Annotated in this window: 57 protein-coding genes and 1 tRNA gene (2 of these 58 only partly in view); 27 read left to right on the plus strand and 31 right to left on the minus strand. The window is 66.9% G+C overall.

Going from position 1 to position 55392, the window contains the following annotated elements; translation table 11 throughout:
- The 3 genes in view from AAIO73_RS04425 to AAIO73_RS04435 are tightly spaced (at most 58 nt apart) and all read left to right on the plus strand, a layout consistent with a single transcriptional unit that may run on beyond the window.
- Positions 1-51 carry the 3' end of an alpha-ketoacid dehydrogenase subunit beta gene (locus AAIO73_RS04425; RefSeq protein WP_345876897.1) on the plus strand. The gene continues 954 nt to the left of window position 1, outside the view, so the window shows 51 of its 1005 coding nt (coding positions 955-1005); its start codon lies beyond the left edge, outside the window; the stop codon is at positions 49-51.
- 5 nt (positions 52-56) lie between these two features.
- Positions 57-1409, plus strand: a complete 1353-nt coding sequence (locus AAIO73_RS04430) for a dihydrolipoamide acetyltransferase family protein (protein ID WP_345876558.1) — start codon at positions 57-59, stop codon at positions 1407-1409.
- 58 nt (positions 1410-1467) lie between these two features.
- Positions 1468-2169, plus strand: a complete 702-nt coding sequence (locus tag AAIO73_RS04435; protein WP_345876559.1) for a DUF4163 domain-containing protein — start codon at positions 1468-1470, stop codon at positions 2167-2169.
- 111 nt (positions 2170-2280) lie between these two features.
- Here the strand turns inward: AAIO73_RS04435 and AAIO73_RS04440 are convergent, their stop codons facing one another.
- On the minus strand, positions 2281-4050 hold the full coding sequence (locus tag AAIO73_RS04440) for a DUF885 domain-containing protein (RefSeq protein ID WP_345876560.1): 1770 nt from the start codon (positions 4048-4050) through the stop codon (positions 2281-2283).
- 63 nt (positions 4051-4113) lie between these two features.
- A complete protein-coding gene (locus tag AAIO73_RS04445; RefSeq protein WP_345876561.1) occupies positions 4114-4803 on the minus strand; it encodes a uracil-DNA glycosylase in 690 nt (229 codons plus the stop codon).
- Between the two features lie 22 nt (positions 4804-4825).
- On the opposite strand from AAIO73_RS04445, the gene folK reads away from it, so the two are divergent.
- Positions 4826-5302, plus strand: a complete 477-nt coding sequence (gene folK / locus AAIO73_RS04450; protein WP_345876562.1) for a 2-amino-4-hydroxy-6-hydroxymethyldihydropteridine diphosphokinase — start codon at positions 4826-4828, stop codon at positions 5300-5302.
- Positions 5303-5317: 15 nt separating this feature from the next.
- A tRNA-Lys gene (locus AAIO73_RS04455) sits at positions 5318-5393 on the plus strand.
- On the opposite strand, the gene AAIO73_RS04460 is transcribed toward AAIO73_RS04455, so the two are convergent.
- A complete protein-coding gene (locus AAIO73_RS04460) occupies positions 5388-5687 on the minus strand; it encodes a hypothetical protein (protein ID WP_345876563.1) in 300 nt (99 codons plus the stop codon). The genes AAIO73_RS04455 and AAIO73_RS04460 overlap by 6 nt on opposite strands.
- On the opposite strand from AAIO73_RS04460, the gene AAIO73_RS04465 reads away from it, so the two are divergent.
- Positions 5665-7425: a methyl-accepting chemotaxis protein gene (locus AAIO73_RS04465; RefSeq protein ID WP_345876898.1), complete on the plus strand. Its 1761-nt coding sequence runs from the start codon at positions 5665-5667 to the stop codon at positions 7423-7425. The two genes, AAIO73_RS04460 and AAIO73_RS04465, sit on opposite strands and share 23 nt — an antisense overlap.
- A gap of 108 nt (positions 7426-7533) precedes the next feature.
- On the opposite strand, the gene AAIO73_RS04470 is transcribed toward AAIO73_RS04465, so the two are convergent.
- From AAIO73_RS04470 to aceA, 3 genes are all read right to left on the minus strand, one after another.
- Positions 7534-8316, minus strand: a complete 783-nt coding sequence (locus AAIO73_RS04470; protein WP_345876564.1) for an SDR family oxidoreductase — start codon at positions 8314-8316, stop codon at positions 7534-7536.
- A 125-nt stretch (positions 8317-8441) separates the two neighbouring features.
- The gene (locus AAIO73_RS04475; protein ID WP_200909444.1) at positions 8442-8591 is read right to left on the minus strand and encodes a hypothetical protein; all 150 of its coding nucleotides are present in this window, start codon (positions 8589-8591) and stop codon (positions 8442-8444) included.
- A 23-nt stretch (positions 8592-8614) separates the two neighbouring features.
- Positions 8615-9895, minus strand: a complete 1281-nt coding sequence (aceA, locus tag AAIO73_RS04480; protein ID WP_345876565.1) for an isocitrate lyase — start codon at positions 9893-9895, stop codon at positions 8615-8617.
- A 147-nt stretch (positions 9896-10042) separates the two neighbouring features.
- Here aceA and AAIO73_RS04485 point away from each other — a divergent pair, with 147 nt between their 5' ends.
- Genes AAIO73_RS04485 through AAIO73_RS04495 form a run of 3 tightly spaced genes read left to right on the plus strand, consistent with a single transcriptional unit; the run spans position 10043 to position 13689 of the window.
- Positions 10043-11419: a helix-turn-helix domain-containing protein gene (locus AAIO73_RS04485; RefSeq protein ID WP_345876566.1), complete on the plus strand. Its 1377-nt coding sequence runs from the start codon at positions 10043-10045 to the stop codon at positions 11417-11419.
- Positions 11420-11470: 51 nt separating this feature from the next.
- Positions 11471-12712 (plus strand): TIGR04063 family PEP-CTERM/XrtA system glycosyltransferase, encoded by a 1242-nt coding sequence (locus tag AAIO73_RS04490; protein ID WP_345876567.1) that lies wholly within the window; start codon positions 11471-11473, stop codon positions 12710-12712.
- Entirely contained in the window at positions 12709-13689 is a 981-nt protein-coding gene (locus AAIO73_RS04495) for a hypothetical protein (protein ID WP_345876568.1), read from the plus strand. The genes AAIO73_RS04490 and AAIO73_RS04495 overlap by 4 nt, the downstream gene beginning before the upstream one ends.
- 387 nt (positions 13690-14076) lie before the next feature.
- Here the strand turns inward: AAIO73_RS04495 and AAIO73_RS04500 are convergent, their stop codons facing one another.
- Entirely contained in the window at positions 14077-14376 is a 300-nt protein-coding gene (locus AAIO73_RS04500) for a hypothetical protein (RefSeq protein WP_345876569.1), read from the minus strand.
- On the minus strand, positions 14373-14558 hold the full coding sequence (locus tag AAIO73_RS04505; RefSeq protein ID WP_056454395.1) for a hypothetical protein: 186 nt from the start codon (positions 14556-14558) through the stop codon (positions 14373-14375). The genes AAIO73_RS04500 and AAIO73_RS04505 overlap by 4 nt, the downstream gene beginning before the upstream one ends.
- Positions 14559-14656: 98 nt before the next feature.
- Here AAIO73_RS04505 and AAIO73_RS04510 point away from each other — a divergent pair, with 98 nt between their 5' ends.
- Positions 14657-15271 carry a S24 family peptidase gene (locus AAIO73_RS04510; protein ID WP_345876570.1) on the plus strand — a complete coding sequence of 205 codons (615 nt, stop codon included), beginning with the start codon at positions 14657-14659 and terminating at the stop codon, positions 15269-15271.
- Between the two features lie 168 nt (positions 15272-15439).
- On the opposite strand, the gene AAIO73_RS04515 is transcribed toward AAIO73_RS04510, so the two are convergent.
- Entirely contained in the window at positions 15440-15610 is a 171-nt protein-coding gene (locus AAIO73_RS04515; protein WP_242116065.1) for a hypothetical protein, read from the minus strand.
- Between the two features lie 168 nt (positions 15611-15778).
- On the opposite strand from AAIO73_RS04515, the gene AAIO73_RS04520 reads away from it, so the two are divergent.
- The 3 genes from AAIO73_RS04520 to AAIO73_RS04530 are packed head-to-tail and all read left to right on the plus strand — an operon-like array spanning position 15779 to position 22131.
- Positions 15779-16003, plus strand: coding sequence for a hypothetical protein (locus AAIO73_RS04520; RefSeq protein ID WP_345876571.1), 225 nt, complete (start codon positions 15779-15781; stop codon positions 16001-16003).
- Positions 16004-16048: 45 nt separating this feature from the next.
- Positions 16049-17968: an autotransporter assembly complex protein TamA gene (locus tag AAIO73_RS04525; protein WP_345876572.1), complete on the plus strand. Its 1920-nt coding sequence runs from the start codon at positions 16049-16051 to the stop codon at positions 17966-17968.
- Complete coding sequence (locus tag AAIO73_RS04530) at positions 17965-22131, plus strand: translocation/assembly module TamB domain-containing protein (protein ID WP_345876573.1); 4167 nt, start codon at positions 17965-17967, stop codon at positions 22129-22131. Before AAIO73_RS04525 ends, AAIO73_RS04530 begins: the two co-directional genes overlap by 4 nt.
- Before the next feature lie 495 nt (positions 22132-22626).
- On the opposite strand, the gene AAIO73_RS04535 is transcribed toward AAIO73_RS04530, so the two are convergent.
- The 4 genes from AAIO73_RS04535 to map all read right to left on the minus strand — a co-directional run bounded on the left by AAIO73_RS04535 (position 22627) and on the right by map (position 27011).
- On the minus strand, positions 22627-23580 hold the full coding sequence (locus AAIO73_RS04535) for a metallophosphoesterase (RefSeq protein WP_345876574.1): 954 nt from the start codon (positions 23578-23580) through the stop codon (positions 22627-22629).
- Between the two features lie 462 nt (positions 23581-24042).
- Positions 24043-25455 carry a type I glutamate--ammonia ligase gene (gene glnA, locus AAIO73_RS04540; RefSeq protein WP_242116070.1) on the minus strand — a complete coding sequence of 471 codons (1413 nt, stop codon included), beginning with the start codon at positions 25453-25455 and terminating at the stop codon, positions 24043-24045.
- Between the two features lie 89 nt (positions 25456-25544).
- Complete coding sequence (locus tag AAIO73_RS04545) at positions 25545-25883, minus strand: P-II family nitrogen regulator (protein WP_055759592.1); 339 nt, start codon at positions 25881-25883, stop codon at positions 25545-25547.
- 300 nt (positions 25884-26183) lie between these two features.
- Positions 26184-27011 carry a type I methionyl aminopeptidase gene (map, locus tag AAIO73_RS04550; protein WP_345876575.1) on the minus strand — a complete coding sequence of 276 codons (828 nt, stop codon included), beginning with the start codon at positions 27009-27011 and terminating at the stop codon, positions 26184-26186.
- A gap of 64 nt (positions 27012-27075) precedes the next feature.
- Here map and AAIO73_RS04555 point away from each other — a divergent pair, with 64 nt between their 5' ends.
- Entirely contained in the window at positions 27076-27831 is a 756-nt protein-coding gene (locus AAIO73_RS04555) for a competence/damage-inducible protein A (RefSeq protein WP_345876576.1), read from the plus strand.
- A gap of 68 nt (positions 27832-27899) precedes the next feature.
- Positions 27900-28829 carry a Gfo/Idh/MocA family protein gene (locus AAIO73_RS04560; RefSeq protein WP_345876577.1) on the plus strand — a complete coding sequence of 310 codons (930 nt, stop codon included), beginning with the start codon at positions 27900-27902 and terminating at the stop codon, positions 28827-28829.
- On the opposite strand, the gene AAIO73_RS04565 is transcribed toward AAIO73_RS04560, so the two are convergent.
- The 7 genes from AAIO73_RS04565 to AAIO73_RS04595 form a co-directional block, all read right to left on the minus strand.
- Entirely contained in the window at positions 28819-29562 is a 744-nt protein-coding gene (locus tag AAIO73_RS04565; RefSeq protein ID WP_345876578.1) for a lysophospholipid acyltransferase family protein, read from the minus strand. The genes AAIO73_RS04560 and AAIO73_RS04565 overlap by 11 nt on opposite strands.
- Before the next feature lie 4 nt (positions 29563-29566).
- Positions 29567-29989, minus strand: a complete 423-nt coding sequence (locus AAIO73_RS04570; protein WP_056004519.1) for a Fur family transcriptional regulator — start codon at positions 29987-29989, stop codon at positions 29567-29569.
- A gap of 116 nt (positions 29990-30105) precedes the next feature.
- Positions 30106-30519, minus strand: a complete 414-nt coding sequence (locus AAIO73_RS04575) for a Ros/MucR family transcriptional regulator (protein WP_345876579.1) — start codon at positions 30517-30519, stop codon at positions 30106-30108.
- A gap of 118 nt (positions 30520-30637) precedes the next feature.
- A complete protein-coding gene (locus tag AAIO73_RS04580) occupies positions 30638-31135 on the minus strand; it encodes a GNAT family N-acetyltransferase (protein ID WP_345876580.1) in 498 nt (165 codons plus the stop codon).
- A complete protein-coding gene (tsaB, locus tag AAIO73_RS04585) occupies positions 31132-31749 on the minus strand; it encodes a tRNA (adenosine(37)-N6)-threonylcarbamoyltransferase complex dimerization subunit type 1 TsaB (protein WP_345876581.1) in 618 nt (205 codons plus the stop codon). Before tsaB ends, AAIO73_RS04580 begins: the two co-directional genes overlap by 4 nt.
- Before the next feature lie 7 nt (positions 31750-31756).
- Entirely contained in the window at positions 31757-32347 is a 591-nt protein-coding gene (locus AAIO73_RS04590) for a malonic semialdehyde reductase (RefSeq protein WP_345876582.1), read from the minus strand.
- A complete protein-coding gene (locus tag AAIO73_RS04595; RefSeq protein WP_345876583.1) occupies positions 32347-32922 on the minus strand; it encodes a NifU family protein in 576 nt (191 codons plus the stop codon). The genes AAIO73_RS04590 and AAIO73_RS04595 overlap by 1 nt, the downstream gene beginning before the upstream one ends.
- Positions 32923-33058: 136 nt before the next feature.
- On the opposite strand from AAIO73_RS04595, the gene AAIO73_RS04600 reads away from it, so the two are divergent.
- Both AAIO73_RS04600 and AAIO73_RS04605 read left to right on the plus strand, forming a co-directional pair.
- A complete protein-coding gene (locus AAIO73_RS04600; RefSeq protein WP_345876584.1) occupies positions 33059-33778 on the plus strand; it encodes a Crp/Fnr family transcriptional regulator in 720 nt (239 codons plus the stop codon).
- Between the two features lie 105 nt (positions 33779-33883).
- Complete coding sequence (locus AAIO73_RS04605) at positions 33884-36787, plus strand: M16 family metallopeptidase (RefSeq protein WP_345876585.1); 2904 nt, start codon at positions 33884-33886, stop codon at positions 36785-36787.
- A gap of 364 nt (positions 36788-37151) precedes the next feature.
- On the opposite strand, the gene AAIO73_RS04610 is transcribed toward AAIO73_RS04605, so the two are convergent.
- From AAIO73_RS04610 to AAIO73_RS04620, 3 genes are all read right to left on the minus strand, one after another.
- The gene (locus tag AAIO73_RS04610; protein ID WP_345876586.1) at positions 37152-38330 is read right to left on the minus strand and encodes an MFS transporter; all 1179 of its coding nucleotides are present in this window, start codon (positions 38328-38330) and stop codon (positions 37152-37154) included.
- Positions 38331-38427: 97 nt separating this feature from the next.
- Positions 38428-38754, minus strand: a complete 327-nt coding sequence (locus AAIO73_RS04615; RefSeq protein WP_345876587.1) for a DUF4919 domain-containing protein — start codon at positions 38752-38754, stop codon at positions 38428-38430.
- A gap of 645 nt (positions 38755-39399) precedes the next feature.
- Positions 39400-41190 (minus strand): AMP-dependent synthetase/ligase, encoded by a 1791-nt coding sequence (locus AAIO73_RS04620; RefSeq protein WP_345876588.1) that lies wholly within the window; start codon positions 41188-41190, stop codon positions 39400-39402.
- A gap of 114 nt (positions 41191-41304) precedes the next feature.
- Between AAIO73_RS04620 and AAIO73_RS04625 the strand changes: the two genes are divergently transcribed.
- The gene (locus AAIO73_RS04625; RefSeq protein ID WP_345876589.1) at positions 41305-43038 is read left to right on the plus strand and encodes a gamma-glutamyltransferase family protein; all 1734 of its coding nucleotides are present in this window, start codon (positions 41305-41307) and stop codon (positions 43036-43038) included.
- 189 nt (positions 43039-43227) lie between these two features.
- Here the strand turns inward: AAIO73_RS04625 and AAIO73_RS04630 are convergent, their stop codons facing one another.
- Complete coding sequence (locus AAIO73_RS04630) at positions 43228-43905, minus strand: HPP family protein (RefSeq protein ID WP_345876899.1); 678 nt, start codon at positions 43903-43905, stop codon at positions 43228-43230.
- On the minus strand, positions 43905-44891 hold the full coding sequence (locus AAIO73_RS04635) for a quinone-dependent dihydroorotate dehydrogenase (protein ID WP_345876590.1): 987 nt from the start codon (positions 44889-44891) through the stop codon (positions 43905-43907). Before AAIO73_RS04635 ends, AAIO73_RS04630 begins: the two co-directional genes overlap by 1 nt.
- Positions 44892-45301: 410 nt before the next feature.
- Between AAIO73_RS04635 and AAIO73_RS04640 the strand changes: the two genes are divergently transcribed.
- From AAIO73_RS04640 to AAIO73_RS04680, 9 genes are all read left to right on the plus strand, one after another.
- Positions 45302-45730, plus strand: a complete 429-nt coding sequence (locus tag AAIO73_RS04640) for an SUF system Fe-S cluster assembly regulator (protein WP_345876591.1) — start codon at positions 45302-45304, stop codon at positions 45728-45730.
- On the plus strand, positions 45730-47193 hold the full coding sequence (sufB, locus tag AAIO73_RS04645) for a Fe-S cluster assembly protein SufB (protein ID WP_242116085.1): 1464 nt from the start codon (positions 45730-45732) through the stop codon (positions 47191-47193). The genes AAIO73_RS04640 and sufB overlap by 1 nt, the downstream gene beginning before the upstream one ends.
- Positions 47190-47486: a hypothetical protein gene (locus AAIO73_RS04650; RefSeq protein WP_345876592.1), complete on the plus strand. Its 297-nt coding sequence runs from the start codon at positions 47190-47192 to the stop codon at positions 47484-47486. Before sufB ends, AAIO73_RS04650 begins: the two co-directional genes overlap by 4 nt.
- A 45-nt stretch (positions 47487-47531) precedes the next feature.
- On the plus strand, positions 47532-48275 hold the full coding sequence (gene sufC, locus AAIO73_RS04655; RefSeq protein WP_345876593.1) for a Fe-S cluster assembly ATPase SufC: 744 nt from the start codon (positions 47532-47534) through the stop codon (positions 48273-48275).
- A complete protein-coding gene (locus AAIO73_RS04660; protein ID WP_345876594.1) occupies positions 48275-49351 on the plus strand; it encodes a SufD family Fe-S cluster assembly protein in 1077 nt (358 codons plus the stop codon). Before sufC ends, AAIO73_RS04660 begins: the two co-directional genes overlap by 1 nt.
- Positions 49330-50553, plus strand: a complete 1224-nt coding sequence (locus AAIO73_RS04665) for a cysteine desulfurase (RefSeq protein WP_345876595.1) — start codon at positions 49330-49332, stop codon at positions 50551-50553. The genes AAIO73_RS04660 and AAIO73_RS04665 overlap by 22 nt, the downstream gene beginning before the upstream one ends.
- Positions 50550-51014, plus strand: coding sequence for an SUF system Fe-S cluster assembly protein (locus AAIO73_RS04670; protein WP_345876596.1), 465 nt, complete (start codon positions 50550-50552; stop codon positions 51012-51014). Before AAIO73_RS04665 ends, AAIO73_RS04670 begins: the two co-directional genes overlap by 4 nt.
- Complete coding sequence (locus AAIO73_RS04675) at positions 51014-51361, plus strand: HesB/IscA family protein (protein WP_242116091.1); 348 nt, start codon at positions 51014-51016, stop codon at positions 51359-51361. Before AAIO73_RS04670 ends, AAIO73_RS04675 begins: the two co-directional genes overlap by 1 nt.
- A 66-nt stretch (positions 51362-51427) precedes the next feature.
- Complete coding sequence (locus AAIO73_RS04680) at positions 51428-53413, plus strand: TonB-dependent receptor (protein ID WP_526023770.1); 1986 nt, start codon at positions 51428-51430, stop codon at positions 53411-53413.
- Positions 53414-53428: 15 nt separating this feature from the next.
- Here AAIO73_RS04680 and AAIO73_RS04685 read toward each other — a convergent pair whose 3' ends face one another.
- The 6 genes from AAIO73_RS04685 to AAIO73_RS04710 all read right to left on the minus strand — a co-directional run.
- A complete protein-coding gene (locus tag AAIO73_RS04685) occupies positions 53429-53758 on the minus strand; it encodes a hypothetical protein (RefSeq protein ID WP_345876598.1) in 330 nt (109 codons plus the stop codon).
- 52 nt (positions 53759-53810) lie between these two features.
- Complete coding sequence (locus AAIO73_RS04690) at positions 53811-54020, minus strand: hypothetical protein (protein ID WP_242116094.1); 210 nt, start codon at positions 54018-54020, stop codon at positions 53811-53813.
- 64 nt (positions 54021-54084) lie between these two features.
- Positions 54085-54297: a cold-shock protein gene (locus AAIO73_RS04695; protein ID WP_242194904.1), complete on the minus strand. Its 213-nt coding sequence runs from the start codon at positions 54295-54297 to the stop codon at positions 54085-54087.
- Between the two features lie 183 nt (positions 54298-54480).
- On the minus strand, positions 54481-54897 hold the full coding sequence (locus AAIO73_RS04700; RefSeq protein ID WP_242116096.1) for a hypothetical protein: 417 nt from the start codon (positions 54895-54897) through the stop codon (positions 54481-54483).
- Positions 54898-54983: 86 nt separating this feature from the next.
- Entirely contained in the window at positions 54984-55160 is a 177-nt protein-coding gene (locus tag AAIO73_RS04705) for a hypothetical protein (protein ID WP_345876599.1), read from the minus strand.
- Positions 55161-55228: 68 nt separating this feature from the next.
- Positions 55229-55392: the 3' portion of a hypothetical protein gene (locus tag AAIO73_RS04710; RefSeq protein WP_345876600.1), read on the minus strand. 52 nt of this gene lie beyond the right edge of the window; only the last 164 of its 216 coding nucleotides appear in the window; the start codon falls outside the window, past its right edge; the stop codon is at positions 55229-55231.

Consider the following 55392-nt stretch of genomic DNA (forward strand, 5'->3'; position numbering starts at 1 on the left):
CCGGGGCCGGTCCGCATCGGACAAGCGCTCAAGAAAATCATGCAGGACTGACCGCCATGGCACGTTTCTCTTTCCGCCTGCCCGATATCGGTGAAGGCATTTCCGAAGCCGAGATCGTCGCCTGGCACGTGGGCGTAGGCGACCGCGTCGAGGAAGATGGCCGGCTGGCCGACCTGATGACCGACAAGGCGACCGTCGAAATGGAAAGCCCGGTCGCGGGCACGGTGGTCGAACTGGCGGGTGAGCCGGGCGATCAGGTCGCGATCGGTGCAACGCTGGTGGTGATCGAGACCGAGGGCGAGGTGGTGCAGCCGGCGGAACCCGAGCGGGTCGAAGCAGAGAATCCGGGTGTCGAGGAAGTCGCGACCTCGCCAGTAGCGGAACGGCAAGATCCTCCCCGGCACGGGGAGGGGGACCATGCGCAGCATGGTGGAGGGGGAGCGCCGCTGGACGCAACGCCCGCCGATGTTCCGCAACAGGCCGCCCCCCTCCACCATCCGGCGACGCCGGATGGTCCCCCTCCCCGTGAACGGGGAGGAGTACTGGCGTCCCCCGCCGTCCGTGCTCGCGCCGCCGACCTCGGAATCGATCTGTCCGCCGTCCACCATGACGGCCCGCACATCCGCCACGCCGACCTCGACGCGTACCTCCGCTACGGCAGCGGCCAAGGCTACCGCGCCCCCAACGCCAGCCGCGCCCGCCCGGACGAAACCGTCAAGGTCATCGGTATGCGCCGCCGCATTGCCGAGAACATGGCCGCCGCCAAGCGCCACATTCCGCACTTCACCTATGTCGAGGAAATCGACGTCACCGCGCTGGAGGCGATGCGCGCCGACCTGAACGCCGCACGCGCCCAACGGCCCAAGCTGACCATGTTGCCGCTGTTGATTGTCGCGATCTGCCGGACGCTGCCCGACTTCCCGATGCTCAACGCGCGTTACGACGACGAAGCCGGTGTGGTCACGCGGTTCGGGCGGGTGCATCTAGGCATGGCCGCACAGACCGATGCCGGTCTGATGGTGCCAGTGATCCGCGACGCACAGGACCTGAACCCATGGCAGCTCGCGACCGAGATATCGCGGCTGGCCGAGGCGGCGCGGACCGGCAAGGCGAAGTCGGAGGAACTGTCGGGCGGCACGATCACCGTCACCTCGCTGGGGCCACTGGGCGGGATCGCGACCACGCCGGTCATCAACCGGCCCGAAGTCGCGATCATCGGTCCGAACCGCATCGTCGAACGCCCGGTATTCCGCGCGCGTCCGGGTGGTGGCGAGGAGATCGTCAAGGCCAAACTGATGAACCTGTCGATCAGCTGCGATCACCGGGTCGTCGATGGCCATGACGCCGCCAGCTATGTCCAGGCGTTGAAGCGGCTGATCGAAACGCCGGTGCTGCTGTTCGCGGACTGATCGGTCAGCCTGTGGTCATCCTCGCACCGGCAATATCGTCGAACCGTAGGAGGACGCGATGCGGGTAGGGTGGTTGATCGGGACGGCGATGCTGGCGGTGACGCAGGCGGCATCGGGGCAATCGGCGGATTACGACTTCGCCTATCGCTATCCGCTGCAAGCTGCGCGGATCGCGCCGCTCAAGGCTTGGCTCGAAGCGGACAAGGCGAAACAGCGCGCGACGATCGCGCGCGACGCCTCGACCTTCCGTCGCGAGGCCAAACGCGACGGTTTCCCGTTCCGCAAATATGAGGCGCAGAAGGAATGGAAGGTCGTGGCGGATACGCCACGCTTCCTCAGCCTGTCGGTCAGCGACTACAGTTATAGCGGCGGCGCGCATGGCGGAACCGCATCGGGCGGATTGTTATGGGACAAGCGCGCCGGGCGGCGTGTCGATCCGAAAGCGGTGTTCGTGTCGCATACCGCATTACAGGCGGCAGTGATGCCCGGCTGGTGCCGCTGGATGACCGCCGAGCGGACGCGGCGGGTCGGGGCGGTCGCCGAGAATGACGCCACCTTCGGCAAATGTCCGCCGATCAAGGATGTGACCGTGCTGCTCGGCTCGTCGAACGGCCGGACATTCGACCGGATCGGGGTGATCGCCGACCAATATGTCGTCGGGTCCTATGCCGAGGGGCAGTATGAACATACGCTCCCGGCGACGGCAGCGGTGCTGCGGGCGGTGAAGCCGGAATATCGCGGAGCGTTTGCCGCGCGATAAGCTCCTCCCCGATCGGCGGGGAGAGGGGGCGCCCGCGACCCAGCAGTTTCGACTACGGATACCCCTCTGCACCAGCTTCGCAAGTCCCCCTCTCCACGAAGCGGGGAGGATTTACGCGATCGGTTCGTCGAACATCAGCGCACGGACGAACCGGACCGGCGGCGATCCGTGCGAGATGGCGGCGTTGTTGTAGCGCATCAGGTCGAACTTGCTCCCTGCGCGCCGCTCGGCTTCGCGGCGCATGTCCATATGTTCGCTATATCCGACGAAGTAGCTAAGCAGCTGCGTCGACCCTAGCCGGGCGCGGGTCCATTTGCCGGCCGCTTCGCGTTCCTGCTGGAAGGCACCTTCCATCATCAGCTTCATCGCCTGCGCCTCGGTCAGCCCCTCGGTATGGATGCCGATGTCGAGCAGGGTGTTGGTGATCGACCGCATCCGCATTTTCAGCACGGTCAGCTTGAACAGCGGATCGCCGTCCAGATAGTCGGCATCGGCCATCACCCGCTCGGCATAGACCGCCCAGCCCTCGACGAACGGCCCGGAGGACAGCACGGCGCGCAACACCGACTTGTTCTCGTTGCTGTGCGCGATCTGCAGGTAATGGCCCGGCATCGCCTCGTGGATCGACAGGTCGTGCAGCATATAGTCGTTATATTCGCGCAGGAACGAGGTCGTCTGCGCTTCGGTCCAGTCTGCCGGGATCGGCGACACCGCGTAGAAGGTGCCAAGATTCTTTTCGAGCGGGCCGGGGCTGTCGCAATAGGCGACGGCGACACCCTGCTGGAACTTCGGCATCTCGATAATCTGGACCGGGGTGGTCGGTACCCGCACCAGCTTCTTTTCTCGGACGAAGGCGGTCGCCTGTTCGAGCGTCGCGCGCGCCTTTGCCATCACGCCCGAACGGGTCGGGCGGCGGGCGTAGCTCATCTCCAGCGCGGCCTCGATCGCCTTTTGCTGCTGGGCCGGGGTCGGCTTGGCGGGCGTCGGCGGGGCCTTGGGCCGGCCGCGCAGGACGATGCGCGCCTGTTCGTACATTTCGGCGCGGGTATCGGCGGCGGCGCGGACGGCGCGCGCCTTGATCTCGGTCCGCGACAGGGGCGAGAGGAGCGCGAACTTGACCTTCTGATCGTACAGTTCGGGCGACAGACGGAAATCGCCCTTCGCCGCGGGCACCAGCACCGTGTCGAGCCAGCGCTGCTGTTGGGCAGTCGCGGTCTTCAGCGTCGCGACGGCACGGTCGAACTTCGCCCGGTCGCTGCGGTTCAACGTGGCGCGATGCGGCGCCAGCATCGTCTCGACGATTTGGAGGATGCCGTCATTCTGTTTGGCGACGGTGGTCGCATAGATGGCGGGCACGCGTTCGGGGACGATGCTCTCGCGCATCTGCGCGTACATCGTCGGCACCTGTTCCATCCGCCGCGTCGCCGCGCGCAGCCGCTGCGGCCATGGCGCGAAGTCGCGCGCCGCGAGCGCATACAGGCCGCCGGAGATCGTGCCGGCCGCGCCCTGCGGATCCCACGCAAAGGGTTGCAGCACCTCCAGCGTCCACAATTGATACCGAAGCTCGTTGTCGAGCAGCGCGGCATCGACCTGATCGTCGCGCGACAGCGTGTCGCGGGGAATCGCGTTCAGTTCGAGCAGCGTCGCGCGCAGGAACTCCGCATCGCGGGCGCGCCCGGCGGCCGACAGGTCCTCGACCTCGCTGTCATGCGCATGGTTGCCGAGCGCGGTGGCATAGCCCGGATGCAACCGCGCGATGCCGTCGAGATAGCGTTTCGACAGCCGCGCGAAATCGCCGGCCGGCCCACTCTGCGCCAGCGCCGGAAAGCTGCCGGCCAGCGGCGCGAGCGCCATCAGCGCGACGAAATGGCGGCGATACATGCGGCAATCCCCTCAAGTCCTGATCCGCCACGCTACCGGGCCGGGGCCGCCGCACAAGCGGATTTAGCGTGCCTCGCGCAGTTCGATCGCGCGCGCGAACACTGCCGCGAACATCTCCGGCGTCAGGCGCCCGGTATTCTGGTTGTAGCGCGAGCAGTGATAGCTATCGATCAGCGTCCGTCCGCCGGGCATGGCATGTTCGGCAAGATGCGCGAACGGCGCTTTGGGCAGGCGGCCGCCGAGCACTTTCACCGCCGACTGGTGCGCGATCGCGCCCAGTGCGACGACGACGCGCAGCGACGGCATCGTCGCCAGATCGGCATTGAGGAACGGGCGGCAGGTGCGGATTTCCTCCGGCGACGGCTTGTTCTCGGGCGGCAGGCAGCGGACGGCGTTGATGATGGCGATGCCCCTTGGCACCGGTGCGTCCTCGACCCGGCCGGTATAGCTGCCCTCGGCCAGACCGGCGGCGATCAGCGTGTCCCAGAACAGCGGCCCCGACCGGTCGCCGGTGAAGGGACGGGCGGTGCGGTTCGCCCCCTGCAAACCCGGCGCGAGGCCGATGATCGCCAGCCACGGATCGGCGTCGGCCAAGATGGGAACGGGGGCATTCCACCAGTTCGGGTGGTCGATGCGAAGCTGTTCGCGCAAGCCGACCAGACGGGGGCAGCGCGGGCAGTCTCGCGACGGTTCGTTGACGGCGGCGACGGCGGCGGCTTCGAGGTCCAGCGGGGCGGGGGTGGTGCTTTCCATTGGCGGGCGATAGGCGCGGGCGATGGCGACCTCAACCTATGCGATTGCGATCGGATCGAACAGGCGGGGACGGCATGGCGGGCCGGCAAGCGAGGTACGTGCGGCGATCTCCGCGCTCGACGGAGTGCGGGCGGTCGCGCCGATCATCGGCAGCGCGCCGCTGGGTCCGTCGCTCAGGCGCTATGCCAACACCGTCCTGTTGCTCGACAGCGACCTGTCGCCGCCAGCGATGCTCGCACGGCTGAAGGCGATCGAGCGGGCGTTCGGGCGGCGGCGCGGGCGGCGTTGGGGATCGCGGGTCCTCGACCTCGACATCGTCCTGTGGTCGGGTGGCTGCTGGTCGGGGCCGGGGCTGACCGTGCCGCACATCGCATTTCGTGCGCGCGACTTCGTGCTGCGTCCCTTGACCCGGATCGCACCCGGCTGGCGTGATCCGGTGAGCGGGCGCACGGTCCGGCAACTGCACCAACTGGTTGACCGCGCTCGCCCGCGGGACTAGGGGGCGGGGCTTCGTGGGCCCGTAGCTCAGTTGGTAGAGCAACGGACTTTTAATCTGTAGGTCTCGGGTTCGAATCCCGACGGGCTCACCACCGTACCGTTCCATCACCGCGCGATGTCGGCGGCGTCGACATCCGGTCGTCAAGCCATTGATCCGTTAAGCCCTTCTTAGCCATGGTCGCATATCCTGTCGGCCGTAGCGGCATCGCAAGATCGACGTCCGAACCGGCTCGGTAGGCGTCGACGGCACCATTGCCGGCGAAGGGGATAGGTCGGTCGATGCGGGTACGAAGAGCGTTCATCCGGTTCCGGGACGGCTCCACGCGCACAAAACTGACGATCGCGTTCGGAATCCTGGTGGCGATGGCGATCCTGTTGATCGGCATGGTCGTCGGGCAGATCGGCTCGATCCGCCACGCGGTCGAACTGAACCAGCAAAGCGCGAGGATTATCCGCCTGTCGCATGTCGCCGAAAAGGGCGTGATCCGCGCCAATTCGCAGATGCGCGGCGTGCTGCTGACCGGCAATTTCGACTATCTCGACACCTATTACGAGGGGCGCGCGCAGTTCGTTCAGTCGATGGCGAGCCTCGCGACGCTGGTCGACCTGCCCGAACAGCGTGCGCTGGTGCAGCAGGCGGTCGCCGCGCAAGCGGACTGGAGCCGGCAGTTTGGCGATCCGTTGCTCGCGCTTGCGCGGCGGCCGGGCGGGCGGGCGCAGGCGACCGCCATATTGGTCGCCGGCGGGCCGAAAGTCCGCGTCACCTATATCAACCGCATGGTCGCATCGCTGCGCGAGATCGAGGAACGGCGTATCGCCGAGCGCGAGAACGAACTGTACGAAACGATGGCGCACGCCTTTCTGGCGTTGGGGACCGGCGGCCTCTGCCTGTTGGCGATTGCGGTTGCGATGGCGTGGTTGCTGACCCGATCGATCGCGATTCCGCTCGCCCGGTTGAGCGATGTCGTCGATCGCCTGACGGGACGCGATTTTACCGTGACGGTGCCGGTCGACCAGCGCCGCCGCCGCGACGAGATCGGCCGGATCGCCCGGTCTCTCGAAGTGTTCCGGGTGGCGGGGATCGAGAACCAGCGACTGGAAGCCGAGGCGCAACGGATGGTCGAGGCCCGCGCCAGCGATGCGGAAGACGTGGCGCGACGGGTGCGGATCGATGCCGAACGCGACCGGGCGACGATCCGCATCATCGGCGCCGGGCTGGCGGCGATCGCGCGCGGCGACCTGACCTTTCGCCTATCCGGTGGATTGTCGGGCGATGCCGCGGTGTTGAAGCAGGATTATGATTCGGCCCTGGCGCAATTGGGCGGACTGCTGGGGCGGGTGCAGAGGATGGTTGGCGCGGTCGATCGCGACGCACGCAGTATCGTCTTCGCCGGCGAGCAACTGACCCAGCGGACCGTCGAGCAATCGGCGGCGATCGCCATCGTCGGCGACCGGTTGACCCAGGTCACGGCATTGATCGACCGCAACACCATCGGCGTCCGGCGCGTCGCAGAAGTGGCGCAGTCGACCGGCGAGGCCGCCGAACAATCGCGCCGGACGGTGGGGGAGGCGGTGCGGGCGATGGCGCGGATCGACGAGAGTTCGGAACAGATCGGCGCCATTGCCGGGCTGGTCCGGTCGATCGCCGAACAGACGCATCTGCTGGCGCTGAACGCCCAGATGGAGGCGGCGCGCGCCGGGGCGGCGGGCAACGGGTTCGCGGTCGTCGCCAGGGAGGTCAGCCAGCTTGCCACCCGGCTGCGCGCGGCAAGCCACGATATCGCCCAATCGCTGGCATCGGCGCGGGCATGCGCGATCGAGGGCGTCGACCTGGTAGGAACCGCCAGCGGCAAGCTGGGGCTGATCCTGCGGGATGTGAAGGAGATGTCGACGCTGGTCACCGATCTGGCCGGCGCGGCCGAACGGCAGGCGGGCGAGGTTCAGGATGTCGATGCACGGATGCGCGACATTGCGCGCGTCACCGAACGCAACGCGGTGGCAGCGGGTGAGGCGGGCGAGACGCTGGCACGGTTGTTGACCGGGGCGGACGCGCTGGCGCGGTCGCTTGCGCAATTCCGCATTCCCGATGCGATCAATGTTATGGCTTTGCCGGCTGCGGCCTGAATTTGGGGAGAGATTTTTGCACAGGCCCGGATGAAGTTCGGGGCCAATATTCGTCGCACGCTCCGAAATGGATCGGCATGGGTGGATCCGATCGCCCCGACACCACTCCTATCCGTCGATCGACCCGCCGAGCGACGCGTTGACCAGTCCGCCGTCGACGGTGATCGTCTCGCCCACCACATAATCGCCCCCGCGCGACGCAAGGTAGATCGCCGCCGCCGCCATATCCTCGTCGACCCCGATCCGCCCGGCCGGAATACGTTTCGCGACTCCGTCGCCATGGTCGCGCGCCGCCTTGTTCATGTCGCTGGCGAACGCGCCGGGCGCGATCGAGCTGACGTGGATCGCATCCGCAACCAGCCGCGCCGCCATCCGCCGGGTGAGATGAATCAGTGCGGCCTTCGACGCCTGATAGCTGTACGTCTCCCACGGATTGACCCGCTGTCCGTCGATCGAGGTGATGTTGATGACCTTGGCCGGCCTCGCGCGCGATGCCGCCACCTTCAGCATCGGGTGCAGCGCCTGCGTCAGGAAGAATGGCGATTTCACGTTCAGGTCCATGACCTTGTCCCAGCCCGCTTCGGGGAAGGTCTCGAACGCTTCGCCCCATGCCGCACCGGCATTGTTGACGAGGATGTCGAGCCGGTCGGTCTGCGCGGCGAGGCGGTCGGCCAGCGCGCGGCATCCCTCGATGGTCGACACGTCCTGCGGCAGCGCGGTTGCGCCGATCTCTTCTGCCGTCGCGATGCACTGGTCAGCCTTGCGCGCCGACACGAACACCTTCGCGCCCTGTGCCACGAATCCCGCCGCGATCATCCGCCCGATGCCGCGCGATCCGCCGGTGATGAGCGCGACGCGTCCGTCGAGGCGGAACAGGCTGGCGGTGTCCATAAACTCTCCTGCAACAAACCGGATCTTCGAATCGTCCGGTTCGTCAGGATGACAGCGGATACCCGATCACGCAATCGGGCGCGCCGCCAACCGGCGACGCGCCCGTCCGCGCTAGGGAGCGTGGATCAGATCCGGCCGAGCCGGTGGTAGAGATGGGCGAATTTGCTCGATTGCGGCTGGTCGGCGATCGTCTGGATGTGGGTGGCCAGCGCTTCCTTCAGCAACCGGAAATCCTCGGTCGAGAAAACGGCGCGGCTGCGGGTCGGTTCGGGCATCGTACTTCTCCTCTCGTTCTGGTTCAGGCGGCCTTGTCGAACTGGGCCGTTTCGGTGGATTCTTTCAGGGCGGTGGTCGAACTGCTGCCCCCGGCCAGCGTCGTCGCGACAAGGTCGAAATAGCCGGTGCCTACCTCGCGCTGATGGCGGGTCGCGGTATAGCCATTGTCCTCGGCGGCGAATTCTGCCTGTTGCAACTCGCTATAGGCCGCCATGCCCCGGTCGCGATATCCGCGCGCCAGTTCGAACATGCCGTAATTCAGCTGGTGGAACCCGGCCAAGGTCACGAACTGGAACTTGTACCCCATCGCCCCGATCTCACGCTGGAAGCGGGCGATATCGTCCTTGTCGAGATTCTTCTCCCAGTTGAACGACGGCGAACAGTTATAGGCGAGCAGCTTGTTCGGATACTTTGCCTTGATCGCCTCGGCGAAACGCCGCGCATCGTCGAGGTTCGGCTTGCTCGTCTCCCACCACAACAGATCGGCATGTTCGGCAAAGGCGAGGCCGCGCGCGATGCAATGATCGACCCCGGTTCCCTCCTTCAGCCGGAAAAAACCTTCGGGCGTCCGCTCGCCGGTCAGGAACGGATGGTCGCGCGCGTCGATATCCGAAGTGATCAGCCGCGCGCTCTCGGCATCGGTCCGGGCGCAGATGATCGTCGGCACCCCCGCCACATCCGCCGCCAGCCGCGCCGCGTCGAGGTTGCGGATATGCGCCTGGGTCGGAATGAGAACCTTGCCGCCAAGGTGCCCGCACTTTTTTTCCGATGCCAGCTGGTCCTCATAATGCACGCCCGCGACGCCGGCGGCGATATAGGCCTTCATGATCTCGAAACAGTTGAGCGGCCCGCCGAACCCGGCCTCGGCATCGGCGACGATCGGCGCATACCAGTCGCGGGTAGCACCACCCTCCATATGCTCGATCTGGTCGGCGCGGCCGAGCGTCGCGTTGATCCGCTTGGCCAGTTCCGGCCCGGCGTTCGACGGATAGAGCGACTGGTCGGGATACATCTGTCCGGCGGTGTTGGCGTCGGCCGCGACCTGCCAGCCCGACAGATAGATCGCCTTCAGCCCAGCGCGCACCATCTGCATCGCCTGATTGCCCGACAGCGCGCCCAGCGCATGGACATAATCCTCGCTGTGCAGCAACTCCCAAAGCCGGTTCGCCCCGCGCCGTGCCAGCGTATGTTCGACCGCGACCGATCCGCGCAGCTTCGCGACGTCGGCGGCGGTGTAGGGGCGGGTGATCCCGTCGAAGCGGCCGGGCGGGGCAGGGACCATTTCGGCGATGTCCATTGTCATGTCCTTCACAGTATCGGTTGTCGTTGACACCGCTATGCCGGTGTCGACGCAGCAGCGTCAGCCGTTACGTGCCGAAATTCCGGTTGGACTGTCGCGTCCGCCCGTGTTCCTGTTGTCAGCATGTAAATTCGTGACAAGGGGTGGCTCATGGAAACCAAGCTCTTCGCCGGTCACGCCGTCCGCCGCCTGCGTCGTGGGCAGGCGCTTACGCAAGCGGCGATGGCCGAGCTGCTCGGCGTATCGCCCAGCTATCTGAATCTTATCGAACGCAATCAGCGCCCACTGACCGCGACCCTGTTGGTGGCGCTCGCCGAACGCTTCGGCTTCGACGCCCGCACGCTGGCCGCCAGCGAACCGGCAGGGGGCGCCGATGCGCTGCGCCGCCGCCTTGCCGACCCGATGTTCGCCGACCTCGCGCTCGACCGCGCGGACATTGCCGAGTGGCTGGCAAGCGCGCCGGGCGGCGCCGAAGCCTTTGCTCGCGCCTTCGACCGATTGGGCAGCGGGGCGGGGGAGACGATCGCCGCCGATCCCGCCATCGACGCCCGCGCCGCGATCGAACGCTGGCGCAACCATTTCCCCGACCTCGACGCACAGGCCGAAGCACTCGCCGATGACCTTCGGCAGAGCGGCGGTGACCCGGCGGCGGCGATGGCCGATCGCCTGCGCGTCCGCCACCATCTCTCGGTCCGGCTGCTGCCGGTGGAGGCGATGCCCGACCGCCTTCACCGCACCGACCTGCACGCCCGGCAACTCCAACTCTCCGAACGCCTCGACCCCGCCTCGCGCAGCTTCGCGCTCGCCCGCGCACTGGGTCATGCCGAGGCACGCGCCGAAGTCGACGCGTTGGTGCGCGGCGCGGCCCTGACCGATCGCACCGCCGAACTCTGGCTGCGCCGCCACCTCCACGGCTATTTCGCCGCCGCCGTCATGATGCCCTATGCCCGCTTCCTCCGCGCGTGCGAAGCGACCGGCTATGACATCGCGCTACTCGGCCGTCGCTTCGGCGCGGGGTTCGAACATGTCGCCCACCGCCTGACCACGCTCCATCGCGTCGGCGCGCGGGGCCTGTCCTTCTGCCTGCTGCGCATCGACCGCGCGGGCCAGATTTCGAAGCGCTTCGCAGGCGCCAGCCAGTCGCCTCTGGTCGAGGGCGCGCCCTGTCCGCTGCTCGGCGCGTTCGACGCCTTCGCACGTAGCGGGGAGGCGATCGTGCAACTCGTCGAACCCGAAGCCGGTGGCCGCTGGCTGACCATCGCCCGCACCGTTACCCCGCCCGGCGCGCTGGCCGGCGAAGTCCGTGCGCGCTTCGTCGTCATGCTCGGCATCGCCGCCGAACAGGCCGCCGGCCTCGCCGCCGCGCGAGGCCTCGACCTTACCGCGCGTGGCGTGCCGGTCGGGGCAGGGTGCCGCGCCTGCACCCGCGGCGACTGTCCACAACGCTCCGCCCCGCCCGCCGGCCGCGCCATGCGCCTCGACGATCGCGACGGCGGCCTGACCCCCTTCGCCTTTGCCGGGGATTAGGATTATCGTGGCTTTACATCTCCGTTAACCAAGTTCTGGCAGGAACAGGCCATGCGAGTCCTCCATATCCTCGATCATGGTCTGCCGCTGCACAGTGGATACACGTTCCGCACCCGGGCGATCCTGACCGCGCAGATGGCGCGCGGCTGGAGCGTGGCTGCCGTCACCAGCGGGCGGCAGGGGACGAGCGACGTCGCAGGCGAGACGATCGACGGTATCGACTTCCACCGCACCGTGCCGCCGCGCAGCCTGCCGGCACCCTTGGGCGAACTCGCCGAAATCCGCGCCTTCGCCGCGCGCATCGACGAAGTCGTCAACGAATTCCGCCCCGACATCCTTCACGCCCATTCGCCGGTCCTCGATGCGCTCGCCGCACTGAAGGTCGCCCGCAAGCGTGCCTTGCCGTTGGTCTATGAGATCCGCGCCTTTTGGGAAGACGCCGCCGTCGGCAACGGCACCGGCACCGAAGGCTCGCTCCGCTACCGCGCGACTCGGGCGCTCGAAAGCTGGGCGGTGGGGCGCGCCGATGGCGTCGCCGTCATCTGCGAAGGATTGCGCCGCGACCTGATCGCGCGTGGCATCGATCCGGACAAGATCATGGTGTCGCCCAACGGCGTCGACCTGACCCTGTTCGGCGATTCGCCCGCGCCCGACGCTACTCTTGCCGCCGAACTCGGTCTGACGGGCAGGGACGTGCTCGGTTATCTCGGCAGCTTCTATGACTACGAAGGGCTCGACACGCTGATCGCCGCGATGCCCGCTTTGGTCGCCGCGCGGTCCAATGTCCGCCTGCTGCTGGTCGGCGGCGGCCCGATGGAATCGGCGTTGCGCGCCCAGGCCGAAGCGTCCAGCGCCGCCCATGCGATCCGCTTCATCGGTCGCGTGCCGCACAACGAAGTCGAACGCTACTATGGACTCGTCGATCTACTCGTATATCCCCGTAAGGCGATGCGCCTGACCGATCTTGTCACCCCGCTCAAACCGCTCGAGGCGATGGCGCAGCGCCGGCTGGTCGCCGCGTCCGATGTTGGCGGCCATCGCGAGTTGATCCGCGACGGCGACACCGGCACGCTCTTCGCCCCCGACGATCCTGCCGCGCTCGCCAGCCGGGTCGCCGCCTTACTCGCCGACCGGTCGGGGTGGGAAGCGATGCGCGATCGTGCGCGTGCCTTCGTCGAATCGGAGCGTAACTGGGCGGCGAACGTCGCGCGCTATCAACCGCTTTACCAGCGGCTGATCGGTCGTAACGCCCCTGCAACCACTGCGCCCGCCCGGCCGTTGGTCGACGCATGAAGCGCTCGCAGGTCCCGATCGTCGCGATCTTTACCGCGCTGACGGTGGCGCTCGTCATCGCGCTGCTGCCGGTTTGGCGGATCGAGGCTGCGGTAGAAGCCAGCGGGCTACCGGCGCTGCTCCCCGCCGCCGCGCCGCCGCTGGGCATGACCGCGCGCATCATGCTGATGCTCGCGGCCGCGACGCTCATCGCCGGGCCACTGTGGATCGGGCTATGGCTGTTGCTGCCCGCCAAGCGCCGCCGCCGCGCCGCCGGTGCCGAACCCAGCGTTCGCCGTGCCGATGCCCATCCCGACGCGCCGCCGCGCCCGCCGGTCCGCGCCGCGCGCGATCTGGGCAAGCCGTTCCTCGACCCGCTCGATCCGGTCGAGACCGAAATGGATCTGCCGCGCGACCTGAACGTGCCGATGGCGATCTTCGACCCGGCCGCCGTGCCCCCGGTTCCCGCCGCCCCGGCGCAGGCGGTGCGGCCGCTCTTCCGCCCGACGCCCGCGCCTGTCGACGAACCGACCGTCGCACCCGACGCCTTCTTTGCGCCCCCCGAACAGGAGGCGCCCGTGCCGCCGACGCCCGTCGAACCGCCGCTCGCCGAAGCGTCGACGCGGGAAGAGGCCGAGCCGCTGTTCGTGCCGGAGCCGCCGGTCGTGCTGGAAACTGCCACTACGTCCGATCCGGACGAGGTTTCACCGTTCGTGGCCGACGTGCCCGCAGAACCCGAATTGGTGGATGTCACTCCGCCGCCCGCCGCCGCACCGCCGGTCGCGGAAGCACCAGCGGCCCATCCCGATATCGCGCCCGCCGAACCGGCGATCGAACCGGCCCCCTTGCCCAGCCTCGACGCGCTGCTCGACCGCCTCGACGAAGGGCTGCAACGTCGCCGGACCGCCGAAATCGAACGGCAGGAAGCCGCCAAGGCGCAATCCACCGGCCTCGCCTCCGCGCTGGGCGCCCTCCGCCGCATGGCTGGCGGCGAATGACCCTTCTCCCCTCTCCCCGGAGAGGGGAGAGGGTTAGCGAAGCTTGCCAGCCTGCTGGCTAGCGCAGCTTGGGAGAGGGGTCGAGCGAGCCACGGGCTCGCGCGCTCGCTAAAGCGAGCGCTCCACCCCTCACCCAGCTCCGACTATAGCGTGATGACAACAGGCAGAACCGTTCGTGCTGAGTAGGGCTGAGCTTGTCGAAGACCCGTATCGAAGCACGCGCCACAGACGGTCCTTCGATACGCCATTTCGACAAGCTCAATGGCTACTCAGGACGAACGGGTCAGTTTCATGTCATTCAACTCGAGGCGTTTGCTGGCAGCAAACACAAAGTCCGCACAACCCGCTCCCCTTATCGGGACGAGGGGGCCGCTCTGTACCTGACCTTCACCGCTCCTCGACCGTCAGCACCTCCACCATCACCGCATCCCCCGTCCGCGCCACCAGCGCGACATCCGCGACCAGATGCCCGCGTAGCGGCAGGTTCGCCTCGGCCAGCCCCGCGACCCATGCATCGAATGCCACGCCCGATCCACTCAGCGTCAACCGATGCCGCGCCCCGACGAAGGTCGCACTGGCCCAGCGCGTCCAGTCCGCCTCGCCGACCGTGACCGCGACCCCCGCCGCCTCGGCCGCGATCCGCAACCGCCGTTCGAGCAGCGTCGCCGCATCGGGACCCCGGCTCAATGCCGACGCTCCTGCGCGTCGATATAGGCTTCGATCTTGGCGATCAGCGGGGGGCGTGGCTGCCGCCCGTTGCGCAGGTCGCCGACCAATCGCGGATCGCCCGCCGCGCGCCGTCCGAACAGCGTTTCCGGCGTGCCCGTAGCCTGCAAATGCTGGCTGATCCGTTGCAAAATCGTATGCATCCATACCTCCCGTCTACCCTCTCGACTCAATCCGTGTTCATGATCTGTTCCTTGAAATCCAACTTGTCTAGGAAAAATCCTACGGCTAGGAATTACCTATGGAATCGAACGACATCCGCGCCGCGATCGCGCGCCTTGCCGGGGAACGGGGCGTCAGCCTTGCGGAGCTGTCCCGCGTGCTGGGGCGTAACCCCGCGTATCTTCAGCAATTTATCGAACGCGGTTCTCCGCGGAAACTGGCGGAGGCCGATCGTGCGACGCTCGCCCGCTATCTGGGCGTCCCCGAATCGCTGCTGGGTGGCCCGCCGGAAAATCCGCTGATCGCGATCCCCCGCATCGATGCCGCCGCCTCCGCCGGGCCGGGCGGGCTGGTCGAGGATGATCTGGGCGACGGCGCGCTGCGCATCGATACGGCGTTGCTTCGCCAATTGCGGGTCCGTGCCCAAGATGCGTCGATGATTACCGTCGCAGGCGATTCGATGCAGCCGACACTGTCCGATGGCGACGCGATTCTCGTCGATCGCGGCGACCGGCGCGGCGTGTCGGGCGCGATCCATGTCGTGCGTTATGACGGCGTGCTGCTGGTCAAGCGTCTTGCCCGCACCCGCGACGGCGTCGAACTGCTCAGCGACAATCCGGCCTATCCGCCGATCGCGGTGACCGGCCGGCCTGACATCATCGGCCGCGTCGTCTGGCTGTCGCGCTCGCTATAGCGTTTCCTACCCAGCCGATATTTGCGAGGGTCGCCGTGTTTCCTCCAGCCGTCCGCAGGCGAAGGGCGTCAAGTGTCAACTTTCAAGCTGAAAAACGCATCTACATCACTGACGTGTAAGCAATAAATTTGCCCAATGACGTCGACGTAGTGTCAACTTCGCCAACTTTCAGCGGCGGTCGCGCTGCCAGATTATCACGGCAATTCCGATACCCAGCGCCAGCCCGACCAGAAACCCGATCGTCGCCTCACCGAACACCGCGCCGATGATGGCACCGCCCAGCGTGCCGAGCGCGATCGGCATCCCGCCGGCCTTGGGGCTTTGCGAAGGTCTGTTCATCGCCGACTTTTGCCACACGCGCCGCGCCCGCGCCACTGCGTGCCGTCCGTACCGCTCCGGCACGCCCCGCCGTCCCGAAACGGGATTGCGGTGCAGGCGGTAACCATCGTCTCCCGCAGTAGATGCGGTCGGTACGGTTCCGGCACGAACCATGATACAAGCGCCGCCATGCTCGATTCGATCGCCCTTCCGCCATATATTTCCGACGCATCCGACCTGGCGACGGCGCATGAGTTGATCTCCGATTTCGGTACGCGCGCCGCCGACGAAGCCATCTCGCGGGCAGCCGACGCCCGCGACAACGACAATGTCATTCAGTTCTGCCGCTGGCGACAGGTCGCGCGCCTCGTCAATCTGCTCGCACGTCCGGGCGTTTGGGGCACGATTCACTAAGCTTGGCCCTTGGCGGGGGTGGTGCTGCTCCGCTAGGAGCTTCTCATGTCGAGCTGCCGGCTTGCCGTGCTGTTGAGCGCCGGATGGCTCGCTTTCGCGGGCCCGGCGGCGTTCGCACAGGAAACGCCGCTCGATCCCGATGCGCCGATGACCGACCTGCCCGATATCGGTGTCGCGTGGCCCGACCTGTCGACCGCGCCCGCCGATCCCGATGCGACCGCAGGGCCGCAGCGTGCCGGCGGCGAATTCCGCTATAATTACCGCATCACCGGCATCGACGGCATCAATACCGACCTGTTCCGACAGCGGTTCAACGAACTCTCGACGCTGCGCGCCAATGAGGGCGAACCCGCCAACGCCGCGCAGATCGATCGCCGCGCGCGCGAGGACGCCCGCCTCCTCGACGAACTGCTTCGCAACGAAGGCTATTTCGACGCGCGCATCTCGACCAGCGTCCGCCCCGAAGGCGACAGGCTGATCGTCTATCTCGAGGTCGAACTCGGCCAGCTCTACCGCTTCGCGCAGGTCCGCACCCCTGGCATCGCCGCCGCGGGCGACAAGGCGCCGGAACTGCGCGACGCCTTCCCGATCAAGCCCGAAACCCCGGTACAGGGCGACAGCGTCGTCGCCGCGCAGGACCGGCTGACCCAGACGATCGGCCGCGAAGGCTTTCCCTTCGCCAAGGTCGGCGAGCCGGAGATCACCGTCGACCACGCCACCCGCACCGCGACGCTCGACATCGCGGTCGCGCCGGGCGGCGAGCGCCGCTTCGGCCGGATCGTCACGGCGCCCAACCGCATCTTCGACGGCGACCATGCGCAGGACATCGCTCGCTTCAAACCCGGCGAGACCTATGATTCGACGCTGGTCGACGATCTGCGCCGCGCCATCGTCCAGACCAGCCTCGTGTCGCAGGTCCGCCTGACCCCGGTCGAGGGCGCGACGCCCGGCACGGTCGACCTGAACCTCGCCATGGAACCCGCCCCGCCGCGCACCATCGCCGGCGAAATCGGCTATGGCACCGGCGAAGGCGCGCGGGTCGAGGCGAGCTGGACCCATCGCAACCTGTTCCCGCCCGAAGGGGCGCTGACGCTGCGCGGCGTGCTCGGCACGCTCGAACAGGTCGCGGCGGTGACGTTCCGCCGCAACAATTTCCATGGTCGCGACCGGGTGCTGACCGCGCAGGTCGCCGCGACCCATCTGGTCCGCAACGCCTTCGAAGCGAACACCGTCTCGCTCTCGGCCGGGCTGGAGCGGCAGACCAATATCTTCTTTCAGAAGACCTGGACCTGGTCGCTGGGCGGCGAACTGGTCGCGACCGACGAACGCGACGTGATCGTCGCCACCGGCGAACCGCGCCGCCGCACCTATTTCATCGGCGCGCTACCCAGCAGCCTGAATTACGACGGCTCCGACGACCTGCTCAACCCGACCAAGGGCTTTCGCCTCGGCGGACGGATCAGCCCCGAATTGTCGCTGCAGGGGCAGGTGTTCGGCTATACTCGTGCCCAGATCGACGCCAGCGTCTATCGCCCGGTCACCGGCCGCGTCGTGCTGGCCGGCCGCACCCGCATCGGCTCGATCCTCGGTGCGCCGCGCGATGCGGTCGCACCCTCGCGGCGTTTCTATGCCGGCGGCGGCGCATCGGTGCGTGGCTATGGCTTCCAGGATATCGGCCCGCGCGATCCCAACAATGATCCGATCGGCGGCCGCAGCCTCGCCGAATTCTCGCTGGAGGCGCGCGTCCGCGCCTTCGGCAATTTCGGGGTCGTGCCGTTCCTCGACGCGGGCAACATCTATACCTCGACGCTGCCGCGCTTCACCGGCATGCGCTTCGGCACCGGCATCGGCGTGCGCTATTACAGTAATTTCGGCCCGATCCGCGTCGATGTCGGCACCCCGATCAATCCGCAGCGCGGCGACCCGCGCGTCGCGGTCTATGTCTCGCTGGGGCAGGCCTTTTGACCGAGGCACCCGCCGACACCGCGCCTGCGCCCGCCTCTGCGCCCCGGCGTCGGATCGGCTGGGGCCGCCGTCTCGCCCAGCTGGTGGCGGCGATCGTCATCGCCATTGCCGGGCTACTGGTCGTCATCGACACCGGCCCCGGCCACCGGCTGATCGCCAACAAGATCGCGACGCTCAAACCCGCCAACGGCATGCGCTATCGCATCGGCCGGATCGATGGTTCGATCTATCGCAAGGCGCGGCTGATCGACGTCCGCATTTACGATCCCAAGGGGCTGGTGCTGCGCGCGCCGGTCGCCGATCTCGACTGGCGGCCATGGGAATTCTGGTCGAACCGGCTGGCGATCACCAGCCTGACCATCCCCCGCGCCATCCTCGCCAAGCTCCCGCAGCCCAACCCGACCGGGCGCAAGAGCCCGATCCTGCCCGGCTTCGACATCCGTATCGGCCGGCTCACTGTCGAGCGGCTCGAACTGGCCAAGGCGGTGACCGGCACCGCCCGGGTCGGCCGCCTCGCCGGACAGGCCGATATCCGCTCGGGCCGCGCACTGGTCGACCTTGCGCTGGACATTGCCACTAGCGACCGGCTTCGCCTGCGCCTCGATGCCGAACCCGATCGCGACCGGTTCGATGTCGATCTGCGCGCACGTAGCGTCGCCGACGGCCTGCTCGCCACCGCCAGCGGCATTCGCCGGCCCCTGTCGGTAGAGATATCGGGCGATGGTCGCTGGTCGGCATGGGACGGGCGCGCCGTAGTCGATGCCGGCCGCGCCCGTCTGCTCGATCTGACGTTGGGTGTCCGCGCCGGCCGCTATACGCTCGGCGGCACGCTCGCGCCCTCGACGCTGTTACAGGGCAAGCTGCAACGCCTGACCGCGCCGCAGGTCCGTGTCACTGGCAGCGCGACCTTCGCCAATCGGCAGATCGACGGCGTGCTCGCGCTACGCAGTCCGGCGCTGGCGCTGGAAGCCGACGGTATCGTCGATCTCGGCACCAGTGCCTTCCGCGACCTGCGCCTGCGTGCTCGCCTGCTGCGCCCGGCCGCGCTGTTCCCCAACATGACCGGCCGCGATATCGAACTGCGCGCGATCCTCGACGGCGAATTCGCGACCGCGCGCTTCGACTATCGCCTGCGCGCCGCCCGGCTCGCCTTCGACCAGACCGGCTTTGAGCAAGTCGTGGCGGCAGGGCAGGGGCGCTTTTCGAAGGCACCGGTGATCGTCCCCGTCCGACTGGCGGCGGCGCGGGTTACCGGGGTCGGCGACGTTGCCGGCGGCATCCTGCGCAACCTGTCGGTCACCGGCAAGCTCGCGGTCGGCACCCGCACGCTGGTCGGCAACGACCTGATCGTCCGTTCGGACAAGCTCAACGGGCGCATCATGCTGACGCTCGACCTGACCACCGGCCGCTATGAGGTCGGGATCAGCGGCGCGCTGCAACGCTATTTCATCCCCGGCCTCGGTCTGGTCGATGTGCAAACCCGCCTGACCGCCGTGCCGATCCCCGGCGGCGGCACCCGCATCGTCGGGCGCGGACTGGCGCAGGTCCGCCGGCTCGACAACGGCTTCTTCCGTTCGCTGACTCAAGGGCTGCCGCGGATCGAGACCGGGCTGGAGCGCGGCAACGACGGCATCCTCTATTTGCGCGGCCTGCGCCTGACCTCGCCGGGCCTGACCCTCAGCGGCAATGGCTATCGCCGCCGCGACGGCACCTTCCATTTCGAAGGCAGCGGGCGACAGGCGACCTATGGTCCCGTCCAGCTGGTCCTCGACGGCAACATTTCGAAACCGACGCTCGACCTGCGGTTCGCATCGCCCAACGCCACACTGGGTCTGGCCGACGTAATCGCTCATCTCGACCCGACGCCCGAGGGCTTCGCTTATCGCGCCGTCGGTGGATCTCGGCTGGGGCCGTTCACCGCCAATGGCCGCATCCTGTTGCCGAGCGGCGGTACCGCGCGCATCGCCGTCGACGAACTGGAGGTCAGCGGCGCTCGCGCCAATGGCGCCATCGATATCGTCGAGAACGGCTTCCTCGGGCAGTTGAACGTCGATGGCGGCGGCATCACCGGCACCATCGCCTTCCGGCCGCAGGGAAGCGACCAGCGCATCGATATCGCGCTCGACGCGACCCGCGCCCGGCTGGGCGCCGCCGGCATGGTCCGGCGCGGGCGGCTGGAGGCAGGAATCGTGCTGGCGGAGGGCGGCACGACCCTCGACGCGACCGTCACCGCACAGGGCTTTCGCCGTGGCCAATTGTCGATCGCGCGCCTCGCCGGCAGTGCGAAGCTGGTCGACGGCGTCGGCGAGGTCCGTGCCGCCATCGCCGGATCGCGCGGCCGCGCCTTCTCGATCCAGAGCGTGACGCAGGTCGCCACCGACAGCTACACCATCACCGCCGAAGGCACGCTCGACCGCCGCCCGTTCAAGCTCGAAACTCCGGCGGTTCTGCGCTGGGAGGGGGAGGGCTGGCGCCTTGCCCCGACCCGCTTCAGCTTCGCAGGCGGCACCGCCACGGTCGGCGGCGCGTTCGGCACGACCGCCAGCGAACTGACCCTCGACGTCGCGCGCATGCCGCTGGCGGTGCTCGACATCGGCTATCCGGGGCTGGGCCTGGGCGGCACCGCATCCGGCAAGATCGCCTATGCGCTGACCGGCAATACGCCCAGCGGCCGGGTCGACATGACCGTGCGCGGCCTCAGCCGGTCGGGGCTGGTTCTGTCCTCGACCCCGATCGACGTCGGCATCGCCGCCGTGCTCGACGCCAACCGCGCCGGCGTGCGCGCAGTCATGGCCAGCGGCGGCAGGACGATCGGCCGCGCCCAGGCCCGGCTGTCGCCGCTGGGGCAGGGCGACCTTGCCACCCGCATCGCCAACGCGCCGCTGATCGCGCAGCTTCGCTATGGCGGCCCCGCCGATACGCTGTGGCGGTTGACTGGCATCGAATTGTTCGACCTGTCCGGCCCGGTCGCGGTCGGTGCCGACGTGTCCGGGCGCCTCGCCGACCCGCGCATCCGCGGCGTCGTCCGCTCCAGCGGCGCGCGTATCGAAAGCGCGATCACCGGCACCGTGCTGACCGGCGTCGAGGCGCAGGGCCGCTTCGACGGATCTCGGCTGGTGATCGATCGCTTTGCGGCCAGTGACGGGCGACAGGGGCGGGTGACCGGCACCGGCGCGTTCGAATTCGCGTCGGTGCGCGGTTTCGGCATCGACCTGTCGCTCAACGCCGATCGCGCACGGCTGATCAACACCGATTCGATCGGCGCGACGGTCACCGGCCCGATCGCGATCCGCAGCGACGGCGCGGGCGGCACCATCTCCGGACAGGTGCGGATGGACGGCAGCCGCTATCGCCTCGGCCGCGCCACCGCCACCGCGCCGCTGCCGCGCCTCAATATCCGCGAGATCAACCGCCCCGATGGCGACGACGAGAGCGCCGCCGCCGTCGTGCCGTGGAAGCTCGACCTGAAGGCCCGCGCCCCCGGCGGGCTGATCGTCACCGGCCTTGGCCTGACCAGCGAATGGTCCGCCGACCTTGCCATCACCGGCGAGCCGACCAACCCGATCATTAACGGCCGCGCCGATCTGGTGCGCGGCGATTACGAATTTGCCGGCCGTGAATTCCGCGTCGATCGCGGAGCATTGCGCTTCAACGGTGAAAGCCCCGCCGATCCCGCACTCGACATCGTCGCAGCCGCCGATACGCAGGGGCTGAACGCGACGATCCGCGTCGCCGGCACCGCGACCCGCCCCGAAATCAGTTTCCAGAGCGTGCCCGCCTTGCCCGAGGACGAACTCCTGTCGCGGCTATTGTTCGGCACGTCGATCACCAACCTGTCTGCGCCCGAAGCGTTGCAGCTCGCCGCCGCCGTCGCCGCGCTCCAGAATGGCGAGGGCGGCCTCAACCCGATCAACGCCGTCCGCCGCGCCGCCGGCCTCGACCGCCTGCGCATTCTCCCCGCCGATCCGCAGACGGGCCAAGGGACATCGGTCGCGGCCGGCAAGTATCTGACGCGGCGCTTCTATGCCGAGATCGTAACCGACGGGCAGGGCTATTCCGCCACCCGCATCGAGTTTCAGGTGACACGCTGGCTATCGCTGCTGGCGTCGATCTCGACGCTCGGACGCCAGAGCACCAACGTCCGCATCTCGCGGGATTACTGACGAAGCGATGGTCTGACACCCCGCCCGTTCGTCGTGAGTAGCCATTGCGCTTGTCGAAATGGCGTATCGAAGGACCGCTTGTGACCAAGTACTTCGATACGGGTCTTCGACTTCGCTCAGCCCCTACTCAGCACGAACGGTTGGGAAGGACGCGAATCGCCCGCCCCTACCGTTCGGTTCGAGCAGCTTTGAGCTTGTCGAGAAGAGGGTCGGGTGAACCATGCCCCGCAGGTTCAAGATTGTCCGGGGGACAATCCGGCGCGACCCTCGTCGAGAACTGGCCTCCTGGAGCGGAACGCAGCTTTCCTACATCCGATCAGCCGCGCAGAATGCCCGCGCTCTTTGACACGTCCAGCCCACCAACGCCTTCTCGACGGACGCTTCTCGACTTCGCTCGAAGCTGCTCGAAGCAAACGGGGGAGTAGTTGCGTACGCAGCAAAGCCACTCACGGCGCAAAACGCGCACGAGCGTGAACTTCGTGAACTTTGACCCGCTCAAGCCACCGCGCGCACCGGCACCGCGGCACTATACAGGCTCTTGCCCGCCTCATCGCGCAGGTCCAACGACAGCAGGTCGCCGGCCACCTGCACCATGCCGAACCCCGCCGCCGCGCGGCAGAAGCGGGTGCCCTCGACCGGCGATACCGGCCGTGCCTCCATGCCCCCGCCGCACTGGATCATGTCGATCCCGTCGCGGCGGATATGCTGCAAATCATGGTCGTGCCCGGCGATATAGGCCTGCACGCCATGCCGGTTCAGGATCGGCAGCACCTGCGCGATGATCTCCGGCTGGTCGCCATGGCCGCTGCCGCCCGACCGGATCGGATGATGGCCGGTGACCAGCTTCCACTTCGCCCGCGACTGCGACAGCGCATGGTCGAGCCATGCAAGTTGCGCCTTCGTATCCTGCGACCGCGTGTTGCCGCCGATCATGCCGTCGTTGCTGCGATAGCGTTCGACGAAGGGCGAGGTGTCGATCGCGAACAGGTCCGCATCCGCGCGCACCAATGCTGCATCGGCGACCTGATAATAGCGCGCCGGCATCCGCCACCGCTTGCTGCGCACCGCATAGTCGATCTGCGCCTGCGGATTGCCGCGATAGTCGTGATTGCCGAGCAGCGCATACCACGGCACCTGCAACGCCGGATGGGTATAGACCCCCTCGAACACCGACTGCCACAACGGGTCATCGACCGACGCCACCCCGTCGCTGTAGAAATTGTCGCCGATCGCCAGCACGAAGTCGCTGCGCGCCGCCGCCGCCGCACGACCCATCGCGGCTGCGACGTGATGCTGTTCGGGCGTATCGCGCCCCCAGTCGCCGAGCACCGCGAAGGTGCACCCTCTCGGTTGCTTCTCGCGTGCCGCGGCGGCCGGCGGGACGGTCAGCCCGGCAGCCCCCATGGCGAACCCGCTCAACAATGTCCGGCGGTCGAGAAGGATGGTCATGCGGGCTGGTCCTGCTAGCGGGTTGGTGGGAAGCGATAAGACACGGGGATGTGACGTTTCTGTGGCAGACCGGCTGGCTGCGGTCGGTGAAGCTGTCGCCGGCAGTTGACCGATCGTACGGCTGGATCCCCTCTGCGCCCGCAGGTCGCTTTCGATCGGACGAAGTCGCTCTCAGCCTTCGGCGTCTTCTCCCTTTCCCGGCGGGAGAGGGAGCGAGCGGCGCAGCCGCGGATGGGCGAGGGTGATCCGTCGGCGGTTGCTGCCGAACCTTCATCGCGCCATCCGTCAGTTCCGGTAAGGCCATCGTCGCCGGCAAAGAAGAAGGCGCCGGGATCGCTCCCGACGCCTCTTCTCAACCCAAGCGCGACGTAGCGAAGCCACGTCGTCGGTCCTCGCCGGTCGGCGAGGCCGGCCGACAGCGCGGATGCGCCCGCTGGGCACCGGCGCGGTCGTCGCCGCGCCTTACGCGCTGTAGTACATGTCATATTCGACCGGGCTCGGGGTCATTTCCCAGCGAGCCACTTCGCCGCGCTTGATCTCGATATAGGCTTCGATCTGGTCCTTCGAGAAGACGTCGCCCTTCAGCAGATAGTCGTAATCGGCTTCGAGGCTGTCGAGTGCTTCGCGCAAGCTACCACACACGGTCGGAACCTGTGCGAGTTCTGCCGGCGGCAGGTCGTACAGGTTCTTGTCCATCGCCTCGCCCGGATGGATCTTGTTCTGGATGCCGTCGAGGCCGGCCATCATCAGCGCCGCATAGGCGAGATAGGGGTTGGCCATCGCGTCGGGGAAGCGGACTTCGACGCGCTTCGACTTCGGACCCGTGCCATACGGAATGCGGCACGACGCCGACCGGTTGCGCGCCGAATAGGCGAGCAGCACCGGCGCTTCATAGCCCGGCACCAGGCGCTTGTAGCTGTTGGTGGTCGGGTTGGTGAAGGCGTTCACCGACTTGGCATGCTTGATGATGCCGCCGATGAAATACAGGCACATGTCGGACAGGCCGGCATAGCCGTCGCCAGCGAACAGCGGCGAACCACCGTTCCAGATCGAGAAGTGGGTGTGCATGCCCGAGCCGTTATCTTCCTTGATCGGCTTCGGCATGAACGTCGCGGTCTTGCCATAGGCATGGGCGACCTGATGCACGACATACTTGTAGATCTGCATGCGATCGGCGGTCGTGGTCAGCGTGCCGAAGGTCAGGCCCAGTTCATGCTGCGCGGCGGCGACTTCGTGGTGATGCTTGTCGCAGGGCAGACCCATTTCGAGCATGGTGCTGACCATCTCGCCGCGGATGTCGACGGCGCTGTCGACCGGCGCGACCGGGAAATAGCCGCCCTTGGCGCGCGGGCGGTGGCCCATGTTGCCGGCTTCATATTCGCGACCCGAATTGCCCGGCAGTTCGATGTCGTCGATCTTGTAGTAGCTGGTCGAATAGCTGTTTTCGAACCGGACGTCGTCGAACATGAAGAATTCGGCTTCCGGCCCGACATAGACGGTGTCGCCGATGCCGGTGGTCTTCAGATACGCCTCGGCGCGCTTCGCGGTCGAACGCGGGTCGCGCGCATAAAGTTCGCCGGTCGACGGCTCAACCACGTCGCAGAAGATGACCAGCATCGGGGTGGCCGAGAACGGATCGGTATAGACCGCGTCCAGATCGGGCTTGAGCACCATGTCGGACTCGTTGATCGCCTTCCAACCCTCGATCGACGAACCGTCGAACATCAGGCCGTCGGTGAGCTCGTCTTCACCCAGGATCGATGCGACCATGGTCAAATGCTGCCACTTGCCCTTCGGATCGGTGAAGCGGAGGTCGATCCATTCGATCTCCTCGTCCTTCACGCGCTTCAGGATGGTGCTGGCGGAAGTAGCCATCGAAAACTGCCCTTTCTGATTAAACCCCGCATTCCGACGCAACGTATCGTGCCGGAACGCCCCTCGATTCGAAACTTTGCTGCGCTGCGTCAGATCGCGTCGTCGTTGCGCTCACCCGTGCGGATGCGCAAGGCGGTCTCGACCGGAATGACGAAAATCTTTCCGTCGCCGATCCGGCCGGTCTGTGCGGCCGCCGCGATCGCCTCGACGACGCGCTCCGCAAGGCCGTCCTCGACCACGACTTCCAGCTTCACCTTGGGCAGGAAATCGACGACATATTCGGCACCGCGATACAGTTCGGTATGGCCCTTTTGCCGGCCGAACCCCTTGGCCTCGGTCACGGTGATGCCGCTAACGCCGACTTCGTGCAGCGCTTCCTTCACCTCATCCAGCTTGAACGGCTTGATGATGGCCTCGATCTTCTTCATGCGCCTTGCCGATCCCCTCGGACACGGCCGGTCTGGCCGTTTACGTCCCGTTAAACAAAGATTGTGCCAACCGGCGATTCGCCTCGGATACGATCATCGGGGATTTGGTCGGGGGTGTCGATATTGCCTGCAGAAGGGGCAGGGTGCCGGTTTTTCGGGCAGTGAAATCCCTCTCCGGCACGGAGGCGGACCGCCGCGAAGCGGTGGTGGAGGGGGGCTTCCTCCTCAACGACGATCGCGTTTCGCGGAAAGCCCCTTTACCAGTCTGGGGCTGTTCCCCTCACCGTGCCGAGGAGGATTTTAAAGATACGGCGGCTTCGTGAACCCCTTGGGGCTGAGCGTAAAGATCTCGCAGCCATCCTCGGTGATGCCGATCGAGTGCTCGAACTGTGCCGACAGCGATCGGTCGCGGGTCACCGCCGTCCAGCCATCGTCGAGCATCTTCACATCGGGCCGGCCGATATTGATCATCGGCTCGATCGTGAAGAACATGCCCGGACGCAGCTCCGGCCCGGTTCCCGGACGACCGGCATGGATCACCTCCGGCGCGTCGTGGAACAGCCGGCCCAGGCCGTGGCCGCAGAAATCGCGGACGACGCCATAGCGATGCGCCTCGGCATGGCGCTGGATGGCGTTCGCGACATCGCCCATCCGGTTGCCGGGCTTCGCCTGTTCGATGCCGATCATCAGGCATTCATAGGTCACGTCGACCAGCTTGCGCGCCTTGATGGGCACATTGCCGACCAGATAGGTGCGGCTGCTGTCGCCATGCCAGCCGTCGAGCAGGGGGGTAACGTCGATATTGGCTATGTCGCCGTCCTTCAGCGTCCGGTCCGACGGGATGCCGTGGCACACGACATGGTTGATCGAGATGCACGTCGAATGCGCATAGCCGCGATAGCCGAGCGTCGCGGGCACCGCGCCACCTTCGCGCATTAAGCGAAAGATGATCGCGTCCAGCTCGGCGGTGGTGACGCCCGGCACGACATGCGGCGTAATCTCGTCGAGGATATAAGCGGCCAGCCGCCCGGCGCGGCGCATCCCTTCGAACCCGGCGGCATCGTGCAGCTTGATCGCGCCGGTCCGGGCCAGCGGCATGTCGGTGGTGACGGTCTGATATTCGGTCATGATCGCCATATAAGCGAGGAAGGGGTGCTAGGCGAGGGCAGGTCGCCACGCTATGTCCGCGCGCATGACCGACCGCATCTGGACCGCCGCTTTGATCGTCATCGGTGACGAAATCCTGTCCGGCCGGACGCAGGACAAGAATATCGCACAGCTCGCCAGTTGGTTGAACGTGCAGGGCATAAGGCTGGGCGAGGTCCGCGTCGTCGCCGACCGCGAGGAAGCGATCGTCGAGGCGGTCAACATCCTGCGCGCGCGCAACGACTATGTCTTCACCACCGGCGGCATCGGCCCGACCCATGACGACATCACCGTCGATTCGATCGCGGCGGCGCTAGGCGTGCCGGTGATCGTCCATCCCAAGGCGCGCGCGATCCTCGAAGCCTATTATGAGACGCGCGGCGGCCTCACCGACGCCCGGCTGCGCATGGCGCGGGTGCCCGAGGGCGGCGATCTGATCGAGAACCGCATGTCGGGCGCGCCGGGCATCCGCATCGCCAATATCTTCATCATGGCCGGCGTTCCGCATATCGCCGCGGCGATGCTCGACAGCCTGACCGGCACGTTGGAGGGTGGCCTGCCGGTCGTTTCGGCGACGCTCGGCTGCTGGGTGGGGGAGAGCGAAGTCGCCGACATTCTCCGCGACGTCGAACGCGCTCATGACGGCGTCGCGATCGGAAGCTACCCGTTCTTCCGCGAAGGCCGCACCGGCGCGAACTTCGTCGTGCGCGCGACCGATCCGGGGATGGTCGATGCCTGTATCGCCGACCTGGTCGAACGTCTGCGTGCCGAAGGCCGCGAACCGGTGACCGGCGGAATCTGAGCCAAGCCTAGTTGCAAGGCTGCGGTCCGCTCGATATGTCGGACTAATAACCTATCAGGAGAGCGACGTTGGCTAACGCCCCGACCCGCATCGCGTTGGCCGGTATCGGCAAGATCGCGCGCGACCAGCATATCCCGCATATCGCCGCCAGCCCCGATTTCGAACTGGTTGCCGCCGTCACCGGTCACACCCCGCCCGACGGCGTGCCGGGGTTCAAGACGATCGACGAGATGATGGCGGCGGTGCCCGATGTGCAGGCGATCTCGATCTGCACCCCGCCGCGAGGCCGGCTGAACCTGATCCAGCAGGCGCTCGACCACGGCCTCGACGTCATGATCGAAAAGCCGCCCGCCGCGACCCTGTCCGAAGCGCAGGCATTCGCCCGCGCCGCCGAAGCGGCCGGCAAGCTGTTGTTCGCAACATGGCATTCGCGCGAGGCCGCAGCGGTCGAGCCCGCCCGCGCATGGCTGGCCGAGCGCAATATCCGCCGGGTCGAGGTTAACTGGAAGGAGGACGTCCGCGTCTGGCACCCGGGACAGGCATGGATCTGGGAACCGGGCATCGGCGTGTTCGATCCGGGCATCAACGCGCTGTCGGTCATCACCCGCATCCTGCCGCGCCCGCTGCTGCTCGACGCCGCCGAACTGCGCTTCCCGTCGAACCGCGACGCACCGATCGCCGCCGATCTCGACTTCACCGACACCGCCGGGGTGCCGGTGCGCGTCGAATTCGACTTCGACCAGACGGGGCCGCAGACCTGGGATATCGATGTCGAGACCGACAACGGCCACCTCAAGCTGTCGATGGGCGCGTCGCAGATGGCGGTCGACGGCGTCTCGGTCGATGTCGGCGACGAACCCGAATATGCGCGCCTCTATCGCCGTTTCGCCGAATGCCTGCGCGATCGGGTGAGCGATGTCGACCTGTCGCCCTTCGTCCATGTCAACGACGCGTTCCTGCTGGGGCGCCGGGTGACGGTCGGCGAATTTAGCGAGTAGCTGCCGGTCCGGGCGCCATCGCGTCGACGATGGCGTCGCGAGCGCGGCTGGCGACCGCTTTGCGCCCCAGTCCGGCCGGATCGAACGGCGGCAGGAAATGGATCGTCAGCCCGATCCGTCCCGGCCGCGCGAGGATACGCGCCGCATTGGTCGTGCCCGGTTCGTCGCCGATCCATGCGACCTCGCGCGCATCGCCGTAATCGAGATGGACCGGCTGCACCTGCAATCCCGGCGGCGGCGGGTCGATCGCGCCCAGCAGGGCGGCCTTGAACGGCAGCAATTCGCCCGGCCGTGCCGTCGTCCCTTCCGGGAACACCGTCACCGGGTGATCGGCAAGCAGCGCCTCTCGTAGCGTATCGATCTGCCGCGCTACCCCCAGCCGGTCGCCGCGATCGACGAACAGCGTGCGGTTGAGCGTGCACAGCCACCCGACTAGCGGCGCATCGCGCAACTCGCCCTTGGCGACGAACGCGCTGCCGCTGGCCCCGGCGATGGCGAGAATGTCGATCCAGCTCTGGTGATTGGCGAGGTACAGCACGTCGCGCGTAACGGGGGTGCCGACCACCGTCGTCCGCACGCCGACTACCCGGGCGATCGCGCCGAGGAAGCGCGGCGGCCATGGCGAGCGCAACCGCACCAGTCGCCAGCTTCCGTGCAGTAGCAGGTAGAGAAGCAGCGTCGCCAGCATCGCCGCCGCACGCGCCGTCAATCGCAGGCGCGCGCCGGGCGACATACGATCAGCCCTTGCGTTCGAGGCTGACGCCGTAGAGTTCCATACGGTGGTCGACGAGGCGGAAGCCGAGCCGTTCGGCGATCTGCTTCTGCAACAATTCCAGCTCGGGATCGACGAACTCGATCACCCGCCCGCTTTCGACGTCGATCAGATGGTCGTGATGCGCTTCGGGTGCCGGCTCGTACCGGGCGCGCCCGTCGCCGAAATCATGGCGGTCGAGAATGCCGGCCTCTTCGAACAGGCGAACGGTGCGATACACCGTCGCGATCGAAATGCCCGGATCGATCGCCGATGCGCGCTCATAGACCTTCTCGACATCGGGATGGTCGTCGGCTTCGGACAGCACGCGCGCGATCACGCGGCGCTGTTCGGTGATGCGCAGCCCTTTTTGTTGGCACAATGCTTCGAGATCGATCTTGCGGGGCATGCGGTCCTGTACGTCCAGAGGAGGTGCGCCGACATTAACGCGGCCCGCCGCCGAGTGAAAGCCGCTAAGTGGCGTCGGGGCCGTCATCGGTCCGAACCGACGCGGCCCCGCGTGCATCAACGCGTGCGGCGCTGCGTGCCCAGACCGATCTTCTTCGCCAGCGTGCGACGCTGTTCGGCATAGTTGGGCGCGACCATCGGATAGTCGGCAGGCAGGTTCCACTTGGCACGATATTGTTCGGGCGTAAGATTGTAATGCGTCATCAGGTGACGCTTGAGCATCTTGAGCTTCCGCCCATCCTCCAGACAGACGATGAAGTCGGGTTTGACCGACGCGCGCACCGGCACCGCCGGTTCGGCGGGCGGGGCGACGGGTTCGGCCGGCGCGCCCAGGTCGTTCAAGGCGTCATGTACGCTGCGGATCAGGACGGCGATATCGCCGACGTCGACGTGATTATTCCCGACATGCGCCGCCACGATGTCCGCGGTCAGAGCAATGAGCGTGTCGTCGCGCTCCGCATGGATGTCCATTCTATTCCCTCTTAACTCAACCGCCCGAGCGGTTCTCGCCTGATATCGGACCAGAATGGAGGTGGTGCAACAATATTCCCGACTTTTTTAGAATATTGCCGACGTCATTCAGCTTCGGTTACGTTTTGGCCGGAACTGGATCGGAAAGCGATCGGACATAGGTATGGGCGTCAAACCGTTCGCCGCTGCGACCGCCATAATAGTTGCGACGTTCTCCGCACTTAACGAAGCCTTCGCCGACATATAACCGCGTTGCATCGTTGCCGGCGCGCATCTCCAGACACACGCGCACCGCACCCCGCGATCGTGCGTCGGCGACCGCGCGTTGTAGTAGCGCCCGCCCGATGCCGCAACCGCGCCGGTCGGGCAGAACCGCGAGCAACAGCAATTCGGCATCGTCGGCGACCGTCCGCGTCAGCGCGAAACCCGCCAGGCCGTCCGCATCCCGCGCCAGCGTCAGCCAGACGCCGGGCAGCGACAACATCCCGAGGCATTGCGACGCCGTCCATGCCTCGCCGAAGCGCGGGTCGAACGCCTCCTGCATCACCCGGTCGACCGCGTCGACATCGGCGGCACTGCCCGTCGCCAGCGCGATGTGGCTTCGCACGTCGCTCATGTGCGAACGCTGGGCACTGCATCGGGCGCCCGGCCATAGAGCGGGGCGGGGGGCAGGCTGCTCTGTTCGGCGCTCAGCAATATCGCATCGGCGGCGTCGGGCAGGCGATCGGACTCGGGCAGGGCGGGATCGATCATTCGCAACCGGGCAAGGCCCTGACCGACAACGCGCCGTCCCCGCAATGCCGCAACCGCATCGCCCGGCTTGCAGGAGACGGCGGGGCCATCGGCTATAAGCGCGCCGTCGAACCCCTGCTGGAACACTTCGCCATGCCCCCCGTCGAGCACCACGACGATCGCCTCGTCCGGCTGCTCGGCCAAGGCGGCGGCGGCAATCGATGCCAGCGACGAATAGCCATGCACCGGCACGCCCCATCCGATCCCCAGTCCGCGCGCCGCCGCCAGCCCGACGCGGACGCCCGTGAAACTGCCCGGCCCGCAATCGACGAGGATCGCGTCGGCGCGGCCGTGACCGGGTAGCCCGGCGATCATCGGCACCAGGCGTTCGGCATGGCCGCGCCCGACCACGACATGGTCGCGCGCGATCAATGCGCCATCCTCGATCAACGCCACCGAACAGGCGGCCGTGGCGGTTTCGATGACGAGCGTCCGCACGTACGCGTCAGACGACCCGATTGAACTTCGCGAAATCGGGCCGGGGCGAACGCGGGTGCAGCGTGCCCGTATCGCCATAGCCGAGCGTCGTGATGAAATTGGCATGTACCGACGGTGTATCGCCGAAGAACGCCTTGTCGACCGCGCCGGCATCGAACCCCGACATCGGTCCGGTATCCAGCCCCAGCGCCCGCGCGGCGAGGATCAGATAGGCACCTTGCAACGATGAATTGCGAAATGCCGACGCCTGCCGCAACTCGGCATTGCCGTCGAACCATGATTTGGCGTCGGCATGCGGGAACAGTTCGGGCAGATACTGGTGAAACTCGGTATCCATGCCGATGATCGCCGTGACCGGCGCGGCGCGGATCTTGTCCGGGTTCGTGCCGGTGGCGCATGCCGCCAGCTTTTCCTTCGCCTCTGCCGAGCTACACCACAGGATCCGCGCGGGCAGCTGATTGGCGCTGGTCGGACCCCTTTTCATCAGGTCCCAGATCGCCTGAAGATCGGCGTCGGTCACCGGCCGGTCGGTATAGTGATTGAAGGTCCGCGCGCTGCGGAACAGGGTATCGAGCGCCTGATCGTCGAGCTTTGCCATTAGACTGCACGAACCTCCGTGACTTCGGGAACATAATATTTGAGCAGTTGCTCGATCCCGTTCTTGAGCGTCGCGCTCGACGACGGGCAGCCCGAACAAGCGCCTTGGAGCTGCAGATAGACCTTGCCCTGGTCGAAACCGCGATAGACGATGTCGCCACCGTCATTGGCGACCGCCGGGCGGACACGGGTTTCGATCAGCTCCTTGATCTGTTCGACGATATCGGCATCGACGGGATCGTCGGTGAAGCTCGTCTCCTCGGCCGGTACCGAAAAGCCCGCGCTCCCGGTCGGCTTGAACAACGGCATGCGTCCGCCGAAATGATCGAGCATCAACGCCAGCACATCGGGCTTCAGATCGGCCCATTCGCTGCCCGGCGCCTTGGTGACCGACACGAAGTCGCGCCCGAAGAACACGCCGACCACATCGCCCAGCGCGAACAACTGGGTGGCGAGCGGGGATGCCTCGGCCTCTTCGGGGCTGGCGAAATCGCGGGTGCCCGCGTCCATCACGACCTGCCCGGGCAGGAACTTCAGCGTCGACGGATTGGGCGTGGATTCGGTCTCGATCAACATGGCGCCCATTTGGCGTCCGGCGGACAAGGGATCAAGGGCAGGACATGGAAACGCTCCGTTCATCGGGAACAGCGGCGCGTTGCCTCGATCGTTACGCTCCTGTACGAGCCGGCAACTGCAAGAGGGGAAAGCGCCCGTGATCGAAACGCATCTGGCGAAATTGCGCGCGCGCGACACGATTTCGATTGAAGAGGAACGGGTGATGCGTGACTCGCTGGGGGAGGTGCGGTCGCTGCCGACGCACCATACCTGCATCCGCGCCGGCGAACGCCTGCATTCCAGCACGCTGTTGCTGGAGGGATTAATGTGTCGGTACAAAGATTTGCCGGGCGGTGACCGGCAGATCACCGAGCTGCATGTCGCCGGCGATTTCCTCGACCTGCACAGCTTCTCGCTGAAACAGCTCGACCATAATGTCATGACACTGACGCCGTGCCGGGTCGTGCTGGTCCCGCATGCGAAGCTGAAGGATATTACCGAACAGCATCCGCATCTGGCGCGCGTCTACTGGTTCCTGACCGCGCTCGATGCCGCGATCCACCGCGAATGGGAATTGTCGCTGGGCCGGCGCAGCGCGATCCAGCGTATCGCCCACCTGATCTGCGAATTGCGCGTCCGGCTGGGGCTGATCGGGCAGGCCGACGATAGCGGCTTCGGACTGCCGCTGACGCAAGCCGATCTGTCCGATTGCACCGGGCTGACCCCGGTCCATGTCAACCGGACGCTACGCGACCTGCGGGAGCGTGGCCTGATGGACTTCCGCGGGCGGCGCGTGACGATCACCGACCTGCCGGGATTGAAAGCTGTCGCCGAATTCGATGATTCCTATCTGTATCTGCGTCGCGAGGACCGGTGAGGCCGACATGAGCGGACGCTGAACGGATAGCGTCCGACAGCTTTATATTTCGCGTTGCTCGTCGATACTGGTCGCGGCGTTGCAACGACGCTACACCTTTGCGCCATGGCATTTCCGTTCCGCTTGGCCACGGGCGCGTTTTCGACCCTGGCCCTGATCGCCGCGCCGCTTGCTGCGCAGACCCCGCCCGCTTCGCCGGCCCCCGTCCGCCAGCTTCCGCCGCTCGAACCGGTGGCGCAGGGGCCGGACACGCCCTGGCTGTTCAAGGGCAGCGACATTCCGCCCGACCGGTCCTGGACCTATGGCGTGCTGTCCAACGGCCTGAAATATGCAGTGCGAAAGAACGGCGTACCGCCGGGGCAGATCGCGATCCGCGTCGCGATCGGCGCGGGGTCGCTGATGGAAACCGACAGCGAACGCGGCTTTGCCCACCTGATCGAACATCTCTCGTTTCGCGGATCGGTCCATGTCCCCGACGGCGAATCCAAGCGGGTGTGGCAGCGGCTCGGCGTCACCTTCGGCTCGGACAGCAACGCATCGACCAGCTTTACGCAGACGGTCTACAAGCTCGACCTCCCCTCTGCGACGCCCGCCGGCCTCGACGAGAGCATGAAGATCCTGTCGGGCATGATGACCGAACCGACGCTCAGCCAGGCGGCACTCGACGCCGAACGGCCGGTCGTCCTGTCGGAACAGCGTGAGCAGCCCGGACCGCAGGTGCGGCTGGGCGATGCGACGCGTGCGCTGTTCTTTGCCGGACAGCCACTCGCCGACCGCTCGCCGATCGGCAATGTCGACACGCTGCAAGCCGCCACTGCCGCCAGCGTGAAGGCGTTCCACGACCGCTGGTATCGCCCCGACCGCGCGGTCATCGTCATCGCCGGCGATGCCGACCCGGCGATCCTCGAAGCGATGGTAAAGAAGCATTTCTCCGCCTGGGCCGGCAGCGGCCCGGCGCCCGCCGAGCCTAAATTCGGATCGCCCAAGGCCAACGAACCGGTCGCGGCGACGGTCAGTGAACCGACCATCCCGACGCTGTTGCAGATGGCGGTGCTGCGCCCCTGGACCGTCGGCGACGACACCATCCTGTTCAATCAGGAGCGGATGATCGACCAGATCGGGTTGCGGATACTCAACCGGCGGCTGGAAAGTCGCGCGCGCAGCGGGGGGAGTTTCATCTCGGCCGGCGCCAATCTGGACGACGTATCGCGGTCGGCGAACATCACGCAGGTGTCGATCCTGCCGCTGGGCGACGACTGGGCGGCGGCGCTGCGCGACGTGCGGCAGGCGATTGCGGACGCGATCCGCACCGCACCGACCCAAGCCGAGATCGACCGCGAGGTCGCCGAGATCCGCGCCGGCATGGAGAACGAGGTCCGCACCGCACCGGTGACGGCGGGCGCGCTGCTCGCCGACAATCTGATCGCTGCGACCGATATCCGCGAGACCGTGGCGGGGCCGGAGACGTCGTTGCGAATTTTCGAAGGCGCGGTGACGAAGAAGTTCTTCACCCCGGCACGCGTTCAGGCCGCGACGAAGAAGGTGTTCGAAGGGACCGCCACCCGCGCGCTGGTCAACACCCGCACCCCCGATCCGACGACGCTGGCGAAGCTGACCGCCGCGCTCAACGAAAAGGTCGCGGGCACCACCACGAAGCGCAGCGGACAGGCGGCGATCGGCTTCGATCGTCTGCCCTCGCTCGGCAAGCCCGGTACCATCACCACGCGCAGCATGGCGCTGCCCGATCCGCCGGTCGAGCGCGTCGATTTCGCCAATGGATCGTCGCTGCTGCTGTTCCCCAATGAATCGGAGACGGGGAAGGTCTATGTCCGCGTCCGCTTCGGCCGGGGTCTGAACGCGCTGCCCGCCGACCGCCGGACCCCGGCCTTCGCCGCCGATCTCGCGCTGGTCGCCTCGGGCATCCAGACGCCGAAGGGCGTGCTGGGGCAGGAGGAACTCGACCGGCTGACCGGCGGGCGGCAGATCGGGCTGTCGTTCGGCATCGACGATGACGCCTTTGTCATGACGGGTACTACCACCGCCGCCGACCTGACCGATCAGCTGAAGCTGATCGCCGCCAAGCTGCAATCGCCCGCCTGGGATCCGAAGCCGGTGGCGCGGGCGCGGGCGGTGATGCTCGCCAGCTACGACGCGCTCGGCGCTTCGCCCGATGGCGTCATGGGCCGCGATCTCGAAGGACTGCTGCACGCCGGCGACGCACGCTGGGTCAGCCCCGACCGCAAGGATATCGAGGCGCTGACCCCCGCCAGCTTCAAGGCGTTCTGGGCGCCGCTACTGGCCACCGGTCCGATCGAGGTGCAGGTGTTCGGCGATGTGCCGCAACAGGCGGCGATCGATGCGGTCGCTGCGACGATCGGGGCGATGGCGAAGCGCACGGCGGATACCAGTCCGCCACCCCCGGTCCGCTTCCCCGCGCATGTCGCCCAGCCGGTCACGCGCACCCATAGCGGCCAGCCCAATCAGGCGGCGGCGGCGATCGCATGGCCGACCGGCGGCGGCAGCGCTGGCCTGACCGAAAGCCGCAAGCTGGAGGTGCTGGCGGCGGTGTTTCGCGACCGGCTGCTCGACCGGCTGCGCAGCCAGGCGGGGGTCAGCTATTCGCCGAACGTCGACAATAACTGGCCGGTTGGGCTGCCGGGTGGCGGACGGATCATGGCGATCGGCATGGTGCCGCCCGACCGTACCGGCTTCTTCTTCGACTTGGCCCGCGAACTCGCCGCCGATCTGATCAAGACGCCGGTCCCCGCCGACGAACTCGACCGCGCCAAGCTGCCGGTGATCCAGCTGATCGCACGCATGTCGAGCGGCAACATGTTCTGGATGAATCAGACACAGGGGGGCACCCGCGATCCGGCACGATTGGCGGCGATCCCCGGCATCATCAACGACATCCGCGGCACGACGCCTGAGGAATTGCAGGCGCTGGCCGCGAAATATCTGGTGCCGTCCAAGGACTGGTCGATGGCGGTGGTCCCGGAGAAGAAATAATCCTCCCCGGCACGGAGCATCGGGTCGGATCGTCCCCCGGACGATCCTTGACCATGCGGGGCATGGTCAACCCGATGCCGGGGACCGCCGCGAAGCGGTGGTGGAGGGGGGCGTCCACAGGCGTCCCCCTTCGTTGCTAGAAGATTGGTTCACGCGAAGGCGCGAAGGCGCAAAGTAGAATTGTTTCGCGCAGAGGCGCGGAGGCGCGGAGGGGGTGCGTTCGTTGCTCGATCGCCCGTGTAAGCGGCCTCAGCACTCCGCTGTCCCGTCGCGGACGGTCTCCCGTTCGTGAAGCGCCTGCCCGGAACGCAACCCCTCCGCGCCTCCGCGCCTCTGCGCGAACCCCTTCCTCTACTTCAAGGAATCAGGCCGCCGCCCGCCGCCGCACCGGCGCGCCGGCGATGACCGCCAGCCCCCAGATCGCAAAGCCGCCCAGCGCCAGCCCGGCGCCGACGATCCCGGTCGAGGTCCAGCCATAGCCGGCAGCGATCGCCAGCCCGCCGGCCCATGGGCCGATCGCATTGGCGGTGTTGAACGCCGAATGGTTGAGCGACGCGGCAAGGCTCTGGCCGTGCTCGGCGATATCCATCAGCCGCGTCTGCAGCACGGTGCCGAGCGCGCCGCCGATGCCGATCAGGAACACGATCACCAGCATCGACCACAGCTGCCCCGCCGCCAGCGGGTAGAGCGCCAGCGTCGCCGCGCTCCACAGCAGCAGCGCCCCGGCGGTCGGCATCAGCGCGCGGTCGGCGAAACGCGGTACGACCAGATTGCCGACGGTCATGCCGATGCCGAACACCGCCAGCACCACCGGCACCATCGCCGCGCCGGCCCCGGTCACCTCGATCAGCGTCGAGGCAAGATAGGTATAGACCGCGAACATGCCGCCGAAGCCGATCGCGCCGATGCCGAGCGTCAGCCACAACTGCCCCGATCGCAGCACGTTCAATTCGCCGAGCGGGCTGGCCGACCGGTCCGGCCGGTCGTGCGGCGCCATCCATGCGACCATCGCCATCGTCGCCGCCGCCAGCACCGCCACGACGCCGAAGCCCCAGCGCCACCCGATCGCCTGTCCCAATGCATTGGCCAGCGGCACGCCGACGATCGTCGCGGTCGTTAGCCCCAGCATGACCCGCCCGACCGCCTGCGTCCGCTTTTCGGCCGGAACCAGCGACGCCGCGACCAGCGCCGCGATCCCGAAATAGGCACCATGCGGCAACCCGCTGAAGAACCGCGCGACCAGCATTGCTTCATAGGTCGGCGCCAATGCGCTTGCCGCATTGGCGATCCCGAAACATGCCATCAGCGCGATAAGCACCGTCCGTCGCGCCATCCGCGCTGTCAGCACCGCCAGCAGCGGCGCACCGACCACCACGCCCAATGCATAGGCGCTGATGACATGCCCCGCCGTCGGTTCGTCGATGCCGAGGCCAGGTGCGAAGAACGGCACGAGGCTCATCGTCGCGAACTCGGTCGTCCCGATCGCGAAGCCGCCAAGCGCGAGCGCAAGGTGGACGAGGGCAGGGTTACGGGTTCGGGTCATCGGCACGCTCCTTGCTGCGGCGCAGCATTTCACAGCGGGCCATATGGTAGGGGATGGCGATCGATCAACCGGTCAAACGGCTATCCATACGTGTTCGTCATTTTGGGGCCTTGAGGATGCCTCGGGCGGCTTCACCGTAGAAGGAGCTAATATCGAACCACAATTCGCGATCTTTGCCATCGGCATCGGTACCCATCAGCATGTCGAACATCCTCCCATCCTGTTCGATCAGCGCCTGCCCATGCGTTCGCACGCCGAGCTTGCGGGCGATCTGATATTCTTCGGCGACGCTGTCGACCTTGTAGGCGGTTGCCGCCGACGCGCCATCACGACCGACATTCGCCTTTTCCAGCCGACGCGGCAGTCGTGGGTCGACCAGTTCGGCCGGCGTCCCGGTGAACGCGAGAAGGAGAGCCAGCAGCATGATTTTTTTCCCCCGGTTTTTGCGAAGGCTGTCGCAAGTGGGTCTTGCCGTCAATCGGGAAGGGTGATGCTACCGCAGATTATTCCATTTTAAATCAATGTCGTACGTCGGTGTGCATTTGGACGCTGCAACAGGGGGATCTTTGCAAAGAGCTTGTGCAAATCCCCGAGTCCTCGCGTATCTCCGCGAAGGCGGGGATCCAGTGCGGCCGTGGTTTCCGCTGTATCGGCAATCCGGGCGGATACGGACTCCCGCCTGCGCAAGACCTCTACGAAGCCGCTCGTCCCGTGCCCCGGCGAAGGCCGGGGCCCAGTTGGGGGACGTTCGTAACTCACTGGAAAACCTTCCCAACTGGACCCCGGCCTCCGCCGGGGTACGATGAAGTTCGGATCGAAGGCCCGACCTTCAAAAGGCGTGTCGCAAAAGTGGAACCCGGATCGAACCCATGGTGACGTCAGGGCTGGGACGTGGCGCTTACGCCCTATTGGGCGCCAGCCCACAAACGTCTTTCCTACAGCCCGGACCGCATGCGATGCCCGAGGCGCACTCTGTCTCACCATCGATCCCGCATCGCCGCCATAGCCAGCCGAGCGCGCGCTGCGCAACATGTGCACGAGTGTGAACTTTGTGAACTTTGGCGCCGCGTTACCCCCGGTACAGCGCGTCCAGTCGGTCGCCATACACGTCCTTCAACACATGCCGCCGGATCTTCAAGCTCGGCGTAAGTTGCTGATTCTCGATGGTGAAGGGTTCGTCGGCGATGATGAAGCGGCGGATGCGTTCGGTGACCGACAGGTCCTTGTTGACCCGCTCGACCGCCGCGCCCAGCGCCGCGCGATAGTCGCTGTCCTCGCGCAGCCGGGCGAAGTCGCAGCGCGCGCCGCCCCTGGCGCAGAATTGCTGGGTCCATTCGGCATCGGGTACGATCACCGCTACCATGTACGGACGGCGGTCGCCGACGATCATCGCCTGCGCGATCTCATCCTGCAGGGTCAGCATCCCCTCGACCTTCTGCGGCGCGACATTGTCGCCCTTGTCGTTGACGATGATGTCCTTTTTGCGATCGGTGATGCGGATGCGCCCCCGGCCGTCGATCTCGCCGATATCGCCGGTGTGCAGCCACCCGTCCTTCAGCACGCGCGCCGTCTCGGCCTCGTTGCGCCAATAGCCATGCATGACCAGTTCGCCGCGCACCAGGATTTCGCCGTCCTCGGCGATGCGGACTTCGGTTTCGGCGAGCGGCGGGCCGACCGTGTCCATCTTGACCCCCGCCGCCGGGCGATTGCACGAAATGACCGGCGCCGCCTCGGTCTGGCCATAGCCTTGCAGCAGGCACAGTCCCATCGAGTCGAAGAAATTGCCGATATCGGGATTGAGCGGCGCGCCGCCCGACACCATCGCCTTCAACCGCCCGCCGAAGCGTTTGGCGACTTTGGGCTTGAGCAGCGTGTCGACCAGCAGCTTGGCCGGACGGTCGGTCAGGCGCGGCCCGCCTTCGCGTGCGCCGATCTCGATCGCCCGATCGAGCAGCCACGTCGAAAGGCGTCCCTGCTTCTGGATGCCCTTGGTGATGCGCGCGCGCAGCACCTCGAACAGGCGCGGGACCACGACCATCAGCGTCGGGCGTACTTCCTCGATATTGCTCGCCAGCTTGTCGAGCCCTTCGCTGTAATAGATCTGCCCGCCCAGCGCGATCGGGAAATACTGCCCGCCGGTATGTTCATAGGCGTGGCTGAGCGGCAGGAACGACAGGAACACCTCGTCGCGCCAACCGAAATCCTCGGCGATTACGACGCAGCAACCGTTGACGTTGTGCAGGATCGCGCCGTGGTGCTGCATCACGCCGCGCGGGGACCCGCCGGTCCCGGAGGTGTAGATGATGCAGGCGAGGTCCTCGCGCTGCATGTCGGCCGCGGCCGCGACCTGCGCCGGATCGGCCGGATGCCGCGCGATCAGCTCGTGCCAGTCGTGGAACTCTAGGCTGCCTTGCTGCGCGGTCTTCATCGGTTCGATCGTAATGATCTTTTCCGACGAATTGGTCGCGCGCAGCGCGGCGGGCAGGACGGTGCGCGCCAGCTTCTCGGTCGATACGATGATCGCGCAGGCGCCCGAATTCTCGATGATATGCCCATGGTCGCGCACGGTATTGGTGACATAGGTCGGCACCGTCACGCACCCCGCCGCCATGATGGCGAGGTCGGAGATGCACCATTCGGGCCGGTTCTCGCTGACCAGCATCACCCGGTCGCCGCGCTTCAGCCCGATCGCCTTCAGCGCCGTTGCCAGCGACGCGACCTGGCGCGCGGCGTCCGCCCAGCTGATCGACACCCACCCGCTGCCGGTCTTGCGCCAAAGGAACGGCGCATCGCCGCGCTCGCTGGCCCGCGTGAAGAACATCGTGACCAGATTGGGGAATCGTTCGAGCTGCCGGACCATTCGTCATCCTTCTCCAGATGCCAGGGTGTAGGCAGACGCTACGGTCTCGGCAATGTCCGAACATGGTCCGAACGCGGGTGACGGGGCGGATCGTCTTGGTTAGACAAGGCGGCCATGAGGAAATTGACGATCGCCGCCGCCCTGCTCGCCACCGTGTCGCTGGGGGGCTGCAACCTGTTGCCGTTCGGCAGGCCCGAGGTCGCGGCCCCTGCTGCTCCCGCCGCCGCGGTCGCGGAACAGCGTCAGAAGTTCGTGGTGTCCGCCAATCCGCTGGCCAGCGAAGCCGGCATGGCGGTGCTGCGGCGCGGGGGCAGCGCTGTCGACGCGGCGATCGCGGTACAGGCGATGCTGTCGCTGGTCGAACCGCAGAGTTCGGGCGTGGGCGGCGGTGCGTTCATGACCTATTTCAATGCGAAGACCGGCAAGGTCGAAATCTATGACGGGCGCGAGGTTGCCCCGGCCGGCGCGACGCCGACGATGCTGCTGGGTGCGGACGGCAAGCCGCTGCCCTTTGCCGAAGCAGTGCTGGGCGGACGCGCGACCGGGGTTCCCGGCGCGGTGCGGATGCTGGGGCAGGCGCATGACGACCATGGCACGCTGGCATGGGCCGACCTGTTCGACGATGCCGAGGGGACTGCGCGCAAGGGCTTCGTCATCTCGCCACGTCTCGGCCGCTTGCTGACCGGGCGTTTCCCCGAATTGCATGCGGAGGATGTCCGCCGCTATTTCAAGGGGAAGAACGGGGCGCTGGCGACCACCGGCGACCGGATCAGGAACGGTGCCTATGCCGATTTCCTCAAGCGGCTGGCGAAGCAGGGACCGGACGCGCTGTATACGGGCGAGACGGCGAAGCGCATCGTGGCACGCACGACGACGGGCACGCTGCCGGGCACGATGACGCTGGCCGACCTTGCCGCCTATCGTGCGGTCAAGCGCGATCCGCTGTGCGCCAACTGGCGGGTCTATATCGTCTGCACCCCGCCGCCGCCCTCCAGCGGGGTCGGGCTGATCGAGCTGCTCGGCATTCTCGGCCGCACCGATATCGACCGGCGCGGGCCGAACGATCCGCAAAGCTGGTATCTGTTCGCCGAGGCGAGCCGGCTGATGTACGCCGATCGCGACCTCTATGTCGGCGATCCCAAGTTCGTGAACGTGCCGGTCGCCGGGCTGCTGGCACCCGCCTATCTGTCCGAGCGCGCCAAGCTGATCGGCGCGACCGCCGGTCCGGCCCCCGTGGCGGGCGTCCCGGCCGGCACGGTGACGGCGGCGGCGGACACGACCCGCGAACCGGCGGGGACGTCGCACTTCATCGTCGGCGATGCGGCGGGCAATGTCGTGTCGATGACGACGACGGTCGAAAGCATCTTCGGCAGCGGCCGGATGGTCGACGGCTTCTTCCTGAATAATCAGATGACCGACTTCGCCTTCTCCCCCGTCGATGCGCAGGGCCGCGCCGCCGCCAATGCGGTCGCGCCGGGCAAGCGGCCGCGTTCGTCGATGACGCCGCTGGTGATGATCGACCGCCAGGGCAGGTTCGCGGGTGCGCTGGGGTCGGCGGGCGGCAATGCCATCTTGGCCTATGTCGGCAAGTCGCTGATCGGCGCGGTCGAATGGAAGCTGCCGATGCAGCAGGCGCTGGCGCTCCCCAATCTCGTCGCGCGCGGCGACAGCTTTCAGGGGGAGGTGACGAAATTTTCGCCGGAAATCCTCAGTGCGCTCGCGGCGAAGGGTATCCGCCTGCAGCCCGGGCAGGGCGAGGATTCCGGGCTGCACGGCGTCATCGTGCGCGACGGGAAGATCGATGGCGGCTTCGATCCCCGGCGCGAGGGCAAGGTGATTGTCGAGTAGACTGGTTCACGCGAAGGCGCAAAAAAGGAAAGTTGGCTAGGCGCGGAGACGCGGAAGGGTTGCGTATCGGGCCAGCTCCTCCCGATCGGCAGACTTCTTCTAACGCTGCCACGATGTATGACGCCGCTGGCGCGGATAGGGTTGCGTGCAACGCGACCTCTTCCGCGTCTCCGCGCCTTCGCGTAAACCCTACTTCTTCCGCCGAACCCGAGCGAAATGCTCCGCCCGTTCGAGCAGCAGCGTCAGATCCTCCGGCGCGATGTCGAACGCATCCGGCGTCTCGGCCAGCGCCGCGTCCACGTCTTCCGGTCGAATGCCGCCCGGCTCCGCCGCTGCCGCAACTGCGACCGGGGAGGCCGGCTCGTGCGGATAGGAGAGCGCGGTCATGCGGTGATAGAAGATGCCGATCGACACCAGAGCGATCGAATTGATCCCGACCGGCGCGAAGGCGAAGGCAAAGCCCGCTTCGTGAATGCCGGCACTGCCGATCACCGCAGTCAGCGCCGCCGCGCCGCCTGGTGGGTGCAGGCATCGGCACAGCGACATGGCGAGGATCGCGCAGCCGACCGCGACCCCGGCGGCGACCGTCACGTTCGGGATCGCCTGAAACGCCGCCACGCCGATCAGCGTCGAGAGGATATTGCCGCCGACCACCGGCCATGGCTGGGCGAGCGGACTGGCCGGTACCGCGAACACCAGCACGGCGGAGGCGCCGAGCGGCGCGACGATGATCGGCAGGTCGCCCTCGATCCACGGCACCTGCGAACAGACGACCATGGTCAGCCCGATACCGATCGCCGCACCGATACAAGCGACCAGCCGCCGCCCGAAGCCGGCATTGGCCAGCAATGGCCGGAACAGCGGGATCACAATCCGTCGACGATCCGCCGGGCGAGGCCTGGCCCTTCATAGACCAGCGCGCTGTACAGCTGGACGAGGCTGGCCCCGGCATCGAGCCGCCGTCGTGCTTCGTCCGCCGACCCGATGCCGCCCGCCGAGATCAGCGGGATCGCACCGTCGGCAATCTCACGCGCCTCGACCAGCTTGGCGAGCGCGAGCGGGGCAAGCGGGGCGCCCGACAGGCCGCCGGTCTCCGTAGCATTTGCAGACCGCAGCGTGGTCGGCCGGGAGATCGTTGTATTCGATACGATCACCGCATCGACCCCGCCATCGACCGCCGCACGGATCGCGACCTCCATTCCGTCGCGCGACAAGTCGGGCGCGACCTTCAGGAACAGCGGCACGCGCTTGCCTCCGACATGGCGCGCGGCGTCGCTGGCGGCGATCAACTGCCCCAGTTCGGGCTGCGATTGCAGGTCGCGTAGTCCCGGCGTGTTCGGGCTGGAGATGTTGATGGTGACATAATCGGCCAGCGGCGCGGCCTTCGCGACCGCCGTCCCGTAATCAGCAATGCGATCGGTCGAATCCTTGTTCGCGCCGACATTGATGCCGATGATGCCCGGCCGGGGGATGAGCGCCGCGACCCGCGCAAGCGCCGCGTCGATCCCGCCATTGTTGAATCCCAGCCGGTTCACCACGCCCTTGTCTTCGGGCAGGCGGAAAATGCGCGGCTTGGGATTGCCCGGCTGCGGCTTGGGGGTCAGCGTGCCGACCTCGACAAAGCCGAAGCCAAGGCCAAGGAATCCTGCGACGGCTCGTGCGTCCTTGTCGACACCCGCCGCCAGCCCAACCGGATTGGGAAAGCGGATGCCGGCGACCGTCACCGCGTGCTTGCTGTCGGTGCGGGGTGCCAGCGGCGTTCCCGCCTTGCCCCATGCCTCCAGCATGGCGATCGTCAGCGAATGCGCGCGTTCGGCGTCGAGGGTGAAGAGGAGCGGGTGATACCAGGCCATATGCGGCGCTCTATCGTCGGCGCGCCTCGGAAGGAAGATTCGGTTTCACGCGAAGGCGCGAAGGCGCGAAGAGAAGAAGAGTAGTTCGCGCAGAGGCGCAGAGGCGCAGAGGCGCGGAGGGGTTGTGCCTGCAGATCGGTCTGCCGCGCCAGGCGCCCTCATCCTGCCGGCTGCCGCAAGCTTGAAGGTCTCGCTGACGTGAGACGGGGCAGCGAGCGAGCCTCCTCTGCGCCTCCGCGCCTCTGCGCGAACCTCAAACCTTCTTCTCTTCGCGGCTTCGCGCCTTCGCGTGAAACCGAATCCATCCCGCCCCAAACAATCGATCACAGCGATCGAAACAAACCCGGTTGACCTCACGCCCCTGCACGACCACATGCCAATCCGACCGGAATGATCCGATTAAGGAAACAATGCGCCTTTCCAGCCTCGCCGACTATGCCGTCGTCCTCCTCGCCGCTACCGCGCGGCGGGGCGGGGAGGTGCGCGTGACGGCGACGGTGCTGGCCGAGGAAACCGGCCTGCCGCTGCCGACCGTGCAGAAGCTAGTCAGCCGCCTGTCCGCTGCCGGTCTGATCGAGACGGGACGCGGTACCGGCGGCGGCTTCCGCCTTGCCCGCACTCCGCAGGCGATCGACCTGGCGCAGATTATCGAGGCGATCGAAGGGCCGATCGCGCTCACCACCTGTGTCGATGCCGCGCGCCACGATTGCGCGGTGGAGACGAACTGCATGATCCGCCCCCATGCCGGCACGGTCAACGCCGTGGTCCGGGGTGCTCTGGCGGGCGTGACGCTCGCCCAACTCGCGAACACCGGGGCAATGCCCCAAGAGGTAGTGTGATGGCCACGAAGAATGCCGAGGCGCTCGCCGCCGCAAACAAGAAGTACGAGTGGGGTTTCTCCTCGGACATCGAACAGGACTTCGCGCCCAAGGGGCTGAGCGAGGATACGGTTCGCTATATCAGCGCCAAGAAGAACGAGCCCGAATGGATGCTCGATTGGCGGCTGAAGGCGTTCCGCCTGTGGCAGACCATGGAAGCGCCCGACTGGTCGAAGCTGAACATCGATCCGATCGATTATCAGGACGCCTATTATTACGCGGAGCCGAAGAAGAAGCCGACCCTGTCGTCGCTCGACGAGGTCGACCCCGAAATCCTGCGCGTCTATGAAAAGCTGGGCATCCCGATCGAGGAGCAGAAGGTGCTCGCCGGCGTCGAGGGATCGCGCAAGGTCGCGGTCGACGCGGTGTTCGACAGCGTGTCGGTCGCGACGACGTTCCGCAAGGAACTCGAAGCTGCCGGCGTCATCTTCCGCTCGATCAGCGAAGCGATCCGCGAATATCCCGATCTGGTCCGCAAATGGCTGGGCAAGGTCGTGCCACAGCGTGACAATTTCTTCGCGACGCTCAACAGCGCGGTCTTTTCGGACGGTACCTTCGTCTACATTCCGGAAGGCGTGCGTTGCCCGATGGAGCTGTCGACCTATTTCCGGATCAACGCCGAAAATACCGGCCAGTTCGAACGCACGCTGATCGTCGCCGACAAGGGCAGCTATGTCAGCTATCTCGAAGGCTGCACCGCGCCGATGCGCGACGAGAACCAGCTGCACGCGGCGGTGGTCGAACTGGTCGCGCTCGACGATGCCGAGATCAAATATTCGACCGTTCAGAACTGGTATCCCGGTGATGAGAACGGCAAGGGCGGAATCTACAATTTCGTGACCAAGCGCGCCCTGTGTCAGGGCAAGAATTCGAAGGTGTCGTGGACGCAGGTCGAGACCGGATCGGCGATCACCTGGAAATATCCGTCGTGCGTGCTGGCGGGCGAGAACAGCGTCGGCGAATTCTACTCGGTCGCAGTCACCAACAACCGGCAGCAGGCCGATACCGGCACCAAGATGATCCATCTGGGGAAGGGATCGCGTTCGACCATCGTGTCGAAGGGCATCAGCGCCGGCCGTAGCGACAATACCTATCGCGGGCTGGTGCGCGTCGGCCCCTCGGCGGAGGGCGTGCGCAACTTCACCCAGTGCGACAGCCTGTTGCTCGGCGACCAGTGCGGCGCGCACACTGTGCCGTATATCGAGGTCAAGAACCCCTCGGCGCAGATCGAGCATGAGGCGACGACGTCGAAGATTTCCGAGGACCAGATGTTCTACGCGATGCAGCGTGGGCTGGATTCGGAGGCGGCGGTCGCGCTGATCGTCAACGGCTTCGCCCGCGAAGTGCTGCAGCAACTGCCGATGGAATTCGCGGTCGAGGCGCAGAAGCTGCTCGGCATCAGCCTCGAAGGGTCGGTGGGGTGATCGCCCTCCTGCTGGCGCTACAGGCGGTCGCGCCGACCGCGCCCTATGCCGAATGTCTTTCGGAGCGGATCAATGCGGACGCGCGCATGGCCAAGCCGCCGGCCGAGGCAGCGGCGCGGGTCGCGATCTTCGACGATGCGGCGAAGGCCTGTGCGCCGGTGCGGGCGAAGGTGGCGAAGGCACATGCGCCGATGCTCGACAAGATCGACGCGTCGATGAAGGCGGTGCTGACCAACCCGGACGCCGCCGAGGCCGAGTTCGGTACCGAACCGGTCGCGGGTGAGACGCCCTAAGCTTTTGAGATACGCGGGCGCCGCCCCGCACGAACAGGACGGAACATGCTGAACATCGACAATCTCCACGCCGAAATCGACGGCAAGGAAATCCTCAAGGGCCTGTCGCTGAGTGTCAATGCGGGCGAGGTCCATGCGATCATGGGGCCGAACGGTGCCGGCAAGTCGACCCTCGGCTATGTGCTGGGCGGGCGTCCGGGCTATGAGGTGACCGATGGCAGCGTGACCTTTGCCGGCGAGGACCTGCTGGAGATGGAGGCCGATGCCCGCGCCGCCGCCGGCCTGTTCCTCGGCTTCCAATATCCGGTCGAAATCCCCGGCGTGTCGAACGTCCAGTTCCTGCGCGAAAGCCTGAACAGCCAGCGCCGCGCCCGCGATGAAAAGCCGCTGTCGGGTGCCGAATTCCTGAAGCTCGCCCGCGCGCAGGCCGATGCGCTGGGCATGGACATGGACATGATGAAGCGGCCGGTGAATGTCGGCTTTTCGGGCGGCGAGAAGAAGCGCAACGAGATGGTGCAGATGGGTATCCTCGACCCGAAGCTCGCCATCCTCGACGAAACCGACAGCGGCCTCGATATCGATGCGCTTCGCATCGTCGGCGACGGCATCAACCGCATCATGCGTTCGCCTGACAAGGCGGTGATCCTCATCACCCATTACCAGCGGCTGCTCGACTATGTGCAGCCCGATTTCGTGCATGTTCTGGCCGATGGCCGCATCGTCCGCTCGGGCGGGCCGGAACTGGCGCACGAACTGGAACGCGAAGGCTATGGAGCGGTGGCGGCGTAATGGCGACGCTTCCGACCAACGCGCAAGAGGCGTTCCGTTGGACCGACCTCGCCGCACTGACGGCCGCGGCCGGTTCGACCCGAGGTGAAGCGGCGAGCGCCGATGGCTATTGGCTCGACCTTGCCGGGCCAAGGATCGTGTTCGTCGACGGCGTCTATGCGCCCGATCACAGCAGCCCCGGCCATGTCGCGGTCACGCCGCTGACGCTCGACACCGCGCACCCGCTGGGCGTGCAGGCATCGGGCGCGGCGGGCTGGTCGATCGACCTGTCGGCGGCCGAGATCGTCGATCCGGTGCAGATCGTCCACATCGCCACCGGTGCGGAGAACCATCTGCCCGCGCGTCTGACACTCGATGAAGACGCCGTCGCATCGGTCGTCGAGACCTATGTCGGCACCGGCTGGACCAATCGCCTGACGCAGATCGACCTCGAACGCGGTGCACGGCTGATGCGCAGCGTCCGCCTGCTCCAGACGGACGGCTTCGTGTCGATCCGCGACGAAGCAGTGGTGGGGGAGGCAGCGAGCCTCGTTACCCAGTTCCTCGGCGCGGGCGGCATGGGCAGCCGCATCGATGCGCAACTGACGCTCGATGGCGACGCCGCGTTCGTCGACTATGGCGGCGCATTGCTGACCCGCGAACAGCAGCGGCAGGAATGCGCCGTCGCCGTCCGCCACGCCGCGCTCAACGGGTCGAGCCGCCAGACATGGCGCGCCGTCGCCGCCGATCGCAGCCAGGCGAGCCTTGCCGCCCGCGTCGAAGTCGCGCGCGGGGCGCAGAAGACCGATGGCGAGCAATCGCTGCGCGGCCTGCTGCTGCAGCGGACGGCGACGGTGAACCTGAAGCCCGAACTCGAAATCTTTGCCGACGACGTGAAGTGCGCGCATGGCGCTACGGTCGGCGAACTCGACGCCAAGGCGCTGTTCTATCTGCGCAGCCGCGGCGTCGGCGAGGCGCGGGCAAAGGCGTTGCTGACGCATGCGTTCGTCGCGGATGCATTGGACCGGATCGGCGACGACACGGTGCGTGAAGCCTTCGCCGCCGACGCCGATGCATGGCTGGAAGCGGCGCTTTGACCAGCACCACCCCCCTCGATCGCGTCAGCGACTTTCCGGCGATCCCCGCCGGCTGGTCGTATCTCGACACCGCCGCAACGTCGCAAAAGCCGCAGATGGTGATCGACGCAATCACCCGCGCGTACGATACGACCTATGCCACCGTGCATCGCGGCGTGTACCAGCGCTCGGCCGACATGACGCTCGCCTATGAAGCCGCGCGCCGTCGGGTCGCGACGTTCATCGGTGCCGGCGCGCCGGAAGAATGCGTGTTCGTGCGTGGCGCGACCGAGGGAATTAATCTTGTCGCGCAAGGCTGGGCCGAGCGGCATCTGAAGGCCGGCGACCGTATCCTGTTGTCGATGCTCGAACATCATTCGAATATCGTGCCGTGGCAACTTATTGCCGAACGCATCGGCGTCGCGATCGACGTCGTCCCGCTGACGCAGGACGGGCGGATCGATCTCGACGCGATGGCGACGATGATCCGGCCGGAGCATCGGCTGGTATCGCTGGCGCATGTGTCGAACGTGCTCGGATCGGTCCTTGATGCCCGCCGCGCTGCCGATATCGCCCATTCGGTCGGGGCCAAGCTGGTGCTCGACGGGTGTCAGGCGGTGCCGCGCATCGCGGTCGATGTTGCAGCGCTCGATTGCGACTTCTACGTCTTTTCCGGGCACAAGCTCTACGGGCCGACCGGCATCGGCGTATTGTGGGGTCGCCCCGAACTGCTCGAAGCGATGCATCCGGTGCAGGGCGGCGGCGCGATGATTGACCGGGTGACCTTCGAACGCACCACCTATGCCCCGCCGCCTGCACGGTTCGAGGCAGGGACGCCGCATATCGTCGGCGCGCTGGGCCTTCATGCGGCGATCGACTATGTCGACAGCATCGGGCTGGACGCGATCCATGCCCATGAAACCGCGCTGGTCGCCGCGACCCGCGAAGCGCTGGGCCGGATCAACTCGGTTCGGCTGCTCGGACCCGATGATGCCGCCGGAATCGTCAGTTTCGTCGTCGAGGGGGTGCATCCGCACGATGTCGGCACCATCTTGGATGAGGAACGCGTCGCGATCCGCGCCGGCCATCATTGCGCACAGCCGCTGATGGACGTGCTGGGCGTGCCCGCCACCGCGCGGGCCAGCTTTGGCGTTTATAACGGACGGGGCGATGTCGATGCGCTGGTGCGCGGACTGGAACGGGTAAGCAGGATTTTCGGATGAACGAGGAACGCCATTTCGAGGTCGAGGAAGTGAGCGCGGTGCCGTCACCACCGCGCGCGCGCGTGACCGATGCGGAGGAAGCGCCGCCGCGCCGTCGCGACTATCTCGAAGGATTTCTGGCGCAAAAGCCCGAACCGCAGCCGGCGGGCGAGCCAGGCGGCGATGTGTACGAGGCGGTCATCGCCTCGCTCAAGGAAATTTTCGATCCGGAAATTCCGGTCAATATCTATGACCTGGGGCTGATCTACGGCGTCGATGTCGCGGACAACGGCCATGTCGCGGTGACGATGACGCTGACCACACCGCATTGCCCGGTCGCGGAATCGATGCCGGCAGAGGTCGAACTGCGCGTCTCGGCGGTGCCGGGCGTATCGACCGCCGACGTCAACCTCGTCTGGGATCCGCCATGGGATCCGCAGAAGATGTCCGACGACGCCAAGCTTGAACTGGGAATGCTGTAATGGCCACGCGCGTCCGCCCCGCCGCGATCAACCTCACCCCGAACGCCGAGCGCCGCGTCGCCGATCTGATGGCGAAGGCGCCGGCGGACGCGATCGGCGTGAAGCTGTCGACGCCGCGACGCGGCTGTTCGGGCCTTGCCTATTCGGTCGATTACGTCACCGCCGCCAATGCGATGGACGAACGGATCGAAACGCCGGGCGGAACCTTCTTCGTCGACGGCGGATCGATCCTCTACCTAATCGGTTCGACGATGGACTGGGTCGAGGACGATTTCACCGCGGGCTTCGTCTTCGCCAATCCGAACGCCAAGGGCGCATGCGGGTGCGGGGAAAGCTTCACGGTCTGATCGTCCCATAAGGGGACAGGTGTGAAGCGTTTTCTGTGGGTGTTGGCCGCATGGCCGGGTGCGGCCATGGCGCAGGACGTGCCGGACATCGTCGTCACCGGACGCGGCCTGGCCGATGCACCGGGCGACCGGGTCTATGACATCGTTACCATCGATCGCGACCGCATCCTGTCTTCGGCGAGCGGCCGGGTCGAGGACGTGTTGCGCGACATAGCCGGCCTGCAGCAATTCCGCCGATCGGACTCGCGCACCGCCAACCCGACCAGTCAGGGCATCACCCTGCGCGGCCTTGGCGGTAATGCGTCGAGCCGTGCGCTGCTGTTGCTCGACGGCGTGCCGCAGGCCGATCCGTTCGGCGGCTGGGTCGCCTTTCCCGCCTATGCGACCGACCGGCTGGGCCGGGTCCGCGTCACGCGCGGCGGCGGTAGCGGCGTCGCCGGGCCGGGCGCGCTGGCCGGCACGATCGAACTCGACAGCGCCACGCCCGACGACCTTTCGCCACTTTCCGGATCGCTAAGCTATGGCAGTCGCGCGTCGATCGATGCGCGCGGCACTGTCGGCCTGACGCGCAGCGGCGGTTTCGCGACGCTGTCGGGCGCCTATGCGCGGGGCGACGGCTTCATTCCTATCGTCGCGAGTAGTCGCGGTCCCGCCGATCGCGCGGCGCCGTTCGAACAGGCCAGCGCCGCCGCGCGCGCGGTCGTACAGGTCGGTGCGGCGACCGAGCTGCAGGCGAATGTCACTGCCTTTACCGACCGCCGCGATCGCGGCCTCGACTTCACGGATAACCGCAGCGAAGGCGCCGATGCCAGCGTCCGGCTGGTCGGGCGCGGCCCTACCGGTTGGTCGCTGCTCGGCTATCTGCAGACCCGCGCCTTTGCCAGCCGCTTCGCCAGCGTCGGGGCAGGGCGCGCGACGACGACACTCACGCTCGACCAGTATAACGTTCCCGCGACCGGCATCGGTGGCCGGGCTGAAATCGCCCCGACCCTTGGCAATGTATCGCTTCGTCTGGGCGGCGACGTGCGCGTCGTCAGCGGCGAGACGCAGGAACTCTACACCTATGTCGCCGGCAACCCGACCCGGCGGCGGGTCGCGGGAGGCCGCAACACGACCGGCGGCCTGTTCGCCGATGCCAGCCTTGCCACCGGTGACATCGTGGTGAGCGCCAGTGGCCGGATCGACCGCTGGACGATCGCCGAAGGCCGGCTGCAGGAAGCACTTCTGACCGGGGCAGCGCTGACCGACCAGCGGTTTGCGACCCGCGGCGGCTGGCAGCCGACCGGTCGCGCGGGCGTGGCGTGGACGCTCGATCCTGCGGTGACGCTTCGCGCGGCGGGCTATCGCGGCTGGCGGTTGCCGACGCTCAACGAACTCTATCGTCCGTTCCGGGTCGGCGCCGACGCCACCGCCGCCAATGCCGCGCTATCGCCCGAAACGTTGTGGGGCGGGGAGGTCGGCGTCGAACTTCGTCCTGCCCGCCGCACGCGTATCGCCGCGACCGGCTTCGCCAACGATCTGCGCGACGCGATCGCGAACGTCACCGTTGGCAACGGCCCCGGTACCTTTCCGGGTGTCGGCTTCGTCTCGGCCGCCGGCGTGTTCCGCCGTCGCGCCAATCTCGACCATGTGCGCGTGCGCGGAGCCGAACTCGACGCGTCGACCGGCTGGGGCGCATGGGCGGCGCGCCTGTCCTATGCCTATACCGACGCCCGCATCGTCGATGGCGGCGTGCTCGACGGCCTGCGTCCGGCGCAGACGCCCGCGCATAGCGGATCGGCGACGCTCGGCTGGCGACAGAGCGGGTGGCAGGTGGCGGCGACGCTGCGCTATTTGTCCGATCAGTATGAGGATGATGCGAACCTGCGTCGCCTTGCCGATGCGACCACGCTCGATGCGGTGGTGACGGTACCGCTGTTCCGGCGGCTGTCGCTGGAGGGCAGGGCAGAGAACCTAACCGACGCGCGGATCGAGGCGGCGGTCGGCGGCGATGGCGTGGTCGAACGCGCATCGCCGCGGACATTGTGGGTTGGGGTGCGGTTCGGCGGCTGACCGACCGGCCCGGGTTCAGGCCCCGGTCTGCGACGCCATGCTGCCGCGCGGTTCGACCATCGATGGGACCGGTCCGGTCGCGGGACGCAGCGCTTCGCGCTCGGATGCCGGAACGGCGGCGGTCGGATCGGGGCGGAAGGCGTCGGGAGCGCGGTCGGTCGCCGTCGGATGCGGCTTGTCGAGTGCGAGGTCGGGCGCGGCATGGCCTTCGCCCGGCGTCTTGCGCCGTGCCAGCAATACGCCGAACAGACCGACGGCAATTCCGGCAGCGCCCAGCGCCACCGTCCGCAGCGTCGACACCCCGGCCTTACGCGATTTCGGCTTCTGTTTCTTATGCTTGGCCATCGATATTACCTTTCGCTTGTCGTCCGCTCCAACGACCGGACGTCGCGGAGGTTCAATCGTGGGCTAGTGTTTCGGCCCGGCGGACGGTGGCGGCTTCGCGGATCAGGCGCTGTTCGGTAGTGCGCTCGGCGCGCTCGGCCATTTCGGTCCATGCGAGTTCGGCGCGGCGGCAACGATCGCGGACATTGTCGAGCGTCGCGGCATCGGCATTGGCGCGTTCGACGGCGGCGCGGGCGCGGTAGGCTTCGGCGGTATCGGCCAAGGGGGCAGGACCTTCACGTGCTGGAGGAAGGCGCGGACGGACCATCCGCCCGCGCCAGGGCAGGTCAGTCGGCGGCGGTCAGGTTCACCGCGCTCACGCGACCGCGGCGATCCTCTTCCAGCTCATATCCGACGCGCTGATTCTGGTTCAGCGTCACCATCCCGGCGCGTTCGACCGCCGAGATATGGACGAAGGCATCGCCGCCGCCATTGTCCGGCGCGATGAAGCCATAGCCCTTGTCGATGTTGAAGAATTTTACGGTGCCAAGCGTGGCCATGCAGGTTCCTTTCTGTTTGCGGGCGGCGGAACACCCGTCACCCGCGCCGTAGGCAGCAGGGAAAGAAGGAACTTGCCGCAAAGCAGGAAACCGTCGATTTGCGACTGTAGCAGGGACTAAATGGGGATCGGCCCGCTTCCTTGCAAGGGAGCGGGCCGATCGAGCGGTTTGGACGCGGTCGGTTTAGCGGCAGCGCACGTTGTTGCGGTCGATCGCCTGACCGCCGGCAGCACCCGCCGCCCCGCCCAGCAGCGCGCCGAGCAGTCCCGACCCACCGGGCCGCAGCGCCGTACCCAGCACGCCGCCGGCGATCCCGCCGATGATCAGCCCAGTCGTGCCATCGTTGCGGCGGCAATAATAGCGTCCGTCCTGTCCGACATAGACCCGGTCGTTCTGCGACAGGCGACGTTCGCGATAGCGCCGGTCGTCGCGATAATAGCGCGCTGCGTCATAGCCGTTATAGGCCGGGTCGGGCCGGTCATAGTCGTAGCGGCCATAGCCTGCATCGGCATAGCGCGGACCTCCGCCGCCCAGACCATAGTCGGAGCAGCCGGAAACCAGGGTAGCAGCGGCGACGAGGCCGAGGGTAAGCGCACGCATGTCGACAGGTCCTTCGCTTGATATCGATCAAGCCCGAATGCCGCGCGCGGGGGGTTGTTCCGTAAAACTTATCCCACGGCCGTGCTTTACCAGCGCCCGCCCGCCGCCTCGATCGCTGCCAGCAGGGCGCGCTTGCTCTCGGTCCGGTTGTTGCCGGCATTGCGCGGCAGTTCGGGATTGCCGAGCGCGGCGCGGCGCTCGATCAACTGCGCCGCGAAGGTCGCATGATCGATACGCGGTCCCGGCCAGTCCTGTTCGGTCAAATCACAAGTTTTCGACACCATAATCGCCTGAGCTTTCCTCGCGTATGCGACGATCAAGATAGTCCAGATCAAGGCCCGGATGAAGCTGGAACAGCAATCGCGCCTGATCGACCCGGTCGGGTGCGGCCCGATGCAAATTGTCCCATGCGATCGGCGATCAGATCCTCTACTCCGAGAATAGCGAACGTCACGCCCGGCAGGAAGTTCTTAATCAGCTGGATTCGGTCGCAAT

The organism is Sphingomonas epibiotica, from assembly GCF_039615155.1.
Lineage (GTDB): Bacteria > Pseudomonadota > Alphaproteobacteria > Sphingomonadales > Sphingomonadaceae > Sphingomonas.

Excerpts from the sequence above, each read along its gene's own strand:
- AAIO73_RS04485 (WP_345876566.1), top strand. The coding sequence starts at position 10,043 with ATGGAAACCAAGCTCTTCGCCGGTCACGCCGTCCGCCGCCTGCGTCGT.
- AAIO73_RS04665 (WP_345876595.1), top strand. The coding sequence starts at position 49,330 with ATGGCTGGAAGCGGCGCTTTGACCAGCACCACCCCCCTCGATCGCGTC.
- AAIO73_RS04515 (WP_242116065.1), bottom strand. The coding sequence starts at position 15,610 with ATGAACAGACCTTCGCAAAGCCCCAAGGCCGGCGGGATGCCGATCGCG.
- AAIO73_RS04470 (WP_345876564.1), bottom strand. The coding sequence starts at position 8,316 with ATGGACACCGCCAGCCTGTTCCGCCTCGACGGACGCGTCGCGCTCATC.
- AAIO73_RS04675 (WP_242116091.1), top strand. The coding sequence starts at position 51,014 with ATGGCCACGCGCGTCCGCCCCGCCGCGATCAACCTCACCCCGAACGCC.
- AAIO73_RS04545 (WP_055759592.1), bottom strand. The coding sequence starts at position 25,883 with ATGAAGAAGATCGAGGCCATCATCAAGCCGTTCAAGCTGGATGAGGTG.
- sufC (WP_345876593.1), top strand. The coding sequence starts at position 47,532 with ATGCTGAACATCGACAATCTCCACGCCGAAATCGACGGCAAGGAAATC.
- AAIO73_RS04490 (WP_345876567.1), top strand. The coding sequence starts at position 11,471 with ATGCGAGTCCTCCATATCCTCGATCATGGTCTGCCGCTGCACAGTGGA.
- AAIO73_RS04570 (WP_056004519.1), bottom strand. The coding sequence starts at position 29,989 with ATGCCCCGCAAGATCGATCTCGAAGCATTGTGCCAACAAAAAGGGCTG.
- AAIO73_RS04510 (WP_345876570.1), top strand. The coding sequence starts at position 14,657 with ATGGAATCGAACGACATCCGCGCCGCGATCGCGCGCCTTGCCGGGGAA.
- AAIO73_RS04440 (WP_345876560.1), bottom strand. The coding sequence starts at position 4,050 with ATGTATCGCCGCCATTTCGTCGCGCTGATGGCGCTCGCGCCGCTGGCC.
- AAIO73_RS04695 (WP_242194904.1), bottom strand. The coding sequence starts at position 54,297 with ATGGCCACGCTTGGCACCGTAAAATTCTTCAACATCGACAAGGGCTAT.
- AAIO73_RS04685 (WP_345876598.1), bottom strand. The coding sequence starts at position 53,758 with ATGGCCAAGCATAAGAAACAGAAGCCGAAATCGCGTAAGGCCGGGGTG.
- AAIO73_RS04590 (WP_345876582.1), bottom strand. The coding sequence starts at position 32,347 with ATGGCAAAGCTCGACGATCAGGCGCTCGATACCCTGTTCCGCAGCGCG.
- AAIO73_RS04535 (WP_345876574.1), bottom strand. The coding sequence starts at position 23,580 with ATGACCATCCTTCTCGACCGCCGGACATTGTTGAGCGGGTTCGCCATG.
- map (WP_345876575.1), bottom strand. The coding sequence starts at position 27,011 with ATGACCGAATATCAGACCGTCACCACCGACATGCCGCTGGCCCGGACC.
- AAIO73_RS04465 (WP_345876898.1), top strand. The coding sequence starts at position 5,665 with ATGGCGATCCTGTTGATCGGCATGGTCGTCGGGCAGATCGGCTCGATC.
- AAIO73_RS04460 (WP_345876563.1), bottom strand. The coding sequence starts at position 5,687 with ATGCCGATCAACAGGATCGCCATCGCCACCAGGATTCCGAACGCGATC.
- AAIO73_RS04565 (WP_345876578.1), bottom strand. The coding sequence starts at position 29,562 with ATGTCGCCCGGCGCGCGCCTGCGATTGACGGCGCGTGCGGCGGCGATG.
- AAIO73_RS04520 (WP_345876571.1), top strand. The coding sequence starts at position 15,779 with ATGCTCGATTCGATCGCCCTTCCGCCATATATTTCCGACGCATCCGAC.
- AAIO73_RS04595 (WP_345876583.1), bottom strand. The coding sequence starts at position 32,922 with ATGTTGATCGAGACCGAATCCACGCCCAATCCGTCGACGCTGAAGTTC.
- AAIO73_RS04430 (WP_345876558.1), top strand. The coding sequence starts at position 57 with ATGGCACGTTTCTCTTTCCGCCTGCCCGATATCGGTGAAGGCATTTCC.
- AAIO73_RS04625 (WP_345876589.1), top strand. The coding sequence starts at position 41,305 with ATGAGGAAATTGACGATCGCCGCCGCCCTGCTCGCCACCGTGTCGCTG.
- AAIO73_RS04680 (WP_526023770.1), top strand. The coding sequence starts at position 51,428 with ATGGCGCAGGACGTGCCGGACATCGTCGTCACCGGACGCGGCCTGGCC.
- AAIO73_RS04670 (WP_345876596.1), top strand. The coding sequence starts at position 50,550 with ATGAACGAGGAACGCCATTTCGAGGTCGAGGAAGTGAGCGCGGTGCCG.
- AAIO73_RS04445 (WP_345876561.1), bottom strand. The coding sequence starts at position 4,803 with ATGGAAAGCACCACCCCCGCCCCGCTGGACCTCGAAGCCGCCGCCGTC.
- AAIO73_RS04620 (WP_345876588.1), bottom strand. The coding sequence starts at position 41,190 with ATGGTCCGGCAGCTCGAACGATTCCCCAATCTGGTCACGATGTTCTTC.
- AAIO73_RS04475 (WP_200909444.1), bottom strand. The coding sequence starts at position 8,591 with ATGCCCGAACCGACCCGCAGCCGCGCCGTTTTCTCGACCGAGGATTTC.
- AAIO73_RS04495 (WP_345876568.1), top strand. The coding sequence starts at position 12,709 with ATGAAGCGCTCGCAGGTCCCGATCGTCGCGATCTTTACCGCGCTGACG.
- AAIO73_RS04525 (WP_345876572.1), top strand. The coding sequence starts at position 16,049 with ATGTCGAGCTGCCGGCTTGCCGTGCTGTTGAGCGCCGGATGGCTCGCT.
- AAIO73_RS04605 (WP_345876585.1), top strand. The coding sequence starts at position 33,884 with ATGGCATTTCCGTTCCGCTTGGCCACGGGCGCGTTTTCGACCCTGGCC.
- AAIO73_RS04660 (WP_345876594.1), top strand. The coding sequence starts at position 48,275 with ATGGCGACGCTTCCGACCAACGCGCAAGAGGCGTTCCGTTGGACCGAC.
- AAIO73_RS04555 (WP_345876576.1), top strand. The coding sequence starts at position 27,076 with ATGACCGACCGCATCTGGACCGCCGCTTTGATCGTCATCGGTGACGAA.
- AAIO73_RS04615 (WP_345876587.1), bottom strand. The coding sequence starts at position 38,754 with ATGCTGCTGGCTCTCCTTCTCGCGTTCACCGGGACGCCGGCCGAACTG.
- sufB (WP_242116085.1), top strand. The coding sequence starts at position 45,730 with ATGGCCACGAAGAATGCCGAGGCGCTCGCCGCCGCAAACAAGAAGTAC.
- AAIO73_RS04505 (WP_056454395.1), bottom strand. The coding sequence starts at position 14,558 with ATGCATACGATTTTGCAACGGATCAGCCAGCATTTGCAGGCTACGGGC.
- AAIO73_RS04700 (WP_242116096.1), bottom strand. The coding sequence starts at position 54,897 with ATGCGTGCGCTTACCCTCGGCCTCGTCGCCGCTGCTACCCTGGTTTCC.
- AAIO73_RS04435 (WP_345876559.1), top strand. The coding sequence starts at position 1,468 with ATGCGGGTAGGGTGGTTGATCGGGACGGCGATGCTGGCGGTGACGCAG.
- AAIO73_RS04635 (WP_345876590.1), bottom strand. The coding sequence starts at position 44,891 with ATGGCCTGGTATCACCCGCTCCTCTTCACCCTCGACGCCGAACGCGCG.
- folK (WP_345876562.1), top strand. The coding sequence starts at position 4,826 with ATGGCGACCTCAACCTATGCGATTGCGATCGGATCGAACAGGCGGGGA.
- glnA (WP_242116070.1), bottom strand. The coding sequence starts at position 25,455 with ATGGCTACTTCCGCCAGCACCATCCTGAAGCGCGTGAAGGACGAGGAG.
- AAIO73_RS04575 (WP_345876579.1), bottom strand. The coding sequence starts at position 30,519 with ATGGACATCCATGCGGAGCGCGACGACACGCTCATTGCTCTGACCGCG.
- aceA (WP_345876565.1), bottom strand. The coding sequence starts at position 9,895 with ATGACAATGGACATCGCCGAAATGGTCCCTGCCCCGCCCGGCCGCTTC.
- AAIO73_RS04580 (WP_345876580.1), bottom strand. The coding sequence starts at position 31,135 with ATGAGCGACGTGCGAAGCCACATCGCGCTGGCGACGGGCAGTGCCGCC.
- AAIO73_RS04640 (WP_345876591.1), top strand. The coding sequence starts at position 45,302 with ATGCGCCTTTCCAGCCTCGCCGACTATGCCGTCGTCCTCCTCGCCGCT.
- AAIO73_RS04610 (WP_345876586.1), bottom strand. The coding sequence starts at position 38,330 with ATGACCCGAACCCGTAACCCTGCCCTCGTCCACCTTGCGCTCGCGCTT.